This window comes from Ruminococcus sp. AM31-15AC (genome assembly GCF_003462045.1).
Lineage (GTDB): Bacteria > Bacillota > Clostridia > Oscillospirales > Ruminococcaceae > Hominimerdicola > Hominimerdicola aceti.
The window spans coordinates 1-56,554 of the sequence record NZ_QTYG01000015.1 but is presented as its reverse complement, the minus strand read 5'-3'; the positions used below and the strand labels follow the sequence as shown (position 1 = coordinate 56,554).

The following is a 56,554-nucleotide window of genomic DNA, read 5'->3' as shown; positions in this document are numbered from 1 at the left end:
ATATTTAATAAAAAGTTAAATAAATATTCACACAATGGGTTTGTGAATTTGTTATAATACTTATATCAATTTGAATAATTATTGTCTTTTGTTCAAATTTTCAGAAGTGTGAAAATTTGAAATAATGGGCATGAAAAGAAGTAAATAAACGAAAGGAAGATGAAATATGTCGCTTGGACGAGTATTGGTAGTAGACGATGATAAGAACATCTGCGAGCTGCTCAGGCTTTACCTTGAAAAGGAGGGCTATGGAGTAATACTTGCACATGACGGTGAGGAAGCAGTGGTAAAATTCAACGCTCTTAAGCCTGACATCATACTGCTTGACATTATGCTGCCTGGTATAGACGGCTGGCAGGTATGCCGTGAGATAAGAAAGAAGTCCAACGTGCCTATCATCATGATAACCGCAAAGGTAGAAACATTTGATAAGGTGCTTGGTCTGGAGCTTGGAGCTGACGACTATATCGTAAAGCCTTTCGATACAAAGGAAGTTATCGCAAGAATAAAGGCTGTTTACAGAAGAGTAGGTCAGTCATCAGGCGAAGCTGAGATAAAGGAAGTCAAGTATGACAAGCTTTCAGTTAATATGACAAGATATGAGCTGAGAGTAAACGGTCAGGTGCTTGACACACCGCCGAAGGAGCTTGAGCTTCTGTTCCACCTTGCTTCAAATCCGAACAGAGTTTATACAAGAGATCAGCTCCTTGATGAGGTATGGGGCTTTGAATATTACGGCGATTCGAGAACTATCGACGTTCACGTTAAGCGTCTGCGTGAGAAGCTTGAGGGCGTTTCTGACAAGTGGGCACTTAAAACTGTATGGGGCGTAGGATACAAGTTTGAAGTCGCTGAAACACCGCATGAGTAATCGTAAAAGCATATTCTTTAAATACTTTGTAATTTGTTCAGCAGTAATACTTATAAGCTTTGTGTGCTTAGGAACGGTATTACTGCTGGTTTCTTCAAGGTATTTTATTGACGAAAAAAAGAGCCTGTTGGAGAAAAACACCAAGGCTCTTGCTTTATATACGCAGGAAGAAATGCTGGCTCAGCCTGCCGACTGGAAAAAGTCGGTGACAGATGAGATGACGCAGTATTCAATGGCGTGCAACGCTGATTTTATCTTGTGCGACTCTACGGGAGCAGTGCTTGTGAACTCCAGTAAGGATCCTGTGTGCAGCCCTCATAATATATCTGTCCATGAGCTTGAAGCTTTTTCCGACAATTGCGAGTATGTTTATTCGGATCTCGGAGGAGCTTTCGATGCTATATATCATGTGATAGGTAAGTCGTTCAAAGCGAATGGACCTGAATATTATGTGCTTGCATTCAGTTCAAAGGCGGCTCAGGACGACTATACCTACAACATAATGGAAATATTTATAGTTTCCGCTATAATAGTTCTGGTCATAGTAATGTTTTTGGTATATTTCATGACGTTAAAGCTTACAGAGCCTATAAAAGAGATAGCGGAGGTGTCAAAGAAGATAGGAGCAGGAGATTTTTCTGTCACCCTGCCTGATTATTCTACCTCGGAGCTTGAACAGCTCAGCAACGCTTTCAACGATATGGCTGCCAGCCTGAAAAGCTATGACACCATGCGAAACAGCTTCCTTGCGAACGTTTCTCATGAGCTTAGAACGCCTATGACGTCTATAGGCGGTTTTGTGGACGGTCTGCTTGACGGCACCATACCAAAGGAGCAGGAGAGATATTATCTTAAGATAATTTCCTCTGAGGTACACAGACTTGCAAGGCTCGTAAGAAGTATGCTCAATCTTGCAAAGATCGAGGCAGGCGAGCTTAAACCTAATTTGCAGTATTTCTCTGTACTTGAGCCGATAGTCGATACCCTTGTGACTTTTGAGCCAAGGCTTGAGGAAAAGCAGATAGAGATAAGGGGTCTTGACGTTGACAGAGTGACCCTTTATGCGGATAATGACCTTGTTCATCAGGTCATGTATAACCTCATAGAAAACGCCATAAAGTTCGTTGACAAGGGCGGTTATATAGAGTTTCACTTTGAGCCAGAGGGCAACATGACGAGCATTTCTATCAGAAACAGCGGTGAGGGTCTGTCTGAGGACGAGCTTCCGCTGGTGTTCGACAGATTTTATAAGACCGATAAGTCAAGAGGACTTGACAAGACGGGCGTTGGATTGGGACTTAATATCGTACGTTCTATCATAAAGCTCCACGGGGGCAAGATAATGGTACGAAGCGTTAAGAACGAGTATACGGAATTTGTGTTCACGCTGCCTAACAAGGCGGAGGGCGACTAGGAGGCTCATATGGAGCAGTTTGAAGAGCAGCCTTGTCTGCATGATGAAAATGAAGATACAGCTCAGGAAACTGGGCATTACAAGCTGCCTGAGGGAGCGGTAGCCGCTCACAAGGTGGACGAAGATTTTTGGTCGGCTGTTGATTCGGCAAGAAAAAGAAGCCGCCGCAGAGAGCGTATGCGCCACGCAGTTGCAAGGCTGTGCTTTATGGTGCTTTTTGTAGGCATCGGAATAGCCATATCAATAACCTCCATAAGGGGAAGCGGCTGGGTGAGAAATCTTGTTACAGGGGACGAGAAGATAAGCTTTACGCTTCCTGTGGCTGACAAGCCGAAGCTTGACGATGAATTTTATCAGGCTGACGGAAGATACACTGCCGAGGGTATCGCAAAGGGGTTTTCTCCTGCTGTGGTATCTATAGAGGTTTACAAAAATCGGGTGGATATGTTGCGGCAGGTCAGGGCAGCGGTGTTATAATGTCTGCTGATGGATATATCGTCACAAACGCTCATGTTGTAAATGCGGCGGAGTCGGGCATAAAAGTTGTTCTAAGCGACAATTCAGAGTATGAAGCCAAGGTGGTGGGGCAGGACCCTGCCACAGATATAGCGGTGATAAAGATACAGGCGCAGGGCTTGCAGGCGGCTGAGTTCGGTGATTCGACTCAGGTGAATGCAGGGGAAGAGGTGGTCGCTATCGGCTCACCGGCTGGTTATTACGGCACTGTGACAAAGGGCATCGTATCAGGTGTGAACCGCAGGATAAGGCTTGAAAACTCGTCAATAATAATGAACTGCATACAGATAGACGCAGCCATAAACCCCGGTAACTCAGGTGGAGCGCTGTTCAATATGTGGGGTCAGGTCATAGGGATAACCTCATCGAAGCTTGCTTCAAGCGACTATGAGGGCATAGGCTTTGCGGTATCCATAGACGAGGCGAAGCCTGTTATCGAGGAGCTTATGGAAAAGGGCTATGTGGCAGGCAGAGTAAAGATAGGTGTGACTTATTATGCTGTCAGCGACACCACTGCTGAGATATACGGCATAAAGCCGGGCATTTGTATTGTGTCCATAAACCCTGATTGTGACGTTGCCAACACAGACCTTGCGGAGGGCGATATCATCACGGAAATAGACGGAAAGTCCACCGCAGGAGAGGTGGATATAGCGTCGCTGTTTTCAGGAAAGCAGGCAGGAGATGAAGTCGTCTGCAAGGTATATCGCAAGACGGACAGCGGTGATGAGAAAGAGTTTGAGATAAAATTCAAGCTTATGGCGGATAACGGCGGTCTGGTGGCAGACAGTCAGGCGGAATAGATAACAAAAGTGGATAAAAAAAGAAAAAAGCTGTGGTAAGAAAGGGTACCACGGCTTTTTCTTAGGGGATTAATAAAATAATGTGATGATATTATAGAATTACTATAATACTATTATTATATATTCCCCTTAGTTTCATGTCAACATAAAAGTGTGACAGCTATTTCAAAAAAATCTGTCACACTTTTTGTCACTGGGAAAATGTATAAAAATACAAAAGAGCAGACCATATTGCGGTCTGCTCTTAGTTTCATGAAAAATTATTCAGAAAGACCCTCGATAGAGAATGTAATCTCAAGGCTGTCCTCAAATGCAAGATTGTCCTTGTCGATAGGAGAATCCTTAGCTGTATCGCCGTAATCGTTGTAGATCTCGATTCTGTAGCAGTTGTTGTTGTCCTCGATGTTGCCATACTTGATCTTAGCTTTATCGAATGCAACTTCCTGACCGTCAGCTTTGATAGACTTAACCTCTACCTTGAGATCGTCAGCGTTGTACTTACCTGGAGTTTCCTTATCAGTCTTAGGATCGCCTGTGCCCTTGAGTTTTTCGCCGTTAAGAAGACCGATGATATCAACGCACATTACTACGCAACCCTGAGCGCCAACAGCATAGTCGCCGTCAAGAGCGATCTGTGGGTTGATGCCCTCGTCTGGATCGTCATAAGCTATAGAAGCGTTTGTGATAGAAACTGTGTACTCACCGTCGCCTGTTATGTCAGCGTCAACGCCGAATGCCTGAGTTGCGTCAGGTTCGCCCTGACCTTCCCAGTTGCCCCAGAGCCACTCTCCGTCACCGAACATAAGGAATGCGTCATAGCCCTTGAATGTCTTTACAGGTGTGTAATCAGAGTCGCTGCCTTTTGTAGAGCCAGCAGAACTGTCTGTTGCAGCTGAATCAGCAGCAGACTCGGCAGCAGCTGTTGTAGTTGTTGCAGCAGTTGTAGTTGTAGCTGCTGTTGTTGTTGTAGTTGTTACGGCAGCAGTAGAGCTTGAAGAATCAGCTGAATCGCCGCATGATGCGAATACTACTGTTGTCAGAGAAAGAGCTGTGACAGCAGCAAGAATTTTTTTAGCTTTCATTATAATAACCTCCTGAAAAATAATGGCAGTTACACTGCCCCTAAGATAGAATATCTCTAATGAATATGATACAAAATTTTCGCATTTTTTTCAAGATACTATTTAAACAAATTTCCCTATGATAAATCGTTTACATTATACAAAACTTGTTGAAACTATATAAAAATATTAACCTTACAGCAACATATTGAACAAATCATGCGAAAATAGTGCAGCTTAAAAAATGAATAAGAACTGATTTTTGAGGAACAATAGGTGCAAACACGATAGAAAAAAGGAGCGAAAGAAATGGATATAAATTTAAGCAAGGCACAATACAGCGAGATGTACAAAGAGGCTTCCCACGGGACGAAGTGGTGGGTGACCATACCGAAGGCGTTTTTATTTGGCGGACTTATATGCGTTATTGGGCAATCGCTGATGGATATGTATTTATATTTAGGTTTATCCAAGGATAACGCCTCAATGTCGGTATCAATAACTTTGATATTTTTATCGGCTCTTCTCACAGGTCTTGGCTGGTATGACCGCATAGCGAAGCACGCAGGTGCAGGCACGCTTGTTCCCATAACAGGTTTTGCGAATTCTGTGGCAGCACCTGCTCTTGAGTTCAAGACTGAGGGATATATTCTTGGGCTTGGGGCGAAGATTTTCATTATCAGCGGACCTGTTATTCTTTACGGCACTTTGGCTAGTGTGCTTTACGGGCTTATTTATTATTTGTTTTTGCGATAAGCTGCTTGCAATTCATGATAACCGCACAAACTAACTGTAGGGGAGCGGCACAATTTCTGCTTTGCAAATATACGACGTGCCGTGTTGGAAAATATTGTGCAGTTAATTGTGCATATACCGCATGGTTGAGCAGCAAGCAGGTGAGGGCTGTCGGTGGCGCCAGCCCCTACACATTTGTGTCGATTTTTTTTCGTCGCAAAATCGCTGGCGTTCTTTGCGGATTTTACTTTATGCTATGGGATAGAGAAAGCGGTGCAGAGTTTTTCACTCCGACACCGCTTTGTTTTTTTGATTTTTACTTTTTACACGAGGGTATCCTTATACTTTTTGCCCTCTACCACCAATATTGGATAGCCGTCAAGATACGGTTTCACGGCTTCCGGATTTTCGTCTGCATACTCAAATATCTGATCTGCCAGCTCGTTAGCCGTTTTCGTCAGCTCCTTTATGGACTTTTCATTCATAGTAGGACAGACCGGCGACAATGTTATTACTTTCGTTTCATTCAGTGCCATTACTCTCAGCGGCCATATCCTGCAGTCGAACGGTTTGTCGTCGCCTAATATACAGCCCTTCTCGTTATCCAGCATTGGGCAATAATACAGGTCTGCATTCTGTTCCTTATCCATTTTGAACAAGAAATGGTTTTCCTTCTTTATAAATTCCTGCTTAGGGGCATATTCCTGCAATATCTTGCTTGCAAGCGTTTGTGAGATATATGGTGTTTCCCATATATCATAGCTGTCAAAGCAGCAGCATATCCTGCACTTTGCACATTCCTCTTTTGACAATATTTTTGAAAGCATTTTTTCTGTGATGCCTGCCGTTTGCAGGCATTTCCCCCTTTCACGTCTATGGTATGTCAGCCACACTTTTGTGGATTGTATGTTTTTACTAATTATAACACGTTTCTTTGATAAAATCAATAGTGGCTTACTTTTTTCTACATAGGGAGCTATCTGTTTTATGTAAATTAACAAACTATTTACATTTGTTCTGCCGTATTGGGAATATTCTCTTTACGGAAGGTCTTATTAGCGGCAAAGCCTATGCCGAGCATCACTGCCATGCCTGCCCACACAAGGGGTTCGCTTATCATGATGCCGAAATATCCCATGCGTGGGGCGAGTATCATTGCCACTGCGAACTTGCCCAAAAGCTCTATTATGCTTGAAGCTATAGGTGTTATCTTATCTCCTACGCCCTGAAGTGCGTTTCTGAAAACTATTACTATGCCGAGGATAAAGTAAAATGCTGTGTTTATTTTCATGTATTTTTCCACTGTACCCACTATCTCAGGGTCGCTGATACCTGTGATAAGGTGTGCGAAAAATGGTGTGAAAAGCCATGTTGCGGCTATTACGATAACAGACCAGCCCCATGTTATGAGGGTCGCTTTTTTCACGCCCTCTTTTACTCGGTCTATCCTGCCTGCACCGTAGTTCTGGCTTGAAAAGGTTGCTGAAGCTGCACCGAAAACGGATATAGGGAGCATAAAGATCTCAGATATTTTTCTTGCGGTGGTGTGGGCGACTATTATGTCAGTGCCGAAGATATTTATTGCGCCCTGCATTATAACAGTGCCGATACCAACGAGAGATATCATAAGTCCCATTGAAACTCCTGTTGCATACATATCTCCTGCGAGCTTGAAGTTAAAGCGGAAGTCGCTTTTTGATGGGATAAGAAATTTGTGTTTTTTAATGATGTATATTATACAAAGCACAACTGAGATACCCTGTGCGATAAGGGTGGCATAGGCTGCACCCTCAACACCCATTTTAAAGCCTAGGATAAAGAGAAGGTCAAGCCCGATATTAGCGATAGTTGATATTATAAGGAAGATAAGTGGCGAAACAGTGTCGCCCACTGCACGGAGGATACCTGCGCAGATGTTATAGAACATTGATATTATCATTCCTGCAAGGATTATGACTATGTAGGTTTTTGCCTGCTTAAAGATGTTGTCAGGCGTGTTCAACGCTTTCAGCAGTGGGTCGATAAAGGCAAGGCTGAGGGCAGTGAGGGCTATTGCCGTTGCGATACCTAGGGTAAGGGCGTGGGCGACGGACTTTTTCAGGCGGTCAAACTCTTTTGCACCGAAAAAGCGTGCCGTCACAAGGGCAAAGCCGTTTGTAAGACCGTTCAGAAAGCCTATTATGACGGTGTTCACTGATGAAGTTGCGCCAAGGGCGGCTATGGCGTTTTTGCCTAGGGTCTGTCCCACGATACGGGTGTCGGCAAGATTATAAAAAAGCTGAAAAACGTTGCCAAGCAGAAGGGGCAGGGCGAACATCAAAATTAGCTTTGTGATATTTCCTTTCGTTAGGTCTTTCATAATTCTTTCTCCTGTTTATGTCTGATATTTATTCCTAAAACCATATTATTTTAGCACAAACAGAATTTCAATTGGTTATATTACTGTGAACATTTATTGTACATACTATACAATTTGCGGTGGTTTTATTTGTGTGCAATAACGAAAACGTTTTAGCGAAAAAAACGCCCGACAGAAATTTATCCGTCGGGTGCTAAAGGGGAAATTTGGTGTAATGCTATTTAACTATGTCTACACTGTCAGTGGGTTTTGAGAGATCGGCATAGCTGTATGAGCGTATCTGTCTGTCGGAGAAGATATAAATATATCCGTCCTGAACGAATGCACTGCGGTAACGATCTCTCTGGTCATTGTCGTTGACCATAGCCGTGATCTCGTCTTCACTAGCATGATCGAAATAATCGTCATAATAATCCGTATATTCGTCAAGCTTTATAGTTCCATACTCGCTGAAAGTTTTTGTTTCTATGTCATATTTCATTACCAGCATTTTTTCTATAGTTTTATTATAATAGGTATAGTCCAAATTGTAGCCGTCGGTGGTCTTGCCTACTGTGGTAATGTCATTGAATGGTATGGCTATATATCCGTTTTCGTTGTCTGTTATTATTGAATTTGAAAAAACAGTGTAGGCAGATCTCTGGGTGATGTCCGCTTTATCAACTGTTGTTCCCATTTCTTTCTCGTGATATTTGTATTCCTGTATAGTCTTGAAGAAGTTGAATTTCTTTACTACCTCTGTGTCATAAACCTGCACCTGATCCACTGTGCCGTTAGCATTCGCTATGCCCTTGCCGCTTGAGCCGTATAAAAGGGTTTCTTGCTTTTCTGTTTTGCTCTTGTCGAGTATCTTTACGCTGAAAGAGTCAAATGACGTGCTGTCGGTACGCACGGCGATATCGTCATTATAGTTTGTCAGGCTATAATGGAAGAAGTTGTTTGCCGTTGACACTGCTATCATTTTATCATCAGGGGTCACCTGAGTTATCTTGTTTGGGTCTGAGAAATCATATACTTCATCAAGCTGGATATTGTTCGCTGCCTGATAAGTGTCATCATTGCTGTAAGCGGAAGAATAATCTCTGTAAACATACAGCATAGAATGATAGAACGTGTTATATCTTGCACTCTCGAAATCAGTGTCCTCGTATGTGAGGGTCTTTTTCACAGGGCCGCCAAGGTCATTGTCAAAAAGCCACAGGGTGCAGATATTAATGCCGCTATAATAGATATTGTGTGTGTTGATATCGTAAATGTTTGCAGAGTCGTTTGAGAACAGCGACAATTTGCCGTTATACTCATCTCCTGATATGGCGTGGCTTATATGCTCGGCGTCTGCGCCTGTGACGGTCTGGGTTTTGTTAAGCTCCATGCCGCCGCCGCCGTAGTTTATTCTTGTAATAAGCGCTCTTGTTGGCACTGTGCTGTATCCGTCTGTTTTTTCAAAAGAATATGCTCTTAAAATATAAATGTTGTCTGTTCCCATTAAGATGCTGCTTTCACCGCAGGCGATAAGCTTTGAAGCCATGTATGAGCCTTGATTTTTTCCGTCAAAGGACGAAAGCAGGATCATGGACGGTGTATTATCTCTGGCTGTGATATACATTTCACTTTCTTCAAAAAGCTGTTTTTCACCATTGATGTATCGCACGGGTGCGATATCCTCGGGCTTTTGGTCATCTAATAGCAGTGAAGCTGCTCGGGTGTAGCGTGACACGATGAAAAACTTTCCGTCAACTTTTCTTATGCCCTCCAGCACGCCGGGTTGTTCAAACTCGCTTATGAGCTTGATATTCTCAGGGTCGCTCACGTCAAACACGCACATTCCGCAGTATTCGATATCGAGGTTTTTCTTTCCTGCCTTCACGGGTAAGATAAAGTCGAAGAAAGCGTAAAGCTCGTTATTATCCAAATACATTGCAACAACGCTTGGAGCGAACTTACAGCCGTACTGTTCGTATTCGGCAATGTCGACAAGACCTTTTTTAAGGAAGGTTTCCGCAAAGATATCCTGTTCTGACTTTGTGATATTTCCGTTTTGGGTAATATAAACGTCGATACCGCCATTGTCAGTAATGAAATGGGCATTTCCGTAGGTTATGTTTGTTTCCAGCTCATCTATGCTGGTTGTGGGGGTGATATCCACGCCTGAGCGAGTGAGCTGTATATCAGCGGGGTTAGGGGTGAGCTGGTGATCTCTAAGTGCCTGCTTATACAAAGCCACATAGTCATCGTCATCAACAGACAAAGCGTCGATATTTTTGAATATATAGCTATTGTCAACTATAAAGTCCTCTATGTTTTTGCTGTTGCTATTTATATAGTTGTAAAGACCCTTATAGGTCGTTCCACGGAGGCCGTCAAGACCTGAGGCGTCAGCGGACTGTGAAGAAGCGGTGTTGGGGTATTTTTTGACGAACTGGGTATTGCTGAACCTAAGCACAGCAAATCCGCCTACCACAAGGACGAAAGCCGCCACCACAGCCAGACATCTCAGGGCGTTGCTTCTGCCGCTGTTTATTTTTATCTCTGCACTATTTGGAGTATTTTCGATAACGGGTCTGAATCCTGCCACGTCCAGCATATCTTTTATTTCCTGGGGCATGAGCTTATCAGGAATTTTGTTTGCCTGTTCCATTTGTCTGATAAGCTTTCTGCGTTTTCTTAAATTTCTCATCATGTCACCTCCTTTCCAAACAGCTTACTGCGTATTTTTGCTTTACCTCTGGATATATGGGAACGGACTGTCGTATCTTTAATACCTGTTATCTCCATTATCTCCCTGCCTTTGTAGCCTGCTATACAGTGAAGTGATATACAGAGTCTTTCCGCTTCACTGAGATCAGCAAACTCTTCTAAGATCTCGCACCGCTCGAATCCGTTTTCGTCCTTGATTATTGCGTCGCTTTCATTAATATAATCGAGGTTAGAGCGTCTTTGGGCGTATTCCTTTTGTTTTTGTTTGATCTTGGCGACCAGAATTTTGAACATCCAGCTATCGAAAGCTTCGCTTTTCCGCAGCGAGGAGATGCTCATATAGCCGTCCAGCACAGCGTCCTGCACTGCATCGGCGGCGTCCTCGGCATTTTGCAGGTTAGCGAGGGCGTAATAATAAAGCTCCTTATATATCTCTCCATAGAGCTTAGAAAAGGCGTCCGTATCGCCGTTCACCGCAAGTTCTGCGAGCTTTTTTCTTCCCTTTTTGTCCAATCTGATCCCCCCTGTCGTCCGTCATAATATAAGTGTATATTTTTCACTGAAATGTTGCAGTGAAAAATTTTTTTTGAATAAAAAAATCGGGGACGAGGTGGTCGTCCCTGATGATATTTGTTTATCAAACTGTGTAGCGGCGACCTCTGGTCGCCCGTGTCGGTCGTCTGTCAAACCCTACATTATGGTCGCAAGTTCTACCGCCGCAAAATCGCTTCGCTCTTTGCGGATTTTACTTTGTGCAGGAGGATAGAAAAGCGGTGCAGATTTTGTTTCTTCGATATACATTTATAATAAAGCACTAATTCTATATGCTTTTTTGCTTTACTCTGCACCGCTTGGTCGGCTTGCGCCGAATGAGGCTCTGCCTCATACTCCGACAGGGCTTTGCCCTGTACCCACAAGGGGTTTCACCCCTTGACCCTGACCAGGGACGTGTCCCTGGACCTTTTGCTCGCTTCGCTCGGTGCTGAGGGGTAACTTTGGTCTGCTATGCTAATTCCTCATTCCTCACTTCTCATTCCTCATTTTTCACACCGCATACCCATTCCTGTTCAACAATTTTATAACCTTATCATAATTAAGTCCCTTTACAGTATGATAGTCTGTACTCTCCGAATTGGTATAAACTCTCACGGCACAAGTATGGCTTATCTTCTGAAACGGATTTTGCATGACCGTTACCATTGACACTCTGTCAAGTGCGGCTATTGATTTATGAAAGCTATACCATTTACAATATGACAATGTACAATACCCGTTTTCAAAGCCTATTGATGTTGTGAACGCTGCCGCCGCCTTGACCATGACGAGCCACAGCAATGGTATGGTAGTTAGTATAACAAGTATGGTTATTTCTCTTTTCCAGTTAGGAAAAAAGTAAAGCGCTCCTCTTCCTGATACGATGGGTATAAACGTGCATATGAGCGGTATCGTTATAAATCTGCCAAGGTCGGCTTTTCCTGTGGAGATGTCGCTTTTCACCGGCGGTATTTTTGGCATGAGCATCTTCAGGGAGCGGTCAACCTGTCCGTTTGTCGTTATCGGTATAAGTGCTGATATTTCAAGCCGTCTTTTTCCGTATCCTGTACAGTGGGCAGACACAGAGGTTATTTTGCATATCTTCATAAGCAATGATTGTCTTAGGTCGATATAGTTTACTCTATCTCTATAGAGGACGTGTCTGCGTCTTGTGCCTATCCCGCTTCTGATTATGAAAAGGTCGGCACAGCGTGTGCAGGAAAAATTCCAGTGGCGCATTAGGTTCGACAGAAATGATATGAGCCAGCCTCCTGCCAGCACACCGCCTGCGATAAGGATATATTCAGGCACTTCTGCAAGCACCGGAACTTTTGCTATCTCCGTATTCACTCTGCGGAGTATTTGTTCCTCCGCCTCTCGTCCTACTATCCTATATGCTTCGTAAAGTACCGACAGCACGATTATCATGCCTGACAGAGTTGATGAAAAGATAAGAGAGAATATAACGAGCAGGCTTTTCTTTGAGTTGTAGACATATTTAGGTTTGTTTTTGCATTTGGCAGTGGCAAAATGATAAAGCTCAAAGGCTCGTTTTTTTGTAAGGGTGAGCATTATATCTGCATTTTGCAGTGATTTTGCATCGGTGTCTATGTATACGGCACAGGAATGTATAAGTCTGGAAATATATCCTTGTGACAGTGACAATGAGCTTATCTCGCAAAATAGACCTTTGTCCGTGTTATGCCGAAATAGCCTGTGTGGGCTATGATGCAATCTTCTTCAAGCTCATAGTAGACGAATATCCAGCGCAGGAAAGCGTAGCCGAAGATAAATGTGATAGTGAGGATATCAACCCAATGTGCCTGAAACCAGCTTTGAAAGTTGAATTTTGCGGCTATGAGATACTTGGCAAGAGGGATAGCAAGAAGCCACATATATTTAGTTGTATAAGATAATATCATTATAGGGTGCTGGCGGTGGGCGAAGAAATTCTTCAGCCAGCTGCTTTTTTCTTTGATAGTTTCTCTGCGGCTCATTTAAACCTTTCCTGTCTATGGTATCTAGTCTTCTTTGCGTTCTCTGTTTCGTATGGAGCTGTTTACTATGGCGGATATTTCCATGGCATCACGGCGGCTCATAAAAGGTATAAGAAGTCTTGCGCCCAAGGCGTTTAAGACAACGAAGTTAAGTCCTGTTATACTGCCTAGTGGAGTTATGATAGTTGTGACGGATTTTATTGCCGAGGTGGGCATAAAATGCCGCATGGTAAAGAAAAGCCCTGTAAAGGCGGTGACTTCTTTTGAGCTGACGGTGAAATAAGATCTGATGAAATAAAAGGGAAGCACCAGCAGGCAAAAAAGTGCGGCGATTATCCACATTGGCATAAGGATATAATTCACGGAAAATGGGATAAGTTTTTCTATGAGATTGACCGCATAGCGGATAAGAAACAATATTACCGCAAGGATAGCCCAGAAGATAAAAAGCGGTATTTTTGAGGGCTTATATCTGTGCATTTGAGGACGTTCACCTCGCTGTTTGTTTTTTTGCGTATTTGTATGTATGGTTATCTCAGTTTTCAAGAATTAATCTCCCTTTTATATCATATCATTTATAAGGCAATTATTTGCACGAAAAAAGTGTTTTCGGGGGAAAGCTATGGAACTTACGGCTATAATAAACAAGATAAATTCGTTTTTGTGGGGCGTTCCGCTTTTGATACTTTTGCTTGGGGGCGGAATATATCTGAGCATAAAGCTTGGATTCCCACAGATACACATTTTAAAAATAATGAAGAAAACGGTTTTTACGCTGTTTAAAAAAGAAAACTCCGAAAGCGATTCTCTCTCGCAGTTTCAGACATTTTCCACGGCGCTTGCGGCGACTGTAGGAACAGGCTCGGTGGTGGGCGTGGGGGAATGTATCAGGATAGGGGGCACAGGCTCGGTATTCTGGATGTGGGTATCTGCATTTTTTGGAATGGGGCTTGCCTACTGCGAAAACTATCTGGGAGTGAGATGCTCTGACGGAAAGCTTTGCGGTGCGGCGTCTTATCTCGAAAAAATAGGCAGAACGAAGCTCACGGCTGTTTTGTTTGCAGTTTTTACGGTGGGTGCGTCCCTTGGAATGGGCAACATGGTGCAGACGGGTTCGGCGGCTGCGGCTGCCCGAGAGGGTTTTGGGATACCCTCATATATATTTGCACTTGTGGTGCTTATTTTCGTATTTTTAGTAGCTGTGGGAAAAAACTCAGCAGCTTGTCTTTGCGAAAAGCTTGTGCCCATAATGGCTGTGCTTTTCATAGGCGGCAGTTTGGGAGTGATAATATTTCACCCATTAAAAGCCGCAGGAGCGATAGCAATGATAGTAAAAAACGCCTTTTGCCCCACAGCCTGCATAACAGGCTCGGCGGCAGGGACGATAATATTTTCCATGGTGGAGGGGTTAAAGCGTGGAGCGTTTTCAAACGAAGCAGGCTTAGGCTCGACGGTGGCAGTACACAGCTCGTGCAGGATAAAGTCGCCTGAATTGCAGGGAACATGGGCAATGGCTGAGGTTTTTATAGATACCTTTGTCATATGCACTTTGACGGCTGTGGTGATAATAATAAGCGGCACTGACCTCACGGGGGAGGATATGGCAGTGAGGGCTTACAATGCTGCTCTTGGTGGAGCGGGGAAGTATTTCATGTCAGGTTCGCTGATACTTTTTGCATTAGCGACAGTGGCAGGGTGGTTTTTCATAGGGGAGAGGGCTTGGAGATATCTTTTTCCTCGAAGTGATATGATATATAGAATCATGGCTATAGCTTGTGGGTGCATTGGAACGATGTGGAGCATGGAGCTTGTGTGGGGAGTGTCGGATATCTTCAATGGACTTATGGCAGTGCCGAATGTTATCGGGGTATTGGTGTTGTGGAGAAAAGAGGTAGAAATGAGGAATGAGGAATGAGGAATGAGGAGTGAGGAGTGAGGAATTGGCAAAGCTGACCAGAGTTGTGCACAAGCACAAAGTAAAAGTTAGCACCGAGCGAAGCGAGAGGTAAAACGCAGGCACAAGCCCGGCGTTAGAGGGCTTGCAGGGTCAAGGGACAGAGTCCCTTGCGGAGTTTGAGGCAGAGCCTCATTCGGCGTAAGCCGACTAGGTGCAGATTTAATGAGAAAAAAAGCACATGAAAGTCCGATATCAAACAAAGGTGATATCGGAGCAAAAATCTGCACCGTTTTCCCTATCCCTTAGCAAATGTAAATCCGCAAAGAGCGAAGCGATTTTGCGGCGGAAGTCCCGTTATCGAAGTAGTGAGTTTTGTTTTTTCGTGAAGTCATTCAAACGAACAAAGGCGGGTGAACACTGTTCGCCCCACATTATGCCCTTATATCTCTCCGCTTGCGTGTCTTGTCACATGACAGCCTACGTTCACTGACACCGGCAGGCCTGCGATATGGGTCGGTGCTTCTTCTATATTTACTGCAAGGCAGGTCTGTGTGCCGCCAAAGCCTTGTGGTCCTATGCCAAGGAGGTTTATTTTCTCCAGCATTTTCGCTTCAAGCTTTGCATAACGTTCCTTTGGATTTCTCTTTGATACGCTTCTGCACAGTGCTTTCTTTGCAAGGTATGCGCACTTCTCAAAGTCGCCGCCTATGCCTACGCCTATGACTATTGGCGGACATGGGTTAGAGCCTGCTTTTGCACACACTGACACTACCCAATCCACTATCTCGTCCTCGGTCACTGACGGGGTCATCATTTTGAGCTGTGACATATTTTCGCTGCCAAAGCCCTTTGGTGCCACCATTATTTCTACCTTTTCGCCCTCTGCTATTTTAAGATGCACAACAGGCGGTGTATTATCCCCTGTGTTTACTCTTTCCAATGGGTCGGATACTATGGAACAGCGCAGTCTGCCCTCTGTATAGCCTCTTGCTACGCCTTTATTTATGGCTTCATTCAGCGAACCGCCTACAAAATGCACGTCCTGTCCTACGGTCATGAAGATAACTGCCATGCCTGTGTCCTGACAGATAGGGATAGTTTCTTCTCTTGCTACTCTCATATTGTCAAGGATATCAGCAAAGACGTTCTTTCCCACCGGGGACTGCTCTTTCCTGGCGTTGCACTCTATACAGCTTTCCATATCCTCAGGAAGATACAGATTGGCTTTTATGCACAGATCTCTTACAAGTTCTTCTACTTCTGAAACGTTTATCTCTCTCATTTTTATTTATCCTTTCGCTCTGTATTTGCTACCTTTTCACGGTCGCTGAGCTTTATTACTTTTTCGCTGTCAAGGACATAGCATGGCTTGCCCTCCAGAAGAAATTCTCCTTTTAGAAAATCTGCGCAGGCTTCTTCGTTCACGTTTGGGGCTTTGCACAGCTTATCCTCGGGAATATCCGTGAAGCCTGTTACGCTGTCGCACAAAAGCCCTACGGAAACTTCTTCGCCCATTGTGATTATTATGCAATCTCTGTCGGAGATCTCTTTTGGTTCATAGTGGAAACGTCTGCGCAGGTCTATGACAGGCACTACCTCGCCCTCGTTCACCACTGTTCCCGGCACATAATCGGGAAAATCAGGCACGGGAGTTGGGGTCTGCGCCGCTATGATTATTTTTATATCCTCAAAGGGCAGTGAAAAGCTTCGCCCTGCTGAGGTGAAAATGAGATATCTGCTGTTTTCCACAGCTATCCCTCCTTGTTATATTTTATCATAAGCCGCTGTCGATGCGATAATGTATCTCCTGTGCTATCTTGTCAAGGGGACACTGCTTTGACACTGAGCCGTTTTCATATGCGGCTTTGGGCATACCATAGACTATGGAGCTTTCTGCGTCCTGTCCGATATTATATGCTCCCATTTTCTTCATGTTGAGCATACCCTTTGCACCGTCACAGCCCATGCCTGTGAGGATAACGCCTATAGCGTTACGCTTTGCGCTGTATGCCACAGAGTCAAAAAGCACGTCAACTGACGGACAGTGACCTGAAACCTTTACACCTGCTTCAGAGGTGACAAAATAGCCTTTTTTATCCCTGAACAATCTAAGGTGCTGACCGCCCTGCGCTATTACCACCATGCTTGGCTGAGATACAGACCGCTTTTGGCTTCCACAACGTTGTGACCGGTTTCAGTGCATAGCTGTTCGGCATATATCCTTGTATAGCCTGCAGGCATATGCAGGACTGCCACTACAGGGGGCAGGTCGTGGCGGAGGTCTTTGAGTATAGCTTTCAGGGCTTCCGTTGAGCCTGTTGAACCGCCTATGGCTATTATTCTGGAGGTATTTATGGCAGGTATATGCACAACAGAATTAGCTCTTGCTTTTTCAAGGCGCTGTATGCTTTCGGTAAAGCGTTTCTGAAAACGCTCGTTATCAGACGGAGTGCCGTCAGGTTTATATACGACGTCTATGGCACCTGCCTGCATCATGGGATATTTATTGTTGTGCTGAATGGTAAGATAGATTATAGGCACAGAATATCGTGGGGCAAGGCTTATGATGTAATCGTCCATATTGTCCTGGCAATCGCCGTCGAGAAGAACATAGTCCGGAGAAAGGGCAGTGACGCTTTTTCTGCCGTTGCAAAGGCACGTTGAGGCGAGTTTTGAGCTTTGGAAGCCTGCGTTTGTAAGGGCCTTTCTGCAAAGCTGTGCAAAGGCTTTGTTTTCGGTTATCACAAGAAAGAGAGGAGTCATTTTTTATCCCCTCCCAGCTTGCGGTATATTGCGGGGGCAACTTTTACAAAAGGCATATCCTTCGGCACGGATTCTGCGTGACCGATATAGAAATAGCCGCCCTCCTCCATTGCGTCATAGAATTTTCTGCATATCTCGGCTTTTGTATCGTCGTCAAAATATATCATGACGTTACGGCAGACGATAAGGTCGAATTTCTTTTTGAAAGTGAAATCATCCATAAGATTGTGGTAGCGAAACTCAACATTCTGCCTTATTGTATCGCTGACCTGCCAGAGATCCTTTGTGTTTGAATATGGATGAAAATACTTTTTACGCCAATCTTCGGGGATATTCTTTATGGACATACCGGTATAAATGCCGTTTTTGGCAGAACGCAGTGCATTAAGGGAGATATCCGTGGCAAGTATTTTCAAGTCCCAGAAACGGCGATCAAAGCCGAAATAATCGTCCATACACATGGCAAGATTATATGGCTCGTTGCCGAATGAGCAGCCTGCACTCCATATACGCATATCATGATCGAGGACATTTTTTTCGGCATAGGGGAGAAATTTCGCCATGAAGTGTTGGAAATGGTCCGTTTCACGCATGAAATATGTATGGTTGGTAGTAAGGCGGTTTATAAGGTTGGCAGTTTCTCTGCCTGTTTCATCGCTGTAGACGGCGCTGAGATATTCTGAAAAGCTGTTGAAGCCGCAGTCCAATACATAGTTGCTCAGCCTGCTTTCAACGATAGACTTTTTCCTTGCAAGGTCAAGACCGTATTTTTCTTTTATGAATGCAGTAAGCTCGTCAAAGTCTGACTGAGAGATCTCAAGACGTGACAGCATTCCTCTTCCTCCTTGTTATTATGTTTTACCTGTTTGTTCTGACCAGAATATCAGGGTCAAGCAGGGATATGTTTTTGTTGTTTGCGTTTATAAAGCATTTTACAAGGCTGTTTTTTACGGGCGACACGGCGGTCTGCTGGGGGAGGATATCCTCAACGTCCAAGACCTTATCGCATATTATGCCAGCCTGATTTGAGCCGACTTCTATCACTATGGTACTGCTTCTGTTGTCATACTCCCCTTCGGGCAGTCCAAGGCGCAGGCGGAGATCTATCACGGGAACGGCTTTTCCTCGGAGATTTATAACGCCTTTTATGAACTTTGGTGTTTTCGGGAGCCTTGTGACGGGGAGAAGCCCTATTATATCGGTGACATCTTTTACCTCAAAGGCGTAATATTTTTCATCAGAAACAAAGGAGAGTATTTTTCCGCCCTTCTGACAAAATTCGTTTATATCCTGTTCTGACATCTTTATTCACCCTTTCGGAAGTCATAATTGCCAAGAAATTCTTTCATATCAAGTATTATGGTTATGCTGCCGTCACCGAGGACCGAACAGCCTGCCATGCCTGATTCCTTGAGGGGATAGGCATCAAGGAGAGGTGAGAACGGTTTTACTACCACCTGCTGGTCAACTGTTATTCTGTCTGCCATGAGGACGGCTTCCTTGCCACCGTCTTTACAACAGAGCATTATGCCCTTTGTTACGTCCTTTTCGGCATTTGGTATATCAAAATGGTCGCTCATTCTGATAAGAGGCAGACATTTTTCACGGAGCATTATAAACTCGTTGCCCTCGGGGTCGGTGATAAAGCTTTCGGCTTTGCAGGAGAAAGCTTCGGAAACTGCGGAAACAGGCAGAGAGAAATTCTCGCCACCTACGTCAACGCTTAAAACGTCAAGGATAGACAGAGAAAGTGGTATCCTTATAGTAAAGACAGAGCCTTCGCCGAACTTGGAGTCAACATAGAGCTTTCCGCCGACTTTCTCAAGGTTTTTCTTTACAACGTCCATTCCCACGCCTCTGCCTGAATATTCGGTTATTTTATCATTGGTGGAAAAGCCTGCCGCCACAACGAAATTGAATATCTCTTTGTCGGTATATTCATTCTCAGGCTTTGTGAGCATACCGTTTTTCTTAGCTTTCGCCATAAGCTTTGCGGTATCCATTCCTGCACCGTTGTCACGGCAGGAGATAACCACTTCGTTGGAGTCATAGCCTGCGCTCAGAGTAACTGTGGCAGGCTCAGTCTTGCCTGCTTTTGCACGGACTTCGGGGTCTTCTATGCCGTGGTCAACTGCGTTTCTCACAATGTGCATAAGGGGGTCATTGAGGATATCTACGATAGATTTATCCACTTCCGTTTCCTGACCCTCAAACACAAGAGTAACGTTCTTTTTGAGCTTTTGGTTCATATCCCTGACAACACGGTTCATCTTCTGAAATGCTGTGGAAACAGGCACCATTCGTATGGACATTACAACGTCCTGAAGCTCATCGGTAAGCTTTTTCAGCTCACGGGAGGATTTATTGAAGCGGTCAAGGTTTATCTCGGCTTTTTTCAGGTCGGGAGAGGAGATAACAGAACCTTCGGTTATAACGATCTCAGCAACAAGGTCAAGAAGTCTGTTGAGCTTATCGAGCTTGACGGATATCATGGACTGCTCATGCTTTTCGGCATGCTTTTTGGGGACTGCATTTGCAGGCTGAGCAGGCTTTGGGGCTGACTTTTCCGGAGCAGACTTTTGGGCAGGCTGAGGTTTTTTGGCTGCGTTAGCAGGTTGCTCAGGCTTTTTCGCCTGCTCGGCTTTGTCAACGTTCACGGCGTTTTTCATAAGGTCAAGAACGCCATTCGGGTCATCGGTGATAAGCTTTATGTAAAGTCCCTTTTTTGATATCTCGTCCCCTGCATTGTCGGCGTCAAGATCCTCAGGGAAAGTTTTTATTACCTCGCACATTTTACCTAAGGCACGCAAAAGCACCAATGCACGCATATCAGGCATTGCACAGCTTTCGGAATATGTGACCTTATAGGTGAGGACGCCCTCTTTTTCATCATCAGGGAAAAGCCCCTCATAGGTGTCGGTATCGGCTGAGGAAGTATCGGAACTGTCTGTGGCAGGCTGACCTTTCATGGTGGCAGCAAAGGCGTGTATCTTATTTTCAAGCTCTGAAAAATCGGTGAGCGGTGCGTCGTCATAAATGCTGTCAAGCTCAGATTTAAGATTATCAGAAGCCGAGAAAAGAAGCTCATAGAGAGCAGGCTTGTCATATTTCACAGCAGGGTCTTCACGGATAATGTAGAAGAGGTCCTCAACTGAGTGGGCAAGGGTAGACATATTGTGCATACTCATCATGGCGGCAGAGCCTTTAATAGTGTGCATGGTACGGAATATCTCGTTGATATCGTCGGAGGAGATAGAGTCTTCCTGCTCGGTGCGCATAAGGATCTCGTCCAACTTTTCCAGAAGGTCGCCTGTTTCAAAGACGAACATATCCGCCATATTTTCCATACCGCTTTCAAATTTCGGCAAAAAAGTCACTCCCTTTCGGTGCTGTTGAAGCATACGGATATAATCAATAATATTATAGCAAATTTTTTGATATTTTTCAAGCATTTTTGTGCATTTTAAGTAAAAGAAACGATCAAGTGAGGAGTTAGGAATGAGGAATGAGGAATGAGCAAAGCTGCCCCCAAGCACCGAGCGAAGCGAGAGATAAAGCGCACGCTCAAGCTCGGCGCTGGAGGGCTTGTGGGGTCTAGGGGCAAAGCCCCTAGCGGAGTATGAGGCAGAGCCTCATTCGGCGATAGCCGACTAGGTGCAGATTGTAGTATTAAAAGCATATAGAAATAAGATATCAGACAAAAGAAATATCGGAGTAACACAATCTGCACCGCTATTCTATCCCAAAGCAGAACGTATATCCGCAAAGAGCAAAGCGATTTTGCGGCGGCAGAAACTTGCCCGAATACCTGTAGGGGAGCAGCGCAATTTCTGCTTTGCAGAAATACGACGTCCCGTTTCGAGGAGTTGCGGGGGGTGAATTTGTACAAACCATGTAGGCGAATAAAGGCGGGCGAACGCTGTTCGCCCCTACCGCCATTTGTGGGGTTATCGGGGTTTGTGCAATAATTTTTAGTGGTTATGTTTCGCAATATTGTGTATATGTGTCGTATGGCATTTTGAAACAACGTGCCGAACTTTGTATGGCTACCGCAAGAATGGACAGGCAAACAGGTGCGGGCTGTCGAGGGCGCCAGCCCCTACATGGTTTGTAAAGTGCATAACAAAGTGCGGATAACACAAGTACAAATAAAAAATGCGAAACGAAAACCGTTCCGCATTAGTATCATATCAAATTATTTTTCCACCGCATATCACCATGTCAGGTGATACCATTACATCAAGTGGGTCGCCGCTGAATAGGGTGAGGTCTGCGTCAAGCCCTGTCTTTACAGAGCCTACCCGGTCGGATATGCCTGCTATCTCTGCCGCTGTGCAGGTGATAGCTTCAATGCCCTTTTCATAGTCAAGTCCGTTTTTTACTGCAATAGCCGCTGACAAGGGCAGATATTCTATCGGCACCTCTGAGTGGTCGGTGCAGATTGCTATCTTTATGCCGTGAGAAGAAAGTATGCCGGCATTGGCTGGGGTAAGATTTGCCATTTCAGGCTTGCATCTGTCGCATATTACAGGACCTATCACACAGCTTGCTTCTTCCTCTGCAAGCTCGTCAGCTATGATATGACCGTCAGTGCAGTGTATAAGCACATAGTCAAGCTCAAATTCTTTCGCTATCCTTATGGCGGTGAAAATATCGTCCGCCCTGTGACAGTGAAAATGCGCCTTGACTTCGCCTCTGAGAACAGGGAGCAGAGCCTCCGACTTCATGTCAAACTCAGGCATATCCTCCTCGCTTCCCATTGCACGCTCGACCGCTTCACCATATTTCTGCGCCTTTATAAGCGCTTCTCTTATTATTCCTGCCACTGCCATTCGGGTGTAGGGGGCGTCCTCTTTGTCAGAATAGGTGAGTTTAGGGTTTTCACCCATTGAGAATTTCATTCCAACTGTGCCTACAAGCATTTTATCTATTCGCTTGCCATAGGTTTTTACTGCCGCAATACTGCCTGCGACTGGGTTTGCTGAGCCTGGGGATACAAGACAGCATGTTACACCTGCTTTTCTTGCAAGCTCAAAGGAATAGTCGATAGGGTTTATGCCGTCAACAATGCGGATATGAGCTGTGCATGGTTCAGATTCCTCGTTGAAATCCTCGCCCTCCATGCCTACGCCGCTTGTGGATAGTCCAAGATGTGTGTGAATGTCGATAAAACCAGGGTAAACTGTTCTGCCGTTGCCGTCGATATCTTCGGTTGTGACAGCTTCGGGAGAGCCACTTTCTACAGCGGAAATAATGCCGTCTGTTATCTCAACCCAGCCGTTTTCAATAACACGTCTGTCGCTGTCCATGGTCTTTATTTTAACGTTGTAAATTTTCATATGCAGTTTTCACCATTCTTATTTGCCTGTTGAGCCAAAGCCGCCTGCGCCACGCTCTGTATCGGAAAGCTCTGTTACTTCCTCTACTTCGGGAGTGAAAACAGGGGTTATCACAAGCTGTGCGATCCTGTCGCCGCTGTTTATGGTGTAGTCCTTGTCTGAACTGTTGTGGAGAGCGCAGATTATCTCACCTCTGTAGTCCCAATCAACAACGCCAACGCAGTTTGCAGGGGCAATGCCGAACTTTGATGCGAGTGAGCTTCTGGCATAGATAAGAAGAACGCAGTTTTTCTCACCCTGAACTTCGGCTGATATGCCTGTGTGTATTTTCTCGGTTTGACCTGCTTTTATGGTTACAGGTGCGTCTGTGCAGGCACAAAGGTCATAGCCTGCGCTAAATTCTGTTTGTCTTGCAGGGATAACTGCATTTTCCTTAAGCTTTTTTATAAGTAATCTCATTTTATAAAACTCCTCTGTAGTATAGGCCATTGGTGGCGTTTTCGGGCTTTGCGCTGCTTTCGCCAAGGTAAGCCTTTATTATTTCGTTTATCCTGTGGGCATTCTCCTCATAGAAGTGAAGCTCCATATAGTCGGCATTGTCAAAATCCGTCAGCTTGTCTGCAAGGTACAAAATATCGGAATTTAGTATCTCTGCGCAATCTCTGCCCTTTGGACATCTCACCGGAAACTCTCTGCCTGTGCGGTCAAAAAGCTTGCCCTTGCAGTTTTTACAGCCATATCGTTTCTTATAGGACAGTTTGCTGTGAGCATAAGGGGAAGTCTGCCGTATGCCACAAAGCCTATCTCAATGGGCTTCTTTAACTTTTCTATCTGCGACGCTTTAAGCTCAAAGGACACTGTGCAGTCTTTTGCACCAAGTTTTTTTACCTCGTCCAATGCGGCTGAGTTGCAGAGATTGAATGAATAGCCTGCGTGAAGCTCAAAGCCAAGATCATTTGCAATAAGGCAGTGGCCGATATTCATGGCGAGCATTTTTGTTATGCCTGCTTCTTTTGCGGCTGAAAGCTTTTCACATAGGGCTTTCTCGTCGAATGTGAAGCGAGGCATTATTATCATAAGCTTGCTTTTATCTGACACGATCTTTACCGCTTCTGACGCTATCTCTATTGGCACGCCCACAAGCTCTGCTTTGTCAAGGTCAACACCCTCAAGCTGAGAAAGTTTTGAGAGCATTATGCGGATCTTTTTGTGTTCATAGGCTTTTGGCAGGGTAGGAAGATCGGCAAGTGATTTGTCGGTAAAATCTGCAGTATGGGTGAAAAAGTCTATACGCTTCTGGTCAAGCTTTTCTACCGCCTGCCGTCTTAGGTCATTAAGTGCGGAAGCAGGATAGGCAAGATCTTTGCCTATGGCGGCTTCAAGTCCTCCGAACTCGTATATGGTGTCCCCAAGCTTGGAGAGCTGTTTTTTTACATAGTCGCTGTCGCAGGCCTTTTTCAAGGCTTTTTGTGGTATATCGCCGTAAACGGTCACGGTGTTTCCCTCGCTGTCACGGAGAGAAAGCTCCGCCTGAGAATTTTCCTGAAGCTTTATGGTGAAAAAGGCTTTTGTGCGCTTTTCACATCTGCGGTAAAGCTCATGAAGTTCGGGAAGAATTTTGGCGGTGGCGGAAACGTCCTCTTTCTGCCTTGTGCCGAACATTTCTCTGCCTAATCTGCCATTGTAATAGCCGTCTGTAAAGCCCCCGCGGGAAAAGACCGCTTCAAGGGCTTTCAGGTCATAAGGCTTGTTTTCGAGAGAATTTTTACAGCAGTTCACTGCCGCCGCAACATATTCGGGGCGCTTCATTCTGCCCTCTATTTTAAGAGAGGAAACTCCGTCCTTTTCGAGCCTTTGGAGCTTATCAACATAGGACATATCTTTCAGAGAGAGGGCGTAACGCTCCTGCCCCTTTGTTATCTTATCTCCTTGCGCGGGAAGTCTGCACGCCTGTGCGCAAAGACCCCTGTTGGCACTTCTCGAACCTATCAACGCACTCATATAGCACTGACCTGACACGGACATACAAAGTGCGCCGTGGACAAAGACCTCTGTTTCGATGCCAAGGGCGGTGAGGTCTTTTATGGTATGCTCGGGAAGCTCTCTTGACAGGACGGCTCTTGAAAAACCGAGGTTTTTAGCCATTTTCACACCGCTTTCGCTGTGGATGGTCATTTGGGTGGAAGCGTGATATTCAAGGTCGGGGCAACATTCACGGCATATTTTCACAAGGGTCAGGTCTTGGGTGATAAGTCCGTCAACGCCAATTTCTGCGGCAAATTTGACGGCTTTTTTGCACTCTTCGAGCTGTTCGTCAAAGACAACAGTGTTTATCGCCTGATAGACCTTTACACCTCGCAGGTGACAGAGCCTTACGGCTTCTTTTAGCTGTTCATCTGTGAAATTGGCGGCATTTTGTCTGGCGGAAAATTTCTCTCCCCCGAGATAAACTGCGTCACAGCCGCTTCTAAGGGCGGCTTCGAGAGTTTCAAAAGAACCGCATGGGGCAAGTATCTCAGCTTTGTGAGCCATTAATGGCTTCCTCCCTCGGGTCTGTAATTCACTGTGCCGACAAAATTGCCGTTGTTAGGCTGATTAGGGTGGACAGGTCTTTCAATAGCGTTCTTTATCTCCTGCGAAAGAAGCTCGTTTGCGTTTATAACTTCGTCCTCAGGCTCTCTTTTTACAACTGTGCGTGCTTCGAGCTGTTCTTCAAGGTCATGGACTTTTGCCTGAAGCTCTCTTATTTCTTTTTGAGCTTCGTCAGCCTGACTTCTTGCTCTGCCTGCGTCGTCAACATAGTCCTTTATCTGGGTGCGGATATTCTCGATATTCTGATTTGCCTTGCTAAGCTCGTCAAGGCAATCAAGTGCTGTCAGCACTGCGGCGTCCTGAACGGAAAGGCTCGGGATAGCTTTCATCATGCCTTTTATCTTTGAATTTATCACCAACGCAAGTTTATTGGTATACTCCTGCGACTCTTCGGAAAGCAGATTGTATGTACGGTTATAAATATTTACTTTAAGCTTGTTTTTCATAGCTTTTGACCTCCCTTTATTTTCTTTGCTGTGAACTTGTATACTTAATTGTATTATACACTACTTTTTGAGAAAAATAAAGAGGGTAAAAAGAAGTTTTTTGTAAATACGCCCTTTGCGGTGGTTTTTGCTTGACATTTTTACAAATATGATATATAATTAATCATAGATTTTCTATAGGATTTATGAAAGGATCTGACGCTGATGAAAATATCCACAAAGGGAAGATATGCACTGAGGCTTATGCTTGACCTTGCTTTACATGAGCAGAGCGGATATGTGCCTATCAAAGTGATCGCTGAAAGACAAGACATCAGCGACAAGTATCTTGAACAGATAATATCCATTCTTGCAAGAGCGGGCTTTGTAAAGAGCGTTCGTGGTGCAGGTGGCGGATACAAGCTGGCAAAGTCGCCTGAGGAATACACTGTAGGAATGATACTTAGGCTCACAGAGGGAAGTCTTGCTCCTGTGGCTTGTCTGGAGGGGGAAGAAAATACCTGCCCGCGTCAGGACAGCTGTTCAACGCTGATGGTATGGAAAAAGCTTTACGGTGCTATAAATGATGTTGTTGACGGCATTACTTTGCAGGACCTTGTAAATCAGGAAAATGCAAGGATAGATGATTACGTTATTTGATATTTTGTAGGGGCGGGCTTTGCTCGCCCGTTTTTTATGCGCTTTTTGTGCGATTTTAAGCTGTCTGTTTGCAGAATGGGGCGGTCTTGCCTATGACCGCTCTTTTTTTACGCCTTTTTATCTTCTACCTATAGCACAAAAGAAAACCTATATTACAGCTTGGTTTTGTGCATAATTGATTTTGTCATGTTCTTGTAAAATTATTGTGGGATATGGTATTGCTTTGATGCACAAATGTGATGTTCGGATAGGACTTTTGGATTGTGCAAAAGATACAATCTGCGGTGGAAAAAGTGCGAAACTGAGGCATTTGCAAATCATAGTCCGGAGGTATAAAATAAGGATAGAAATTAATTTATCGGAGGAAAATATCATGAGCGAACAGTATGAACTTAATAAAAATCTTGCACAAATGCTCAAGGGCGGCGTTATAATGGACGTTACAACACCTGAGCAGGCTAAGATCGCAGAGGCGGCAGGCGCTTGCGCAGTTATGGCGCTGGAGCGTATCCCTGCGGACATCAGAGCGGCAGGCGGCGTTTCAAGAATGAGCGACCCTAAGATGATAAAGGGTATTCAGGAAGCCGTTTCTATCCCTGTTATGGCGAAGTGCAGGATAGGCCATTTTGCTGAGGCGCAGATACTTGAGGCTATCGAGATCGACTACATCGACGAGAGTGAAGTGCTTTCACCTGCTGACGACAAGTATCACATTGACAAGACCCAGTTCAAGGTGCCTTTCGTTTGCGGCGCAAAGGATCTTGGCGAGGCTCTCAGACGTATCAGCGAGGGCGCTTCTATGATAAGAACAAAGGGCGAGCCGGGTACGGGCGACGTTGTACAGGCTGTTCGCCATATGAGAATGATGATGAGCGAGATCAAGAGACTTACTTCAATGTCAAAGGACGAGCTTTATCAGGCTGCAAAGGATCTGAGAGTTGATTATCAGCTCGTTAAGTATGTTGCTGACAACGGCAGACTTCCTGTTGTAAACTTTGCGGCAGGCGGTGTTGCAACTCCTGCGGACGCAGCTCTTATGATGCAGCTTGGGGCAGAGGGCGTATTCGTAGGCTCGGGTATCTTCAAGTCAGGCGACCCTGAGAAGAGGGCAAGAGCTATCGTTCAGGCTGTGACAAATTACAATGATCCTAAGATGCTGGCTGAGCTTTCTGAAGATCTTGGCGAGGCTATGGTAGGTATCAACGAACAGGAGATCAAGCTGCTCATGGCAGAGAGAGGCAAGTAATATGAAGATCGGAGTTCTGGCTCTGCAAGGGGCATTTGCGGAACACGAAAAAGTTCTGACGGCTTTAGGAGCAGAGGTAAAAGAGATAAGGCAGCTTCGTGATTTTGATGACGGCTTTGACGGCATCATTATCCCAGGTGGCGAAAGCACTGTTATGGGAAAGCTGTTAAGAGAGCTTGGACTTTTTGAGCCTGTGAGCGAATACATCAAAAATGGCGGATACTGTTTCGGCACTTGTGCAGGGCTTATACTGCTTGCAGAAGAGGTATCCAATGATGACAGAAAGAATTTCTGCACACTGCCTGTGAGGGTAAAAAGAAACGCTTACGGCAGACAGCTTGGAAGCTTTTCATGCAAGGAAGATTTTGCGGGCAGGGAAATAACCCAGGTATTTATAAGAGCTCCTTATATCGAAAAGGTGTTTGATGATGAGTGCGAGGTGCTTTCACAACACGAGGGTTTCATCACTGCGGTGAGATACAAAAATCAGCTTGCGGCGGCTTTTCACCCTGAACTTACTGAGGACAGGACAGTTCATCAGTATTTCCTTGATATGATAAGCGGAAAATAAAGAATAATGGTGGGCGACCACAAATATTGCATTATATGTCTTTTCTCTGAAAAATGGGGAAAGGCATTAGTGCGTTTATGGGGATATAGAAATTACGTTTAAAATCGTACTATTGTGAGGAGCGGGACGCCGAGGGCGTCGTCCCCTACATGATGTAATTTTTCGACAAATGGTAAAATAATTAAATTGGAGTGATAATAATGAGTACAATAGCTCAGGTAAAAAATTCAACAAAGCATATTCAGCTTATATGCGTGACAGGTCTTTTTGCGGCAATGATATATGTTCTTACGGCATGGCTGCACATTCCTACGGGTGCAGGCTACACACACGCAGGTGACGGACTTATTTATCTTGCGGCTTCAATGCTTCCTACACCTTATGCAATGGCGGCAGGCGCTATCGGAGCAGGCCTTGCAGACGGACTTTCGGGATTTGTGGTATGGCTTCCGGGAACTATCGTTATAAAGGCGATAACTGCTCTTTGCTTTTCAAGAAAGACAGAGAAAATAATCTGCGTGAGAAATCTTCTCGGCATTATCCCTGCACTTGTTATATGCGTGGTATGCTACAGTCTTTATGAGGGAATTTTTATGGCAGGCGGTTTCTCAAAGAGTGCTATAATCTCGGCTTTCGGTCAGACTCCTGCTTACTGCATACAGGTGCTTGCAAGCTCGATACTTTATATAGTGCTTGGTCTTGGTTTTGACAAGGCTGAGCTTAAAAAGAAGTTTTCACATTTGTTTGGATAATTTATTGGCATAAAAGCGTGATAAGCAAAGTGGACGACATCAGGTCGTCTCTACGCATTTTGGCAAAAGAAAAAGGGGCGGAAGTCAAATTCCGTCCCTTTAACGTTGTTTTTATGGAGAATGAAGTTACAAGCTATATCTTTGAATAGCCGAAGCTGTTTACCAAAGCGTCGACCTTCTGTCCTGATTTGCACATTGGGCATTCTGATGATGTATATGTCATGTAATCAGGCAGATCCTTTTCTGTGAAAAGGGCATGGATAGCGATGCCGTTGTTCTCTTTGATAGCGGAGAATATGGAAGCTATTCCTACAAGGTTGCCGTTATAGTATTTCAGGCAGTCGATAGCTCTGTTTATGCTCTTTCCTGTAGATGCGGAAGCGATAAGCAGAAGCACCTGCTTGCCCCATATCTTCTTCTGAGTGTTATCTCTGAATATCATCTGATTTACAGCGTTTAGCTCAGGTGTTACTACATTTACGTCTGCACCGCTGTTTATGCCGCTTTCGCCAAGGCTTTCAGCGAGAAAGGCACCGATGATCTCTGTGCCTTCAAGGCATATGATAGTGTCGATATGTGTTGAAACATAGGTGGCTGCCAATGCCTTTGCGGCTTCCTTTGCCATTTTATAACCAGTTTTAGAGATGTTATATCTACATAATAATTGATATGCGAGTGGTTAGTTGCATAGTGACCCGGTATAACGCCTATCTGTATCTTGCTGTTGCCTGCTGCCTGTATAATTTGCATACGTTCTTCCAAAATAAAGACCTCCTTACAAGTAAAGTATGAACAGTATGTTGCTATTCGTTATTATATCACATATAGGCAAGAATTTCAATGCTATTTTTGATGAATTTTGCTATATATTTTTGTGACAATACACAATTAATAAACTGATAAATCAAAATTTACAGCGATTTATTTGTAATTCGTGAGGTGTTGTGTATATTGTTGTGTAAACTAATGTATGATTTGTACAAAATTCTGCTTGTAATTTTATTGGAAAATGTGTATAATTGAATGAGGAAAACTTTAAGCAGCTCTGTGATAAAGCTTTGCTGTTGATAAAAGGCGTATCGGAGGAGGTCTTTTTATATGAGGACGAGAAAGCTTTTGTCGGGGCTTGGGGCGACTGTGATGTCGCTTATGATGATAATACCGTGGGCGGTGTATGCGGACAGCCCTCAGGTGGAGGACAGCTCCATTGTGACGGAAAGCTCTGCGGCGGAGGCTATGGCGGAGCAGGGGGTCATCAAGGCGCAGAAAAACTCCACCCAGAACACTGAGACCGATTGGGTGCTTTTCGGCTGTATCGGTGGCGGTGCGGTGGTAGTGCTTATAATGATAGGGCTTATGGCTAAGAAAAAATAATACATATTAGGGCGGCTTGGGCTGCCCTTTTTTTGTTGTTGGTGGTAGATGTAATAAACAGCAGAAACAGACGAACACTGTTTCGCCAAGAATGTCAAACAAGCGGGACGTCGAGGGCGCCGTCCCCTACAAGCAATGTAAATATGCTGTTTGTATGTAGGGGGGCAAATAGTGTGCGGAAATTTTTTTTGTTTGCAACTTTATTGGTTATTGCACGTCTTTATAGATGAGGGAAATTCTTATGAGTTTCTTAAAACAACGGCTTTATTTATTGACTTATACTCTTTTTATGGTATAATGTATACATAAAAACAGATAAGAACAAAAGACAACAGGACAGCAAGATAACAAAGAATAATACGCTCATGCTATACCTTATGGGGAAGGTGGGGCTGTTTTATCCGTCCGGCTGCTGTCAGGCGGATCTTTTTATGCTGTTTTGGAAAAATCACAAACGGAGGTATTGCAATGACCACGAAAAAAAGGATATGCACTGTTATAATAGTGCTTGTTATCGTTTGCGCAGTGTGTGTGGGAGGTTTTCTCGTATGGAAAAAGACCGGCAAGGGAGGCTCAAAAAGCTCACAGAAGGTATATGTGCAGAAGGTATCGTCACTTAACACTGCGTCGGACTTCAAGCTTTCTAATCGCTCGTTCTTGGGCGTTGTTGAGGCACAGGAGTCTGTGGACGTAAAGTATGACAGCTCAAAGACGGTGGACGAGATACTTGTTAAGAACGGTGACTCTGTTAAAAAGGGTGACAAGCTTCTTACATATGACGTTGAGGCTATAAATCTTCAGCTTGAGCAGGCTAAGCTCGAGGTGGAGAGGCTTCAGAACGAGATAGCTTCAAACAAGAATCAGATAGCTGAGCTTGAAAAGGAAAAGAAAAACGCCGATCAGGACGCTGCTGTGTCATACACGACCCAGATCCTTTCTTTGCAGAGCGACAATGCCAAGAACGAATATGATATAAAGGCTAAAAACGTTGAGATCAAAAAGCTGGAGGCTTCCACAAAGAACGCATATGTCACCGCTTCTATCGACGGAACTGTAAAGAACGTCAAGACGGTGGACAAGCTTCAGGAGGACGGCGGCGACGTTATAATGCAGATAACAGAAGAGGGCGACTACAGAATAAAGGGCAGATTCAACGAGCAGAACAGCAAAGATATCATGCAGGGAGCTTCTGTTATCGTAAAGTCAAGGCTTGATGATTCCACTTGGAAGGGCGAGATAACTTCTGTTGACACAAGTCCGCAGAAAAATTCTGGTGAAGATATGTACAGCTACGGTTCAAGCGATGAGATGAGCCAGTCTTCAAACTACGCTTTCTATGTTAAGCCTGAGAGCTTTGACGGGCTTATGCTCGGTCAGCACGTTCTTATCGAGATTGATAACGGTCAGGACACCTCTATAAACAAAACAGGAATTTGGCTCTATTCCGACTTTATCTGCAAGGACGGCAAGAAGAACTACGTTTGGGCTAAGAACGAGGACGGAAAGATAGAAAAGAGATATGTTGAGATAGGTCAGAAGGACGAGGATAACGGTGACTGCGAGATAAAGTCAGGTCTTGAAAAGGGCGACTTTATCGCATACCCTGACAAATCTATCGAGGAGGGCATGACGGCTACCACAAATGAGGCTGATGTGTCTGTTCCGCCTAATGACCTTGACCCGAACGACAACACGGACAGTGACGCTGATAACGAGGGCGGTGACGAGGACATCGCTTTTGACGGAAGTGATGAGGACGGCATGGCTATAGACGAGGATATGCTTGCAAGCATGACGGACGAGGAGATAGAAGAATACTTCAACAAGCTTTACGGTGAAGAGGAAAATGCAGAAAATGCAGACGGTGAGAATGCCGACGCTGCTGATGCTGACGCAGCTTTCGCTGAATAAGGAGGGCTTGCAATGGTATTTGAACTGAAAAATATCTACAAGGATTATTTGCAGGGCAAGGAAGCTGTGCCTGTGCTTAAGGATATTTCCCTTGATGTTTCAGAGGGGGAATATGTGGCGATAATGGGTCCGTCAGGTTCGGGAAAGTCTACGCTCATGAACATTATAGGCTGTCTTGACAAGCAGACAAAGGGAAGCTTTGTTTTTGACGGCTGTGACATTATGCAGGCAAAGGATAGGAAGCTTTCGGAGATAAGAAACAAGAAGATAGGTTTTGTATTTCAGAACTTTAATCTGCTCCCAAGACAATCAGCACTTGAAAATGTGGAGCTTCCGCTGCTTTATGCGGGGGTAGGCAAAAGAGAAAGACGTCAGAGAGCAAAGGCGGCTCTTGAAAAGGTGGGTCTTGCACAGAGAATGATGTTCAAGCCTACTCAGCTTTCAGGCGGTCAGAAGCAGAGGGTGGCTATTGCAAGGGCGATAGTCAACAATCCAAAGCTTCTTCTTGCAGACGAACCCACAGGCGCTCTTGACACAAAGTCGGGCGATCAGGTAATGGAGCTTTTCAAGGAGCTTAATGATGACGGTGTTACTATCGTTATGATAACACACGAGCCTGACATTGCAAGATGTGCAAAGAGGATAATGTATATCCGTGACGGCGAGCTTCATGGAGAAAAGGCAGGTGAGCAGGAATGAAAAAGGTAATAATAACACTCCTGTGCATAGCTATCCTCGGCGGAGGCGGATATGCGGGAGCAATGAAATATAAGAAAAATCAGGACAAGAAAACTGTTGTGGCGGTAGTTCCTGTTGACCTTATGGCGGAAACTGCGGATATGTACGAGTGGGACAACTCGGTAAACATGGACGGGCAGATAGTTTCTGCCAATACTCAGAGAGTTACTCTTGACAACGAGAAGCTTGTTAAAAAGGTGTTTGTGAAAAAGGGCGACACTGTGAAAAAGGGCGACACTATACTTGAATATGACATGACGGTGGTTGAGCTGGAGCTTTCACAGAAAGAAAATCAGGTAAAGGTCTGCGAGCAGAACATCAAAATGGCTGAAAAGGAGCTTGCTAAATACAAGCTTTTAAAGCCTTCTGAGGACGCACCGCAAGAGCCTGACGATCCGGAGCCTGAGCCGGAACCAGAGCCGGAACCGGAACCAGAGCCAACTCCAGATCCTGAGCCAACTCCTGAGCCTGTGGAAACTGTGGACGTTGTAAAGGCTGTTTTCCAGACGAAAAATGCAGGCACAAAGGACGATCCTTATATTATAAACTGCAACATTAACACAAAGGTATCCAGAGCGTTTCTTGAAAGGATAAAGACAACGGGGGCGTATGCGGAGCTTTGCGTTTATGATGATAACTCAAACTTTATATACAAGTGGATAGTCAACCGTGAAACAATGGGCAAAAAGGCTCTTGCAGACTGGACAGTTTCACAGGGGATAACTGAGGACAAGGAAAGCGGTACGCTTTCTCTTGACACTTCTGTGGAGCAGTTCGGCAAGTTCTCTATCGTTGTGCCTGTAGGCTCAGACAGCAGTGATGACAGTGCTGACGATAGCGATGATACTGATGATACCGACAATGGCGGTGATGCGGATATACCTGATGACGGTGATTATGATGATAATGATGCCGGCATAGATGTCACTCCTGCTGACCCGTCACAGACGGACGATACAAATTCAGGCTCTGAGGACTATATGTACAGCCGTGCAGAGATAAAGAAAATGATATCAGAAAAAGAGGACGAGATAAAGAGCTTAAAGCTTAACCTTAAGTCTGCAAAGCTTGACTACAATGACGCTTTGAAGAAAAAGACAGACGGCAAGGTAGTGGCTAATATCGACGGAGTCGTTAAAAAGATAGGCACTGTAGGCGACGCTGCCGCAGAGGACAATAATTCGGACGATGTTGACGGCAAGGACGATGTGGACATTATGGACAGCAGCATGGACTACAGCGGTGACAGCTCAGATGATGACGCTTTCGCTATAATCGAGGGCGAGGGCGGAGTTTCCGTTACTTTTAGTGTGGGCGAGCTTAATCTTGACAGAGCGGCTGTGGGAAACACTGTTATGGTGAACTCATACAACACGGGAATGAGCATTGACGCTGAGATAACAAAGATAAGCAGCGAGCCTACGTCATACTCGGCAAACAACTGGGGTGACAATCCTAACAGCTCCACCTACACTGTAGAAGCTAAGCTCAGCGACAGCACGGATTTCAACGTGGGCGACTGGGTAGGCGTTTCATTTGTGAATGACACCACGACCAGTGACAGCGTTTATCTGCCTATACATTATGTAAGGCAGGAAAACGGAAACTACTATATAATGAAAGCCAACAAGGACGGCAGACTTGTGAAAAGCTACATAAAAACAGGCAAGATAATGTATGGCACTAATATCGAGGTCAAGGGCGGACTTTCTATGAAAGATAAGATATGCTTCCCATACGGCAAGGACGTCAAAGAGGGCGTAAGGACAAAGGAGACCGACAAAGTCCTTTATCCTGAGTATTAAAAGGGGGCGGATAATATGATAGAAAATATCAGACTTTCATTTAAGGGAATACTTTCACATAAGATACGCTCGTTTCTTACTATGCTTGGTATCATTATCGGTATTGCGGCTATCATTGCTATAGTTTCCACTATCAAGGGTACAAATGAGCAGATAAAGAACAATCTTATCGGCGCAGGAAACAACACTGTGAAGATCCAGCTTTCAAATGGCGACACTGTTTGCGACTTTTCTTATGAAGCACCACCGTCTAATGTGGCAATGTTCACATCGGACACTAAAAAACGTATCAACGAGCTTAAAGAGGTGGAGTCAAGCACTTTTTACCGCACAAGAAACAATCCTGACAATCTGTTTTATCTTAACAACAAAATGGATTCGTCAACTATATACGGAGTAGACAAGGATTATTTTGACACTGTTGGATACGAGATAGTTGAGGGAAAGGGCTTTGCGGAGAGAAACTTTACCAAATTTGACAAGGTGGCGGTGGTAGACAAGACGCTTGCAGAGGGTCTTTTTCAGGGTGAAAGCCCTGTGGGAAAGGTAATAGACATAAGTGGCGAGCCGTTCACTGTAATAGGCGTGGCTGTGAAAAATTCAAGCTTTGAGCCTGTTATAAGCTCCGTGGAGGACTACTACACATACAATCAGACATCAAGCGGACTTATCTTTATCCCCACAAACGATTGGGGGATAGTTTTCCGCTATGACGAACCAGAAAACTGTATCGTAAAGGCTGTGGACACGGACTCGATGACGAATGCGGGCAAAAAGTCGGCGGATATCCTTAACGAAAACGTTTCGGCTGTAAAGGGCGGAAGTGAGGAAACCAGCGCTTCTGTGGAATACAAGAGCGATAGCCTGCTGGAGCAGGCGAAGTCATTGCAGGATCTGAGTTCATCCACTAATAAGATGCTTATATGGATAGCTAGCATCTCACTGCTGGTAGGCGGTATAGGTGTAATGAACATTATGCTCGTGTCGGTAACAGAGAGAACGAGAGAGATAGGACTGAAAAAAGCACTGGGAGCAAGGAAAAAGAGAATTCTTGCACAGTTTTTGACAGAAGCGGCAGTGCTTACGAGCATAGGCGGAATAATCGGCGTGCTGACAGGTATAGGGCTTTCACAGGTAATAGCGAAGGTAGCGGAAGTGCCTGTGGCGATATCCTCGGCGTCAATAGTAGTGTCGGTGGTATTTTCAATGGTAGTTGGAATAGTATTTGGACTTATTCCGTCCATAAAGGCGGCGAAGCTCAATCCTATCGACGCTTTGAGATATGAATAATAAGCTATAATAAAGCGGTGTCGGAGTGTAAAGCTCTGACCCGCTTTTGTTTGCCTACACGGCTTTATGATAAATCAAACCTTAACGCTTCGATGTGGGTACGTCGGGGCGCCGTCCCCTACATTTGGGTGCAGTGTTTATACAATGTAATAATCAGTAGGATCGTGAAAAAATGAAACGGGCGAACACTGTTCGCCCCTACAGTTGGTCTGTGCGGAAAACAAAAAAGCAGGCGGAGATCAATTCTCCGCCTGCTTGCGTTTGTGTAAATCAGAAAAGCGACTTCACCGCTTCACATATCTTCTCTGCTATATATGGATTGTTCATGGTGTAAAGGTGTATGCCGTCTACATCATTGGCGATGAGATCTACTATCTGCGATACCGCATAGGCTATGCCTGCATCTCTCATTGCTATTGGGTCGTTCTCGTATTTGTCCATTATCTTTAGAAACTTCTTCGGCAGGGTCGCATGACAAAGAGTTGTCATTCTAAGTATCTGCTTTTTGTTGGTCACAGGCATTATTCCTGCTTCGATAGGCACGTTTATACCTGCTATGGCTGTTTTTTCTCTGAAATCGTAAAATGTGCTGTTGTCAAAGAAAAGCTGGGTGATAAGCTGTGAACAGCCTGCATCTACTTTATCCTTCAGGTGCTTTATATCATCTACTATGCTGTCGCACTCCGGATGACATTCAGGATAGCATGCGCCTATTACGTTCATGTCGCTGTGCTCTTTTATGAAAGATACAAGGTCGGAAGCGTAGTGAAAATCACCTGCCGGCTCAAAATCAGGGTTTCTGTCACCTCTCAAAGCAAGTATGTTCTCAATATTCGCAGACTTCATCTCTTCAAGCTGCTCTAATACTCGCTCCTTTGTCTGATAAAGGCATGGCAGATGTGCCACTGACTCTATCTTGTGGTGATTTTTTATAGCCGAGCATATGTCGATAGTCGCATTGTTCGTGCTTCCGCCTGCTCCGTATGTTACGCTGATAAAATCAGGGTTAAGTGGCTGGAGCTGTGATATGGTGCTGTATATGCTCTCAACAGGTGTTGAACTCTTTGGTGGGAATACCTCAAATGATAATGTTGTCTTTTTCTTGAAAAGCTCGCAGGTCTTCATTTATTTTCCTCTTTTCTGTTATCTATATAAAAATATATTTTTTTATTTTTCTGTAAAGTATATTATAACACAAAATTCCTAGTAAATCAATAATTTTTATTCTATGGTCTGTCATAGTTTAAAACTATATCGGGCGGAGATGCAGGTATTATCTTGAAAAATCAGGCTAAAAAAGGTGGCAGTCGGTGAAAATTGTGTGTAATGCTTGATTATTGGCGAAAAGTATGCTATACTTTACTCATTGAGCAGATAACAAAAACAGCAGAGAAAGGCGGTTTTTTGTTGAATAACAGAGATCAGTTCAAAAAGATACTTAACTATCTCAGCGCACTTGTTATAATCTGTGCCTTTATGAAGTGCTTCGACACCGTTTGGAACAACTTTTACAACAAGGCGATGCGTGACCCGTTCTGGCATAATGGTAACATTCTTATGGTGGCTATCTATGCGGTGCTCTATATATCCATGGCAAAGACCTTTAACGGCTTCCGTCTTGGATATGATAAGTTCACGGGGCTTTTTGGCTCGCAGGTGCTGGGCTTGTTGGGTGCGAATTTTATAGAATTTATACTCGTTTCTCTTATCGGACGAGGCAGGCTCAACATAGCGCCAATACTTGTTATGACGGTAATTCAGGTGGCCATAGCCTTTGCGTGGAGCTATGTTTTCACTTGGATATATCAGGCGGTATACCCTCCACGGCGAATGATAATCGTTTATGGAAACAAGAACGCTAAGTACCTTGTTTCAAAAATGAGCGTGAGAAATGACAAATACAGGATATGCGCTTCTATAAGCTGTGAGGAGAGCCTTGAGGATATCGAGCGTGAGATATTAAAACACGAGGCTGTTATAATCTCAGATATTCCAAATGACCTGAGAAACAAGCTTTTGAAATTTACTTTTGAAAATTCTATCAGGACTTATATAAACCCTAAGCTGTCAGATATTATCGTAAGGGGTGCGGAGGATTTCCACCTTTTCGATACGCCGCTTTTGCTGGCGAGAAATGACGGCTTGCGCTGGGAACAGCGTGCGGTAAAGAGAACGCTCGATATTTTGTTGTCAGCAGCAGCGCTTGTTATTGCTTCGCCGTTTATGCTAGTGACGGCTATTGCAATAAAGGCTTATGATGGCGGTCCTGTGCTTTATTCTCAGAAAAGGCTCACAACAGGGGGCAGGGTGTTCAAGGTATACAAGTTCAGAAGCATGATAGTTGACGCTGAAAAGAAAAGCGGTGCGACCCTTGCAAAGAAAAATGACAGCCGTATCACTCCTATAGGAAAGTTTATAAGAAAAGTAAGGATAGACGAGCTGCCGCAGCTTATAAACATACTAAAGGGCGATATGTCGTTTGTAGGACCTAGACCTGAGCGACCTGAGATCGCGCAGAAGTATGAAAAAACAATGCCTGAGTTCAAATACAGGCTGAAAGTCAAGGCTGGACTTACGGGCTATGCGCAGGTAATGGGAAAGTATAACACTACGCCTTATGACAAACTGAAGCTTGACCTTATGTACATAGAGCATCAGTCGCTTATGCTTGATCTTAAAATATTCTTTATGACGGTAAAGACCTGCTTTATACCGGAAGCCACAGAGGGCGTAAAGGATTCGGCTCCTCTTGAAACTCACCGTGACAGGATAGAGCATGACAACAGTAAGGATGAAAAGAACAGCGAAGAGATAAAGCTGTGATAATATGACAATGCAGAGGGCGGATCATTTTCGCCCTCTTTTTCGTATTTTGTGTGTAGGGGCGACCTGAGGTCGCCTGTGTTCGGAAATGCAACGTCACACCCAAAGCGAAAAAGTTTGTCTTATTGCAAATTTAGCAGGCGAACAAAGACGGACGAACACTGTTCGCCCCTACATTTATCAACAAGTAACAAAAGAGCAGAACGTGAAAATGCGTTCTGCTCTTTTTGCATATATGACTTATGACCCCTAGACCGCCATGGTGGTCTTGAATTTAAGGCTTATTTTGTCTGCGATAAGTGCGATAAATTCGCTGTTTGTGGGCTTGCCCTTGCCTGTGTTTATTGTGTAGCCGAAGAAGCTGTTGAGGGTGTCGATATCTCCTCTGTCCCATGCTATCTCAATGGCATGGCGTATGGCTCTTTCCACTCTGGAGGGCGTAGTTGCGAATTTTTTTGCCACCGCAGGATATAATAGCTTTGTAACGCTTTCAAGCATTTCCTTATCGTTCACGGACTGTATGATAGCTTCCCTGAGATAGTGATAGCCCTTGATGTGGGCAGGGACGCCTATCTGATGGATTATGTCTGTGACGATTATCTCAAGGTTTATGCTCTGTTTGTTTTTCGTATAGCTTGAGTCGGAGGATATATCGGTGTCGATATCCAGCATGGACTTTATCCTCTCGCCAAGTATCTTTATGTCAAATGGTTTGAGCATGAAATATGATGCTCCTGCGTTCATGACCTGTGTTTCTATAAATGAGTTCTCATAGGCGCTTGTGATTATAAAAAGCGGTTTTTGATAGGACGAGTTCTGTATCTTTCTGATAAGCTCGATTGCGTCAAGGCTCGGCATCACTGCGTCTGCGATAACAACGTCCGGCTGTTCGTTTTTGATAGCGTCATAGATAGTAAGTCCGTCTTTGGGACGTGTTATCACGAAAAAGCCCATTGCTCTCAGTGAGGAAGCGCACGCTACCCCGTACTGTGCCGAATCGTCGCCAATAAGAATTTTGATCTTGTTTGTCATTGTCATTTCCTCCGTCGTATAATCTGTCATTTTTGTTTGAGAGCGTTTGTTTTAACTCCCTTTCACAAGATAAATGATAACACATTTATTTGTTAAATGCAATAGTTTTTTAGAAAAATCGTCAACAAATTATCGACTTATTAATGCAAAGTGTACAAATATCAGTGCGTGAATATGCCAAAACAAAATAATTAAGCATTGTTCGACTGTAGATGATATTTTTCTCTATGCAAAGCCTTTTCATAAATCGACAGCGGTCGGCAAAGGTCGCTAACCTGCGTTTTCTATGGTGCTTTCGGCAAGCTCTGAGGTCTTTGAATACATTTCGTCAGCGAAGATACCGTAGCCTTTGGCGGTGTCCTCGATAAAAACATGGGTCACTGCGCCCACGAGTCTTCCGTCCTGAATGATAGGCGAGCCGCTCATGCCCTGCAAAATGCCCCCTGTTTTTTCAAGAAGCGTCTTGTCAGTTATTTTGATAACAAGGTCATGCTCGGCAGAATCTGAGAGATTTATCTGCTCGATAGAAATTTCGTACTCTTTTGGCCCATCATTGTCAATAGAGGAGAGTATTTTGGCTTTGCGGGGTGTATCTCCTGACGGAAGCCGAGAGGAAACTCTTTTGCATTTGGGCAAGGGTTTGCATTCAGTGTGCCGAACACACCGCTCTCGCAGTTTTTCAGGATATCACCTGTGGAGGCGGAGTTTGCAAACTCGCCTAAGAGCTGTCCCGGACAGCCTGAGCGTGACTTGTTGAAGCCTGTGAGGTTTATTTCGCCAACTGTGCCTGCGGAGAGGGGGAGGGGTTCTTTTGTGTCTGCGTCGCATACGGGGTGACCAAGACCTCCGAAAGTTCCGTTTTCAGGGTCATAGAATGTGAGAGTGCCTATGCCTGCGGAGGAGTCACGCACCCACATTCCTGCTCTATAGCTTCCGCTCTCAAGGCGTGGGCAGAGCTTGAAGGTCAGGTCGTTGCTTCCACGCTTTATGCGCACTGAGCAGGCTTCACCGTTTGAGCTTCTTATTATCTTTGCAACGTCTGCGTTGCTTTTGACTTTTTCTCCGTCGATAGATACTATAACATCGCCCTCTCTTATACCGCAATCTTTGGCAGGGCTTGAAGAATCCACCTTTTGCAGATCGACTACCATTACGCCCTCTGTGAGAAGCTTTATGCCGAATGGCTGTCCGCAAGGATAAAGCATTGGTCTTTCCATTGTCTTTGATTCAACCTCCTTGACTGGCACTGCCCCAAAAAGCATGAGCATATTTTTTGTGTATCGTGACGCTCCTGACGAACCGCCTGACACCGCCACTGTCACCTTGCTTTCGCAGGGCTTTGAGGATATGGTGAAAAAGGAGTTCACGCTAAGCTCGCTGCCCTTTGAAACAAGGTAGAAATCGGGGAGCGTTGTGGAATAAAATCCTATAAGACCAAACAGCCCCAGCAGTATTATCCCTGTGACGCAGGCTGTTTTTTTGAAAAATGACGACATTTTTTCACGTTCCTTTCTGTTTTTCTTTTCGCTTTTATTGTTGACCTGTCTAGAAATTTAATTCAGCCGTCGGCATAAGTATTATTTGTCTTGGAAAGCCTTTTTCAATTTTATTCTGCCTTCTTAACAGTGCAAAGGAAGAAAATTTCATTTGTATGTGTTGAATTTCGTGGCATACTATGATATAATAAAATATCTGATGAGAACACTATGATACGATAATATTTTAATACATAAAAGAGGTACATTATGTCAAAAAAAGACAGACTTAAAGCACAGAAAGAAAAGCAGGACAGGCTCAGAAAAGAAGAGGAGCTTGAAGAACAGAGAGAGCGTGAGGAAGCCAGAGAAAGGCAGAGCCGCTCGGCGAAAAAGATGATGAAAAAGGCGAAACGCACAAAACCGAACGGTGAGCCTGTTTATTATCTTATTTTGAAGCTTCTTATGATAGTGCCGTTTGCGTATTCGGGATTTTTCTACGGCGGTGTAACTATCGTGGGCATCATGGGCAAGTATATAGAGCCCGTTCCGCCAAAGTGGGTGCTGTGGGCAATGGCGGCAGGCGTTGTTGTCATGTTTGCAGGAATATTGTTTGCATTTTTCAAAAAATATATCGTTTCCTTTATACTTAGCCTTGGGGGCATGATATCGTTTCTTAAAGCGGGCGGATATCTTATAAAAAGGATACAGGACAAGCTGAGCAATTCGGCCGTAGATCAGTCTTTGCAGAATATGGATAAGGAATATATGTGGAGATTTTATCCTATAATAGGTGTTGCTGTCATATCAGCGGCTCTGCTCATCTGCACTATAATAAGAAAACTCATTGAGCGGAAAAGACTGCAAAGAGAGAGGGATAACGCCCCTGTCGAGAGCATTATCAACTGATTTTGATCTGCGTTTTTGTTTAAATGTGAGATTTTGCGATATTCTATTGACTTTATGTCATAAAATGATATAATTGAATGAGAATGTTATCAGAGTTTATTTTAAAGAGTTCATTAAGAAGAAAAAGCGGTGAGAATTTTGAAGAAAGCAGTTACACTTATAGATATAGCCAAAGCCTGTGACACAAGTAATGTCACTGTGTCAAAAGCCCTTGCAGGAAAAAGCGGAGTCAGCGACGCTCTCAGAGAGAAGATAAAGCAGGTCGCTGACGAAATGGGTTATGTGGGCGTGAAAAGCACTCAGAACAGGAGAGGCAATACTATCGGTGTGCTTATCCCATCAAAATTCATCAATCCTAACGGTTCTTTTTATTGGGCATTGTATAACGCTCTTGTAACAAGGCTCAAAAAAGAGAATATGTACTGCATAATGGAAAATCTCGATCAGGAGGACGAGGACAGGCTCATGCTCCCGCATTGTATCGAGGACAAGCAGGTTTCAGCACTTATTTCACTGGGACAGCTTTCAAAGAATTATGCAAAGCTTCTTAATGACAATGTGAAAGATCTTGTACTGCTTGATTACTATGTGCCGTCCTTAGACTTGGACGCTGTTGTGACAAATGGCTACAGCGGAGGCTACAAGCTTGCTTCATATCTTATAAAAATGGGTCACAAGAAGATAGGATACATAGGAAATAAATTTGCCACAACGAGTATTTTTGACAGATACATGGGCTATGTAAAGGCTATGATAGAGCATGGCTATGAGGTCAACGAAAAGTGGCGCATCGATGACCGTGACAAGCGTGATTTTATTACTATGACTTTCCCTGAGGACGATATGCCAACGGCTTTCGTGTGCAACTGCGACGAGGCGGCTTACCGTGCAATAAGACAGCTCCGTGGCATGGGATATAACGTGCCTGAGGATATTTCCATTGTGGGATATGATAACTATCTGATCTCTGAAGTTTCAGACCCGACTATCACGACTATAAACGTTGATGCAGATTATATGGCAGACCTTGCGGTAATGACACTTATGGATAGAATGGAAGAACCTGACGGCAAGCCAAGGATAATAACTATCGAGGGCGACCTCGTTATAAAGGACTCTGTAAAGAGAATATAGGTGTTTTATTAGCGAATATAACAAAAGGATCAGCATGGCGGTTGCTGATCTTTTTTTATTTTGCTATTGACAAATGAGTAATTTTAAGTTATAATATAACTGTACTTATTAAGTGCACCTTTCTAATCTATGATTTTCTATTGTTTGCGACATGACCCCGTTGGTTGTGTCGGTTGTTTGATCTTGGCGACAGTCTTTGTTAAGACTGTCGCCACTTTTTTGTGCATATTGCTAAAATTCAGGTCTTAAAGTTTATGTTTGTTTACAAAGTTGAGATTAAAAAGATATTAATTTCTAAAAAGATATTGACTTAATTTTATTTAGGCTGTATACTTAATATTGTCGTTGAAGACAAATTAATTTACTTAATAAAATTAAGCTAATTCGGAGGTTATCAAGTATGAAAGCAAAGAAGATATGTGCCGGTGCAATGGTGCTGCCATACCGCTTGTGCTTTATAGGCAAACAAAAAAAGCGATGAGCCTTTTGCAAGGTCATCGCTTTTTTTATATAGAGAGTATTGTTATCTTGACTTAGTTGAATTATTCTGCAAGAAGCTTTTCTGCACTTGCAAGCTTAACTGCTGTAGCAAACACGTCGGCTGCAATTTTAAGCTCGTTCTCAGGCGGGAATGTAGGAGCAATTCTGATGTTTGAATCGTCAGGATCCTTTCCGTAAGGGTATGTTGCACCTGCACCTGTGAGGACTACGCCTGCCTCTTTGCAAAGCTGACAAATTCTCTTTGCACAGCCGTTAAGAGCGTTGAAGCTTATAAAGTAACCGCCGTTTGGCTTCTCCCAGCTTCCGATTCCCAGAGGTGCTATCTCCTTTTCGAGAGTGTCAAGAACTATCTTGAACTTAGGCTTGATTATAGCTCTGTGCTTCTTCATATGCTCCATAAGATTCTCGTATGTGCCGAAGAACTTAACATGGCGGAGCTGATTTATCTTGTCATAGCCGATAGTCTGAACTGTCATCATAGATTTGAGGTACTTGATGTTCTTTTCAGAGGAAGCTATCATTGCAACGCCTGCACCAGGGAATGTTACCTTTGATGTTGATGCGAGCATATAACTCTGTCAGGGTTGCCTGCCTTTTCACACTCGTCAAGAATGTTGAGAAGTGTGTCAGGCGTATCAGAAAGGTGGTGGATACAATATGCGTTATCCCAGAATATCTTGAAATCCTTAGCCTTTGTCTTCATGGCTGCAAGACGCTTTACTACTTCGTCAGAGTATGTTGTGCCTGTAGGGTTAGCATACATTGGAACACACCATATACCCTTGATAGTATCGTCCTCGGCAACGAGCTTTTCTACCATATCCATGTCAGGACCGTTTTTGTCCATTGGAATGTTTACAAGCTCAAAGCCCATTTTTTCTGTTATAAGAAAATGTCTGTCATATCCCGGAACAGGGCAGAGCCACTTGACTTTTGTATCCTTCCAAGGCTTTTCACCGTCGCCTGTGCCGAAAAGCATGAACTTTGCGATAGTGTCATACATGATGTTAAGGCTTGAGTTTCCGCAAATGATAAGTTCGTCAGGCGTTACGCCAAGCATAGGAGCAAAAAGTGCCTTTGCTTCAGGCAGACCGTCAAGACCGCCGTAGTTTCTGCAATCTGTGCCGTCCTCAGCGAAGCAATCTTCATTGCTCTTTACTGCTGTGAGCAGACCCTCTGTCAGATTGAGCTGTTCGGCAGACGGCTTTCCTCTTGCCATGTTCAGCGACAATCCCTGAGCCTTGAAATCGTCATATTCTTTCTGGACTTCCGCCTTGAATGCTGCCAGTTCCTCTGCAGACATTTCTGTTAGTTTCATATCAATGTCCTCCACTTGTAAATTATAAATTATAGTACACTACTATACAGAACAATTCGGCAAATCCCGACTTTCGCCGCACTCTGCCGAACGTATCTGATACCCTTATTTATATTGTATACCCTTTTCACTGTTTTTGCAAGTGCTTTTTATCATTCCTGCAAAAAATCAGAAACTTGCACGAATATGCTTATGCTAATATGACCATTATGGGCAACTTTTATAATTTACATTCAAAACGCTTGCTGATGATCCGTTTTTTTGTTTTGTTAGAACTAACTGAGCCTGCAGATACAGAAAACCGCAGTTTTTTATCGCGATGCAAAAATATGAAACAAGCAAAGTGTTAATAAAATGTTAAATTTAAGAAGAATACGTTTACATTCAAATTCTAAACGTTTTCAGCAAAAATAGGGGCTTGAAATTTTTCTGAAAGTGTGTTTTAATAATAACAGCGGCATTTTACCGGTAAGGTAAGCCGAATGATATCGCCTTGAATAAGCGGGAAAAGTTTCGCATTTCTATTCGGGGGAAGAATAAAAACAAGGGCATGACCTGACGGTCAGCTCAGTATTTTTTATATTATGAAAGGTGGATTTTAACATGAGCGTTAAAGTAATCAACGGACAGGCTATCCCAAATATGCCTTGGCAGGATAAGCCGGCTGACTGCAATGAAGTGATCTGGAGAGATAACAGAAACCCTATCATTCCTAGAAATCTTCTTCCTACATCAAACTCTATCTTCAACAGTGCGGTAGTTCCTTTCGAGGGCAAGTTCGCAGGCGTATTCCGTGTTGACGATAAGGAAAGAAACATGGCTCTCCATGCTGGTTTCTCTGAGGACGGTATTCACTGGAACATCAACCCTACAAGGATCATGTTCGAGCAGGCTGAAAAGTCTACAGAAGAAGTAAATCAGTGGGGCTACGGCTATGACCCAAGAGTATGCTTCATCGAAGACAGATATTGGGTAACATGGTGTAACGCATACGGCTGGAAGCCAACTATCGGCGTAGGCTATACATATGATTTCAAGACATTCTATCAGTGCGAGAACGCATTCCTCCCATTCAACAGAAACGGCGTACTCTTCCCAAGAAAGATCGACGGCAAGTATGTAATGTTCTCAAGACCTTCTGACTCAGGTCACACACCATTCGGTGATATGTACATTTCACAGTCACCTGACATGAAGTATTGGGGCGAGCACAGACACGTTATGGGTCCTCTCAAGGGCTGGGAGTCCAAGAAGATCGGTGCAGGTCCTATTCCAATAGAGACAGACGAGGGCTGGCTCTGCTTCTATCATGGTGTTCTTGAGTCTTGCAACGGCTTTGTATACAGCTTCTCAGCTTGCATCCTTGACAAGGAGCAGCCATGGAAGGTTAAGTACAGATGCGGCGAGTATCTCATCAACCCAAGAGAGATCTATGAGTGCGTAGGCGATGTTCAGAACGTAACATTCCCATGCGCAACACTTTGCGACGCTGACACAGGCAGAATTGCTATTTACTACGGCTGTGCTGACACTTGCGTAGGTCTTGCTTACACAACTGTTGATGCTGTTGTTGACTATGTAAAGAGCCATTCTTCTATCTAATTTGGTGATTTGATAGACTAACAGAATAGTTTACAAAAGAGCAGAACTTCGGTTTTGCTCTTTTTTTTTGGTGTATAAAAAATCAACGGGCGACCTCAGGTCGCCCCTACATATAAACAGCGTATTTACGCAAATCGTAGGGGCGAACAGCGTTCGCCCGTTTTTATGATGTGATTTTACAGTATCTAATTTATTTAATGCCCTATATTTTTTCAGGTGCGTCCTTTTCGTATTCGGCGAATTGCTTTTCCATATCAGCTTCGCTTTCGCCAACTGAGCGCAGTATCTCTTTGAGAAATACTCTGTCCTCAGGCTCTCCTGAAAGCTTTGCGCTGTGCTTTTCGTAGAAGTATCTCATTTTAAGCACGCTGATAGGGGAAAGCTCCTGCTTTTCTGCGGCTTCGTATGCAGAGTTCACGTCTGTTATGAAAAAGCCCATGCTGTATTCAGGAGCCTCCTCGCATATAGCTTTAAGCATATCTGCTATAAGATCTTCACGGACGTACACCACTCTACCTGCAGAGTGGAGCATTCGCATTGTGCTGTTGTAGTCTGATACCCTGAGTGTTTTAAGCTCATCACGGCTCAGCCCAGCCACGAAAGGGCAACGGCTGCTGCAGCCTCAGTATTGGTTTCATGCAAAGCTTTGACCTTATCCTCTATCTGAGAAAAGGAATAGATATATTTTTGTTCCATATTTATTGCCACCTTATGCCTTTATCTTTCTGTATTCCGCCGGAGAGATGTTCTCGTGCTTTTTGAATACAACATAAAAATACGAGCTGTCGCTGAAGCCTGTTTCCGAAGCTATCTCCGCAACTGTCTTTGATGAGTAGGTAAGAAGCTCCTTTGCGTGGCTTATGCGCACTGTGTTTAAATATTCCATTGGTCTTATGCTGAAATTTTTCTTGAAAAGTCTGCAAAGGTGCTGTTCTGATACCCCTGCCACAGCCGCCATATCTGCGAGCTTTATAGGCTTTGAATAATTCTCCTCGGTATATTTCATGACCTTTGCGACGGCTTCGGAATTTACACGGCTCTTGTATGGGAACTTATCGTCTGAAAGCTTGCGGTATTCAAGAAGCATATCGTAAAGCTGTGCGGAGGCATAATAGTTGCCGTATGCCTTGTCGCTTTTTATGGTGTAATATGCGCTGTCAAAAAGCTTGTGCATACGATCTGCACCACAGTTTAAGAAAACATGAAATTTGTTAAGATCCCATTCTTTCAGCAGTTCGAGAGCCTGTTTGCCGTCAAAGCACACCCAGTCAAGATACCATGAATGAGTCGTGGCTCTATATTCGTGGGGACAGTGCGGTGGTATATAGAAAATGCTGTCAGGCATTATTTTTACGGTCTTGCCGTCTACCGTTACCTCACCCTCGCCCTCAAGACAGACAAAAAGCTGAGGATAATCATAGCCCTCCGGTCTGCTGACAGGAAACTGCCAGCAGCTCACGCCTATGCCGATGATATAAAATGGCAGAGCTTTTTCAGTTCCTATAATAGGATAGAATTGTTTCTGCATATATTTTTCCCCCATATCTGAAGCAGAAAAAAACTGCAATATATTAACATGATAACTACACATTTTATTATAGCAGTGTCGCAATATGTTGTCAAGCAAAAGAATAAATTGCGATAAAATATGAACCAACTGTTGACTTTTTATCCCAACCGTATTATAATAATAAGGAAATGGTGCGAAAGTGCCAAGTCTTATTTTGTGGGGACGTATCTGAAAGGAATTTGTATTATGGAGAACAATGTTATTATTCTTGCCGGCGGACAGGGCAAGAGAATGAAGACCAATATGCCAAAGGCTTTGTGCAATGTTATCGGCGAGCCTATGCTGGAGTGGGTGCTGACAGCCTGCGAGAATGCAGAGCTTGACGATATCTGCGTTGTAAAAGGCTACGAGGGTCAGCAGATAGAGGATTATCTTGCAGCGAGAAAGTCAAAGTCTAAAATCTGCACTGTTATGCAGGAAGAGCGACTTGGCACAGGTCATGCTGTTATGCAGGCGGCTGATTTTCTTAAGGCTCACGCTGAGGGAAACACACTTATACTCTACGGCGACGCTCCTTTTATCGATGCAGAAACTATCAAAGGTGCGCTGGAGCTTCATACTGAAAAGGACTGCGGCGTAACTGTTGTTACATCAAGAGTTGAGAACCCTACAGGCTACGGCAGAATAATCCGTACTGAGAATGGCATTTCAGGAATAGTTGAGCACAAGGACTGCACACCTATGCAGCTTGCTATCACTGAGATAAACTCAGGCTGTTACTGGTTCAAGACGGCTGATCTGCTGGAAGTTCTTTTCGACATCAAGCCAGAGAACGCTCAGGGCGAGTATTATCTTACAGACTGCATCGAACTGCTTATTGCAAAGGGCAAAAAGGCTGACGCATTTATTTCGGCTAACCCTCATGTTGCGCTTGGTGCAAATGACAGACGTGGTCTGCTTGCACTCAATGATATCGCAAGATATGAGATAATAGGAAAGTGGCTTGACGAGGGTATCGAGTTCTGCTGCACAGACGGTGTTTCTATCGGAAACAATGTTACTATCGGTCATGGAACAAAGATACACAGCGGAGTTATACTTAGAGGAAACACCACTATCGGTGAGAACTGCAATATCGGCAACAACTGCATAATAGAGAACACAACTGTAGGAAACGGCGTAAACCTCAACAACGTTCAGGCTTACGAGTCTGTTATCGAGGACGACGTTAAGATAGGACCTTATGTTCAGCTCAGACCTAATTCACACATCAAGAAGGGTGCGAAGATAGGCGACTTTGTGGAGATAAAGAACTCAACTATCGGCGAATACACAGCGGTGGCACATCTTACATACATCGGCGATTCTGACGTCGGCTCAAATGTAAACTTCGGCTGTGGCGTTGTAACAGTAAACTACAACGGCGACAAGAAGTTCAGAACTGTTATCGAGGACAATGCTTTCATCGGCTGTAACACAAACCTTGTTGCACCTGTAAGAGTCGGCAAGGGCGCATACACAGCGGCAGGCTCTACTATCACAACTGATATCCCTGACAACGCACTTGCTATCGAGCGTGGCAGAGAGACTATCAAAGAGGGCTACGCTGAGAAGAAGCTCAAGGCGAGAACAGAAAAGTTCGAGGCTATCCACGGCAAGTCTGAGGAGAAGTAATATACCCAAATATAAGCAAGACCCTGTCTTTTGTAAGGCAGGGTCTTTTATTTGTTTAGCTTTTTGTTGTTTGTCCTGCCGAGGATATAATCGGTGGATACGCCATAGAAGTCCGCTAGGATAAGGAGGTGTTCTACGGGGATAGTTCTTGCTCCACGTTCATATCTTGAATACACTGTCTGACTTGTAAAAAGAATTTCGGCTATCTGCGTTTGGTTCATGTCGCTATCTTCTCTTAGATCCCTTAATCTCTGGAAATACATAAAAATTCTCCTTGCTTTTTGTATAAATTGTAGAAAGTGATTTTAGTACCTATTGGTACTATTGACTTTACCATATTTTTGTGCTATGCTATACATATTAAAACCGAATGGTCTTAAAAGAGCGGAGGTATAATAATCATGAGAAAAAAAGAGAAAAAAGGCATTGGCTGTGGAGGCATTATAATTATCATTATTGGGTTGGCTATCTTAGCGGCTTTGATAGTTCTAATTACAGACAAAGATGATAACAAGAATAATTCTGAGAGTTCAAATAATTCGTATTTTGCAGATGAAAATATTACAGATAGTTTTGACAACAGTATAATTTCCAAATCAGAAGATGATATTGACAGCAAGGCAACAGATGATAAGAATGATTTGAAAATTGGGTCTGATGAGGAAAAGGATGGTAAGTCTGAAAAAACAGATTTAATAAGACCTGAGTTCAAGGAAGCCATTGATAGTTATGTTGAATTTTTTGATGAGTATGCTGAATTTATGAAAAAATACAATAATTCTAATGACGCTATATCTATGCTTAATGATTACACGGATTATATGAAAAAATATTCTGAAACAATGGAAAAGTTCAGTAAACTTGAATCAGAAGAAATGAACGATGCAGAAACAGCGTATTATATTGATGCGTCTGCAAAAATATCAAAGAAATTACTTGAAGTATCACAATCAATATCATAAAAAATTCGGAAGGAAAAAATGAGGGTTTATTATGAAAGAAAAAAACAAACTGTTTATACCATATGTTATAACTTTGATAGGCACAATAATGATGTTTTTGTTGCTTGTATTGCCTTTTACTACAGCTACTGACGAATATGCTGAAAGGCTCGATAGGTTTGCTGATACAGAAGTATATAAAGGTCTTAGCTTGACTTGTGCAGATGTAAAAAATGTAAGCCTTGTTGATTATGCGAGAATATACGTTGCTGTCGGGGAAAACTTTTGGAAAAATGAGTATGCTGGTTGGATCTATGCAGGTCTAATTGCTGCTATAGGCTTATTTTCTTTGATAGCGGTAATAAAAGTTATTCGAAAAAAGCCTATAGGTATCATAATATCAACGATTTTTACGGTGATAACCGTTGGTATTTTTAATTGGGATCTTAGTGCAAGACACGTTGTGCAGAATGAAAATTATGTTTGGGGCGTTGCACATTATTGTTATTATATTATTCCAGTTATAATAATTGTAGGTTCAATATGGCTTTTTATAAAGAAAAGACAGCTAAATAAAGATATAAGCAATTCTCCCTTGCAATCCTGAAAAAAATATGCTATAATAAAGCCGACAGTAAAATGTCGGCTTTTGTTTATACCCCGTCTTGCATAAAGACGGGGTTATTGTGCGTGGATAGAATAAGCTGTCGGGGCTGACATATTATAAAAGATAGGAGAATTTACAATGGATATATTCGAGAAATTGAAGAAATTGTCTGCCGAGAGGGAAACGGCTATGGGCAAGCCTGAGTATATTATCGTGGGTCTTGGAAATCCCGGCGTGGCTTATGAGAATACTCGCCATAACGCAGGATTTCTTGCGGTGGCGGCTATGGAAAAGAAATACGGCTTTTCGGTGAATACGCATAAGTTCAAGGCTCTTGTGGGACGTGCCGTTATAGGCGGAAAAAGCTGTCTTGTCATGAAGCCTGAAACTTTCATGAACAATAGCGGTGAGGCTGTCAGCGACGCTATGGACTTTTATGATATACCGCTTGAAAATGTTGTCGTGGTCTATGACGATATTTCACTTGACGTGGGCAAAATGAGGATACGCAGAAACGGTTCGGCTGGCGGTCACAATGGCATAAAAAGCATTATCGCACTGTGTGGCGGTCAGGATTTCCCAAGGGTAAAAATAGGCGTGGGCAAAAAGCCTCACCCTGATTACAACTTGGCTGACTGGGTGCTTTCAAGATTCACTGACGAGGAAATGAAAAAGCTTTCTGATGTGGATAAAAACACCTGCGAGGCTGTGGAGCTTATGGTGCAGGGCAAGATAAACGAGGCTATGAACAAGTTCAATTAAGCATATTTTTTCGGAGAACAGCAAGATGAATATTTTTTATGAAATGGCGAGCCGTCTTGGCTTTTATAAAGATGTGAAAAACTGCCTGCTCAAAGGGTTTACCCCTTGTGCGGTCACGGGCGTTTCAAATATACACAAGGCTCAGACCGCAATGGCTCTAAGCAGGCTTTCCCCTTGCCTTGTTATATGCGACGACGAGGCGTCAGCCATTAGAATGACAGGGGATATAAACGAAATGGCAGGAGAACAGCTTGCCTGCGTTTTTCCTGCAAAGGACCTGAACTTTGCATACATGGAGGGCGTTTCAAGAGAATATGAGCACAAAAGACTGGAGGCTCTTTCTCTCATCACTCAGGGCAAATGCAAGATAATCGCCGCAAGTATGGAAGCTTGCTTGCAGGGAACTATTCCGCAGGATAAGCTGAAAGAGTTTTCCTTTGAGATAAAAACAGGGGGCGAACTGAGCCTTGAGGAGCTTACAAGCAAGCTTCTTGCAGGCGGTTATACAAGAACAGATCAGGTGGAGGGTCAGGCGCAGTTTTCTGTGAGAGGCTCTATCGCCGATATTTTCCCTGTGCAGGAGTCTCGCCCTGTGAGAATAGAGCTTTGGGGCGACGAGGTTGACTCTATATCATATTTTGACCCCGAAAGCCAAAGACGTACCGACCCAATAGACGAGATGACGGTGTTCCCTGCACTGGAGATAATTTTCCCTGACACTGATGACCTTGTGACAAAGCTTGAAGCCTTGTCCAAGTCTGTCCGTGGAAACCGTACCGATAAGATAAGAACGAATATTTCAAGGGATATAGAAACGGCTCAGAGCGGTATCACCCTCACAAATCTTGATAAGTATTATACTGTGTGCTATGACAAGCTCACAACAGTGTTTGATTACTTTGAGAGCGGTGTTTGCCTTGTGTCGGAGTATACCAACTGTATCGAAAAGGGCAAGGCGGCTCTTGCTCAGCTTTCAGAGGATATGAAGCTTCTTTATGAGGACGGCATACTTTTCAGAAAGCTGGAGGGCTTTTATCTTGATATACCACAAGCGGAACTAAAAATAACACAAATGAAGTCGGTGTTTCTTGACAGCTTTATGCGCTCTAACAACGGCGTGAAGTTCAAAAAGCTTATCAATACCGACTGCCGACAAACGGCGGCTTGGGGCGGTAATATCATAAACCTTGAAGAAGAGCTGAAAAATCTCTGCTCTCAGGGGTATTGCACTGTTGTGCTGGCAGGCTCGGAAAAGACGCTTCCTATTATAAATAAAGACCTTAATGATGCTGGCATCTCTGCGGAGATCCTCACTGAGGACAGCGAGATAATAAAGGGTAAAGTATACCTGCGCACGGGCTGTCTGTCAGGTGGCTTTGATTATCCTGACATAGGCTGTGCGGCTATCACTCAGATGAAAGCCATGAGTGCAAAGAAGCGTAAATCCCGTCACAAAGCAGGAGAAGAGATAAAAAGCCTTTCGGATATACAGACAGGCGACCTTGTTGTTCACGCTATGTACGGCATAGGCAGGTTTTCAGGAATAAAAAATATAGAAACGAACGGTGTAACAAAGGATTATATCACCATAAAATATGCAGGTACGGACGTGCTTTATGTGCCTGTTACTCAGCTTGACCTTGTGTCAAGATATATAGGTCCTAGAGATGACGGGGCAGTGAAGCTCAATAAGCTCAACTCTATGGAGTGGACAAAGACACGAAACAAGGTAAAGTCTGCCGTAAAGGATATGGCGGAGGAGCTTACAAAGCTTTATGCTCAAAGACAAATGGCAAAGGGTTTTGCTTTTTCCCCTGACAACGATTGGCAGGCGGATTTTGAGGAGCGTTTCGACTATCAGGAAACCGACGATCAGTTAAGATCTATACAGGAGATAAAGTCAGATATGGAAAAGCCGTCCCCAATGGACAGACTTCTCTGCGGAGATGTGGGCTTCGGCAAAACGGAGGTGGCTCTCCGTGCGGCGTTCAAGTGTATGCTCGATAACAAGCAGGTGGCTATACTTGTGCCAACAACTGTTCTTGCATGGCAGCATTATCAGACGGCGATAAAAAGATTTGAGCATTTCCCGGTGAAGGTGGAGCTTTTGTCGAGATTTAGAAAACCAAAGGAGCAACAGCAGATAATAAGAGAGCTTAACCGTGGCACTATCGACCTTATCATAGGCACGCACAGATTGGTGCAGAAAGACGTTAAGTTCAAGGACTTGGGTCTTGTTATCATAGACGAGGAACAGCGTTTTGGTGTTGCCCATAAGGAAAAGTTCAAGGAAACTTTCAAGGGCGTTGATGTGCTTACACTTTCCGCTACCCCGATACCAAGAACTCTTAACATGGCAATGAGCGGTATCAGAGATATGTCTGTCATAGAGGAGCCGCCTATGGACAGACACCCTGTTCAGACCTATGTTATAGAGCATAATATGGGCGTTATAGCGCAGGCCATAAGCAAGGAGCTGCGACGTGGCGGTCAGGTGTATTATATCCACAACAGGGTGGAAACTATCATGATGACCGCAAATAAGCTTCAGGAAATGCTCCCTGACGCAAGGATAGCGTTCGCACACGGACAAATGCCCGAGGAGGAGCTGTCGGAAATATGGCGGCAGCTTTGCGACAGAGAAATAGATATACTGGTCTGCACCACAATAATCGAAACGGGTGTTGACGTGCCGAATGTAAATACACTTATAATAGAGGACGCTGACAGATTGGGACTTTCACAGCTTTATCAGCTCCGTGGACGTGTGGGAAGATCAAACCGCCGTGCTTTTGCGTACTTCACTTTCAGACGTGGCAAGGTACTCACGGAGGTAGCGGCAAAAAGGCTTGATGCAATAAGAGAGTTCACACAGTTCGGCTCAGGCTTCAGGATAGCGTTGCGTGACCTTGAAATAAGAGGTGCAGGCTCTATACTCAGCGGAAAACAGCATGGACATATGGAGGCGGTGGGATATGATATGTATCTGCGACTTCTAAATGAGGCTATAGCTGAACAAAAGGGAGAGGCTCTGCCGCCGTCACCTGAGGATTGTTTGGTGGATATATCCATAGACGCATTTATACCTGACCATTATATAGAAAATCTGTCACAGAGGATAGATTGCTATAGGAAGATAGCTTCCATAGGCAATGAGGAGGATTCCAGGGACGTTATCGACGAGCTTATAGATAGATACGGCGACCCACCGAAATCGGTGCTTGGACTTGTGAACGTTGCACTTACGAGAAATACTGCTTCAAAGCTTGGCATAAAGGAAATAACACAAAGAGGGGATAAGGTGCTGTTCTTTGTGAAAACCGCAGAGGTGGAGCAGATACAAGCGTTGTATGGAGCTTATAAGAATAGGATACGTTTCTTTGACGGAGATAAGCCATATTTTGCAGTGACATTGGAGAAAAAGCAGAAAGCGGCAGAATTAATGGCGGAAACGGTAAGATTAATGAGGAATGAGGAGTGAGGAATGGCGGAGCCATACCGAGTAAATCATTAACACAAAATAGAGGAAACTCCTAGCAAAGTGACAACTGAGCGACGCACAGCTGTCACTTTTTGTATCAAAAGAACAAAGGAGCAAAGCAAAATGGACAAAAAGAGATAAGAAAAGGGAAATAAAGTGTAAAAAAAGCAGAAAGCGAAAAAAGGGGTTGACAAAAAGGCATAAAAGTGATAAAATAAACAAGTCGCCTCGAGAGAGAGCGATAAAGGAAGAAGCGAAACGAAGGTAAAAGGTTCGGGAGAACATAAGAGACCTGAGGAGTAGCTCAAAAAGAACCTCATAAAAAGTTCACAAAGAAAAGTCTTGACAAAGCTTAGCTAATATGATATAATAGATAAGCTGATTTAAGACAGCACATTAGAAAACACGAAAAAATCGGAAGTCAAAAAACTTTTT

At 44.0% G+C, this 56,554-nt stretch carries 48 protein-coding genes and 3 pseudogenes; 24 read left to right on the top strand and 27 right to left on the bottom strand.

Annotation, left to right across the window (positions count from 1 at the left end; all coding sequences use genetic code 11):
- Nucleotides 1-166: 166 nt before the first annotated feature.
- From DW793_RS06325 to DW793_RS06310, 4 genes are read left to right on the top strand one after another with little or no spacing between them, the layout of a single operon-like run.
- Nucleotides 167-871, top strand: a complete 705-nt coding sequence (locus DW793_RS06325; RefSeq protein ID WP_022288718.1) for a response regulator transcription factor — start codon at nucleotides 167-169, stop codon at nucleotides 869-871.
- A complete protein-coding gene (locus tag DW793_RS06320) occupies nucleotides 864-2,285 on the top strand; it encodes a sensor histidine kinase (protein WP_117863610.1) in 1,422 nt (473 codons plus the stop codon). The genes DW793_RS06325 and DW793_RS06320 overlap by 8 nt, the downstream gene beginning before the upstream one ends.
- Nucleotides 2,286-2,294: 9 nt before the next feature.
- On the top strand, nucleotides 2,295-2,762 hold the full coding sequence (locus tag DW793_RS06315) for a hypothetical protein (RefSeq protein ID WP_118157385.1): 468 nt from the start codon (nucleotides 2,295-2,297) through the stop codon (nucleotides 2,760-2,762).
- Nucleotides 2,762-3,604, top strand: coding sequence for a S1C family serine protease (locus tag DW793_RS06310; RefSeq protein WP_118157384.1), 843 nt, complete (start codon nucleotides 2,762-2,764; stop codon nucleotides 3,602-3,604). The genes DW793_RS06315 and DW793_RS06310 overlap by 1 nt, the downstream gene beginning before the upstream one ends.
- A 260-nt stretch (nucleotides 3,605-3,864) precedes the next feature.
- On the opposite strand, the gene DW793_RS06305 is transcribed toward DW793_RS06310, so the two are convergent.
- On the bottom strand, nucleotides 3,865-4,686 hold the full coding sequence (locus DW793_RS06305; RefSeq protein WP_118157383.1) for a hypothetical protein: 822 nt from the start codon (nucleotides 4,684-4,686) through the stop codon (nucleotides 3,865-3,867).
- A 288-nt stretch (nucleotides 4,687-4,974) separates the two neighbouring features.
- On the opposite strand from DW793_RS06305, the gene spoVAC reads away from it, so the two are divergent.
- Nucleotides 4,975-5,421 (top strand): stage V sporulation protein AC, encoded by a 447-nt coding sequence (gene spoVAC / locus DW793_RS06300; RefSeq protein WP_158455015.1) that lies wholly within the window; start codon nucleotides 4,975-4,977, stop codon nucleotides 5,419-5,421.
- Nucleotides 5,422-5,723: 302 nt separating this feature from the next.
- Here the strand turns inward: spoVAC and DW793_RS06295 are convergent, their stop codons facing one another.
- From DW793_RS06295 to DW793_RS06265, 7 genes are all read right to left on the bottom strand, one after another.
- Nucleotides 5,724-6,227 (bottom strand): hypothetical protein, encoded by a 504-nt coding sequence (locus DW793_RS06295; protein WP_038672828.1) that lies wholly within the window; start codon nucleotides 6,225-6,227, stop codon nucleotides 5,724-5,726.
- 179 nt (nucleotides 6,228-6,406) lie between these two features.
- Nucleotides 6,407-7,759 carry an MATE family efflux transporter gene (locus DW793_RS06290; RefSeq protein ID WP_117863613.1) on the bottom strand — a complete coding sequence of 451 codons (1,353 nt, stop codon included), beginning with the start codon at nucleotides 7,757-7,759 and terminating at the stop codon, nucleotides 6,407-6,409.
- A gap of 217 nt (nucleotides 7,760-7,976) precedes the next feature.
- The gene (locus DW793_RS06285; RefSeq protein ID WP_118157382.1) at nucleotides 7,977-10,436 is read right to left on the bottom strand and encodes a hypothetical protein; all 2,460 of its coding nucleotides are present in this window, start codon (nucleotides 10,434-10,436) and stop codon (nucleotides 7,977-7,979) included.
- Nucleotides 10,436-10,969, bottom strand: a complete 534-nt coding sequence (locus DW793_RS06280) for an RNA polymerase sigma factor (protein WP_022288710.1) — start codon at nucleotides 10,967-10,969, stop codon at nucleotides 10,436-10,438. The genes DW793_RS06285 and DW793_RS06280 overlap by 1 nt, the downstream gene beginning before the upstream one ends.
- Before the next feature lie 531 nt (nucleotides 10,970-11,500).
- Nucleotides 11,501-12,655, bottom strand: coding sequence for a PH domain-containing protein (locus DW793_RS06270; protein WP_252969703.1), 1,155 nt, complete (start codon nucleotides 12,653-12,655; stop codon nucleotides 11,501-11,503).
- 5 nt (nucleotides 12,656-12,660) lie between these two features.
- Nucleotides 12,661-12,987, bottom strand: a complete 327-nt coding sequence (locus tag DW793_RS15270) for a hypothetical protein (protein ID WP_252969702.1) — start codon at nucleotides 12,985-12,987, stop codon at nucleotides 12,661-12,663.
- Between the two features lie 24 nt (nucleotides 12,988-13,011).
- The gene (locus tag DW793_RS06265; RefSeq protein ID WP_046440618.1) at nucleotides 13,012-13,467 is read right to left on the bottom strand and encodes a hypothetical protein; all 456 of its coding nucleotides are present in this window, start codon (nucleotides 13,465-13,467) and stop codon (nucleotides 13,012-13,014) included.
- A gap of 142 nt (nucleotides 13,468-13,609) precedes the next feature.
- Here DW793_RS06265 and DW793_RS06260 point away from each other — a divergent pair, with 142 nt between their 5' ends.
- Nucleotides 13,610-14,902: an alanine/glycine:cation symporter family protein gene (locus DW793_RS06260; RefSeq protein WP_118157380.1), complete on the top strand. Its 1,293-nt coding sequence runs from the start codon at nucleotides 13,610-13,612 to the stop codon at nucleotides 14,900-14,902.
- Nucleotides 14,903-15,323: 421 nt separating this feature from the next.
- On the opposite strand, the gene DW793_RS06255 is transcribed toward DW793_RS06260, so the two are convergent.
- The 11 genes and pseudogenes from DW793_RS06255 to zapA form a co-directional block, all read right to left on the bottom strand.
- Complete coding sequence (locus DW793_RS06255; RefSeq protein ID WP_117927953.1) at nucleotides 15,324-16,166, bottom strand: fumarate hydratase; 843 nt, start codon at nucleotides 16,164-16,166, stop codon at nucleotides 15,324-15,326.
- Nucleotides 16,167-16,168: 2 nt separating this feature from the next.
- Entirely contained in the window at nucleotides 16,169-16,633 is a 465-nt protein-coding gene (locus DW793_RS06250; RefSeq protein ID WP_181982547.1) for a chemotaxis protein CheW, read from the bottom strand.
- Nucleotides 16,634-16,658: 25 nt separating this feature from the next.
- A pseudogene (locus tag DW793_RS06245) lies at nucleotides 16,659-17,377 on the bottom strand (CheB methylesterase domain-containing protein).
- Nucleotides 17,378-17,643: 266 nt separating this feature from the next.
- On the bottom strand, nucleotides 17,644-18,480 hold the full coding sequence (locus DW793_RS06240; protein ID WP_118157378.1) for a CheR family methyltransferase: 837 nt from the start codon (nucleotides 18,478-18,480) through the stop codon (nucleotides 17,644-17,646).
- Between the two features lie 25 nt (nucleotides 18,481-18,505).
- A complete protein-coding gene (locus DW793_RS06235; RefSeq protein WP_022288702.1) occupies nucleotides 18,506-18,949 on the bottom strand; it encodes a chemotaxis protein CheW in 444 nt (147 codons plus the stop codon).
- 2 nt (nucleotides 18,950-18,951) lie between these two features.
- Complete coding sequence (locus DW793_RS06230) at nucleotides 18,952-21,015, bottom strand: chemotaxis protein CheA (protein WP_118157377.1); 2,064 nt, start codon at nucleotides 21,013-21,015, stop codon at nucleotides 18,952-18,954.
- Nucleotides 21,016-21,837: 822 nt separating this feature from the next.
- Complete coding sequence (locus tag DW793_RS06225; protein WP_118157376.1) at nucleotides 21,838-22,986, bottom strand: amidohydrolase; 1,149 nt, start codon at nucleotides 22,984-22,986, stop codon at nucleotides 21,838-21,840.
- An 18-nt stretch (nucleotides 22,987-23,004) separates the two neighbouring features.
- Nucleotides 23,005-23,445, bottom strand: coding sequence for a dUTP diphosphatase (gene dut / locus DW793_RS06220; protein ID WP_022288698.1), 441 nt, complete (start codon nucleotides 23,443-23,445; stop codon nucleotides 23,005-23,007).
- 1 nt (nucleotide 23,446) lies between these two features.
- On the bottom strand, nucleotides 23,447-23,668 hold the full coding sequence (locus DW793_RS15265) for a hypothetical protein (RefSeq protein WP_252969700.1): 222 nt from the start codon (nucleotides 23,666-23,668) through the stop codon (nucleotides 23,447-23,449).
- On the bottom strand, nucleotides 23,665-25,518 hold the full coding sequence (locus DW793_RS06215; RefSeq protein WP_252969699.1) for a U32 family peptidase: 1,854 nt from the start codon (nucleotides 25,516-25,518) through the stop codon (nucleotides 23,665-23,667). Before DW793_RS06215 ends, DW793_RS15265 begins: the two co-directional genes overlap by 4 nt.
- Nucleotides 25,518-26,024 carry a cell division protein ZapA gene (gene zapA, locus DW793_RS06210; RefSeq protein ID WP_022288696.1) on the bottom strand — a complete coding sequence of 169 codons (507 nt, stop codon included), beginning with the start codon at nucleotides 26,022-26,024 and terminating at the stop codon, nucleotides 25,518-25,520. Before zapA ends, DW793_RS06215 begins: the two co-directional genes overlap by 1 nt.
- Before the next feature lie 204 nt (nucleotides 26,025-26,228).
- Between zapA and DW793_RS06205 the strand changes: the two genes are divergently transcribed.
- The 4 genes from DW793_RS06205 to DW793_RS06190 all read left to right on the top strand — a co-directional run bounded on the left by DW793_RS06205 (nucleotide 26,229) and on the right by DW793_RS06190 (nucleotide 29,232).
- A complete protein-coding gene (locus tag DW793_RS06205) occupies nucleotides 26,229-26,663 on the top strand; it encodes an RrF2 family transcriptional regulator (protein ID WP_117896571.1) in 435 nt (144 codons plus the stop codon).
- Between the two features lie 370 nt (nucleotides 26,664-27,033).
- A complete protein-coding gene (gene pdxS / locus DW793_RS06200; RefSeq protein ID WP_278278267.1) occupies nucleotides 27,034-27,909 on the top strand; it encodes a pyridoxal 5'-phosphate synthase lyase subunit PdxS in 876 nt (291 codons plus the stop codon).
- Nucleotide 27,910: 1 nt separating this feature from the next.
- Entirely contained in the window at nucleotides 27,911-28,480 is a 570-nt protein-coding gene (gene pdxT / locus DW793_RS06195) for a pyridoxal 5'-phosphate synthase glutaminase subunit PdxT (RefSeq protein ID WP_118157375.1), read from the top strand.
- A gap of 200 nt (nucleotides 28,481-28,680) precedes the next feature.
- On the top strand, nucleotides 28,681-29,232 hold the full coding sequence (locus DW793_RS06190) for a TIGR04002 family protein (RefSeq protein WP_118157374.1): 552 nt from the start codon (nucleotides 28,681-28,683) through the stop codon (nucleotides 29,230-29,232).
- 133 nt (nucleotides 29,233-29,365) lie between these two features.
- Here DW793_RS06190 and DW793_RS06185 read toward each other — a convergent pair whose 3' ends face one another.
- Complete coding sequence (locus DW793_RS06185) at nucleotides 29,366-29,857, bottom strand: phosphoribosyltransferase (RefSeq protein WP_390624646.1); 492 nt, start codon at nucleotides 29,855-29,857, stop codon at nucleotides 29,366-29,368.
- Nucleotides 29,858-30,330: 473 nt separating this feature from the next.
- Between DW793_RS06185 and DW793_RS06180 the strand changes: the two genes are divergently transcribed.
- The 5 genes from DW793_RS06180 (at nucleotide 30,331) to DW793_RS06160 (ending at nucleotide 36,350) form a co-directional block, all read left to right on the top strand.
- Entirely contained in the window at nucleotides 30,331-30,606 is a 276-nt protein-coding gene (locus DW793_RS06180; RefSeq protein ID WP_117863626.1) for a hypothetical protein, read from the top strand.
- A gap of 468 nt (nucleotides 30,607-31,074) precedes the next feature.
- Nucleotides 31,075-32,517, top strand: coding sequence for an efflux RND transporter periplasmic adaptor subunit (locus tag DW793_RS06175; protein WP_118157373.1), 1,443 nt, complete (start codon nucleotides 31,075-31,077; stop codon nucleotides 32,515-32,517).
- A 12-nt stretch (nucleotides 32,518-32,529) separates the two neighbouring features.
- Complete coding sequence (locus tag DW793_RS06170; RefSeq protein ID WP_117856805.1) at nucleotides 32,530-33,216, top strand: ABC transporter ATP-binding protein; 687 nt, start codon at nucleotides 32,530-32,532, stop codon at nucleotides 33,214-33,216.
- The gene (locus DW793_RS06165; protein WP_118157372.1) at nucleotides 33,213-35,060 is read left to right on the top strand and encodes a biotin/lipoyl-binding protein; all 1,848 of its coding nucleotides are present in this window, start codon (nucleotides 33,213-33,215) and stop codon (nucleotides 35,058-35,060) included. The genes DW793_RS06170 and DW793_RS06165 overlap by 4 nt, the downstream gene beginning before the upstream one ends.
- Before the next feature lie 15 nt (nucleotides 35,061-35,075).
- Nucleotides 35,076-36,350: an ABC transporter permease gene (locus tag DW793_RS06160; RefSeq protein WP_118123850.1), complete on the top strand. Its 1,275-nt coding sequence runs from the start codon at nucleotides 35,076-35,078 to the stop codon at nucleotides 36,348-36,350.
- Nucleotides 36,351-36,620: 270 nt separating this feature from the next.
- Here the strand turns inward: DW793_RS06160 and metF are convergent, their stop codons facing one another.
- Nucleotides 36,621-37,475 (bottom strand): methylenetetrahydrofolate reductase [NAD(P)H], encoded by an 855-nt coding sequence (gene metF / locus DW793_RS06155; protein ID WP_022288686.1) that lies wholly within the window; start codon nucleotides 37,473-37,475, stop codon nucleotides 36,621-36,623.
- Nucleotides 37,476-37,757: 282 nt separating this feature from the next.
- Here metF and DW793_RS06150 point away from each other — a divergent pair, with 282 nt between their 5' ends.
- Complete coding sequence (locus DW793_RS06150; RefSeq protein WP_118157386.1) at nucleotides 37,758-39,173, top strand: sugar transferase; 1,416 nt, start codon at nucleotides 37,758-37,760, stop codon at nucleotides 39,171-39,173.
- Nucleotides 39,174-39,422: 249 nt separating this feature from the next.
- Here the strand turns inward: DW793_RS06150 and spo0A are convergent, their stop codons facing one another.
- Both spo0A and DW793_RS06140 read right to left on the bottom strand, forming a co-directional pair.
- Complete coding sequence (gene spo0A, locus DW793_RS06145) at nucleotides 39,423-40,205, bottom strand: sporulation transcription factor Spo0A (protein WP_022288684.1); 783 nt, start codon at nucleotides 40,203-40,205, stop codon at nucleotides 39,423-39,425.
- Between the two features lie 270 nt (nucleotides 40,206-40,475).
- A pseudogene (locus DW793_RS06140) lies at nucleotides 40,476-41,356 on the bottom strand (SpoIVB peptidase S55 domain-containing protein).
- A gap of 594 nt (nucleotides 41,357-41,950) precedes the next feature.
- Between DW793_RS06140 and DW793_RS06135 the strand changes: the two are divergent.
- Together DW793_RS06135 and DW793_RS06130 are read left to right on the top strand one after the other, a co-directional pair.
- Nucleotides 41,951-42,589, top strand: coding sequence for a hypothetical protein (locus DW793_RS06135; protein ID WP_022288682.1), 639 nt, complete (start codon nucleotides 41,951-41,953; stop codon nucleotides 42,587-42,589).
- Between the two features lie 138 nt (nucleotides 42,590-42,727).
- A complete protein-coding gene (locus tag DW793_RS06130; RefSeq protein ID WP_117877189.1) occupies nucleotides 42,728-43,723 on the top strand; it encodes a LacI family DNA-binding transcriptional regulator in 996 nt (331 codons plus the stop codon).
- A gap of 542 nt (nucleotides 43,724-44,265) precedes the next feature.
- Here the strand turns inward: DW793_RS06130 and DW793_RS06125 are convergent.
- A pseudogene (locus DW793_RS06125) lies at nucleotides 44,266-45,542 on the bottom strand (aminotransferase class I/II-fold pyridoxal phosphate-dependent enzyme).
- Between the two features lie 603 nt (nucleotides 45,543-46,145).
- Between DW793_RS06125 and DW793_RS06120 the strand changes: the two are divergent.
- Nucleotides 46,146-47,144: a glycoside hydrolase family 130 protein gene (locus DW793_RS06120; RefSeq protein ID WP_046440570.1), complete on the top strand. Its 999-nt coding sequence runs from the start codon at nucleotides 46,146-46,148 to the stop codon at nucleotides 47,142-47,144.
- Nucleotides 47,145-47,346: 202 nt separating this feature from the next.
- Here the strand turns inward: DW793_RS06120 and DW793_RS06115 are convergent, their stop codons facing one another.
- Nucleotides 47,347-47,742, bottom strand: a complete 396-nt coding sequence (locus tag DW793_RS06115; RefSeq protein WP_147342170.1) for a hypothetical protein — start codon at nucleotides 47,740-47,742, stop codon at nucleotides 47,347-47,349.
- Between the two features lie 111 nt (nucleotides 47,743-47,853).
- Nucleotides 47,854-48,672, bottom strand: a complete 819-nt coding sequence (locus DW793_RS06110) for an AraC family transcriptional regulator (protein WP_181986755.1) — start codon at nucleotides 48,670-48,672, stop codon at nucleotides 47,854-47,856.
- A 228-nt stretch (nucleotides 48,673-48,900) separates the two neighbouring features.
- Here DW793_RS06110 and glmU point away from each other — a divergent pair, with 228 nt between their 5' ends.
- Nucleotides 48,901-50,328, top strand: a complete 1,428-nt coding sequence (gene glmU, locus DW793_RS06105) for a bifunctional UDP-N-acetylglucosamine diphosphorylase/glucosamine-1-phosphate N-acetyltransferase GlmU (protein ID WP_118157370.1) — start codon at nucleotides 48,901-48,903, stop codon at nucleotides 50,326-50,328.
- A 47-nt stretch (nucleotides 50,329-50,375) separates the two neighbouring features.
- On the opposite strand, the gene DW793_RS06100 is transcribed toward glmU, so the two are convergent.
- Complete coding sequence (locus DW793_RS06100) at nucleotides 50,376-50,591, bottom strand: helix-turn-helix domain-containing protein (RefSeq protein WP_022288672.1); 216 nt, start codon at nucleotides 50,589-50,591, stop codon at nucleotides 50,376-50,378.
- A gap of 138 nt (nucleotides 50,592-50,729) precedes the next feature.
- Here DW793_RS06100 and DW793_RS06095 point away from each other — a divergent pair, with 138 nt between their 5' ends.
- The 4 genes from DW793_RS06095 (at nucleotide 50,730) to mfd (ending at nucleotide 56,119) form a co-directional block, all read left to right on the top strand.
- Nucleotides 50,730-51,290 carry a DUF6591 domain-containing protein gene (locus tag DW793_RS06095; RefSeq protein ID WP_117877205.1) on the top strand — a complete coding sequence of 187 codons (561 nt, stop codon included), beginning with the start codon at nucleotides 50,730-50,732 and terminating at the stop codon, nucleotides 51,288-51,290.
- 31 nt (nucleotides 51,291-51,321) lie between these two features.
- Nucleotides 51,322-51,876 (top strand): hypothetical protein, encoded by a 555-nt coding sequence (locus DW793_RS06090; protein ID WP_118157369.1) that lies wholly within the window; start codon nucleotides 51,322-51,324, stop codon nucleotides 51,874-51,876.
- Between the two features lie 138 nt (nucleotides 51,877-52,014).
- Complete coding sequence (gene pth / locus DW793_RS06085; RefSeq protein ID WP_117865607.1) at nucleotides 52,015-52,638, top strand: aminoacyl-tRNA hydrolase; 624 nt, start codon at nucleotides 52,015-52,017, stop codon at nucleotides 52,636-52,638.
- A 25-nt stretch (nucleotides 52,639-52,663) separates the two neighbouring features.
- A complete protein-coding gene (gene mfd, locus DW793_RS06080) occupies nucleotides 52,664-56,119 on the top strand; it encodes a transcription-repair coupling factor (RefSeq protein ID WP_118157368.1) in 3,456 nt (1,151 codons plus the stop codon).
- Nucleotides 56,120-56,554: the final 435 nt, after the last annotated feature.

Excerpts from the sequence above, each read along its gene's own strand:
- DW793_RS06255 (WP_117927953.1), bottom strand. The coding sequence starts at position 16,166 with ATGAGAGAGATAAACGTTTCAGAAGTAGAAGAACTTGTAAGAGATCTG.
- DW793_RS06285 (WP_118157382.1), bottom strand. The coding sequence starts at position 10,436 with ATGAGAAATTTAAGAAAACGCAGAAAGCTTATCAGACAAATGGAACAG.
- DW793_RS06160 (WP_118123850.1), top strand. The coding sequence starts at position 35,076 with ATGATAGAAAATATCAGACTTTCATTTAAGGGAATACTTTCACATAAG.
- DW793_RS06225 (WP_118157376.1), bottom strand. The coding sequence starts at position 22,986 with ATGAAAATTTACAACGTTAAAATAAAGACCATGGACAGCGACAGACGT.
- DW793_RS06180 (WP_117863626.1), top strand. The coding sequence starts at position 30,331 with ATGAGGACGAGAAAGCTTTTGTCGGGGCTTGGGGCGACTGTGATGTCG.
- spo0A (WP_022288684.1), bottom strand. The coding sequence starts at position 40,205 with ATGACAAACAAGATCAAAATTCTTATTGGCGACGATTCGGCACAGTAC.
- DW793_RS06135 (WP_022288682.1), top strand. The coding sequence starts at position 41,951 with ATGTCAAAAAAAGACAGACTTAAAGCACAGAAAGAAAAGCAGGACAGG.
- spoVAC (WP_158455015.1), top strand. The coding sequence starts at position 4,975 with ATGGATATAAATTTAAGCAAGGCACAATACAGCGAGATGTACAAAGAG.
- DW793_RS06165 (WP_118157372.1), top strand. The coding sequence starts at position 33,213 with ATGAAAAAGGTAATAATAACACTCCTGTGCATAGCTATCCTCGGCGGA.
- DW793_RS06235 (WP_022288702.1), bottom strand. The coding sequence starts at position 18,949 with ATGTCAGAACAGGATATAAACGAATTTTGTCAGAAGGGCGGAAAAATA.
- DW793_RS06090 (WP_118157369.1), top strand. The coding sequence starts at position 51,322 with ATGAAAGAAAAAAACAAACTGTTTATACCATATGTTATAACTTTGATA.
- DW793_RS06295 (WP_038672828.1), bottom strand. The coding sequence starts at position 6,227 with ATGCTTTCAAAAATATTGTCAAAAGAGGAATGTGCAAAGTGCAGGATA.
- DW793_RS06325 (WP_022288718.1), top strand. The coding sequence starts at position 167 with ATGTCGCTTGGACGAGTATTGGTAGTAGACGATGATAAGAACATCTGC.
- DW793_RS06260 (WP_118157380.1), top strand. The coding sequence starts at position 13,610 with ATGGAACTTACGGCTATAATAAACAAGATAAATTCGTTTTTGTGGGGC.
- zapA (WP_022288696.1), bottom strand. The coding sequence starts at position 26,024 with ATGAAAAACAAGCTTAAAGTAAATATTTATAACCGTACATACAATCTG.
- DW793_RS06170 (WP_117856805.1), top strand. The coding sequence starts at position 32,530 with ATGGTATTTGAACTGAAAAATATCTACAAGGATTATTTGCAGGGCAAG.
- DW793_RS06100 (WP_022288672.1), bottom strand. The coding sequence starts at position 50,591 with ATGTATTTCCAGAGATTAAGGGATCTAAGAGAAGATAGCGACATGAAC.
- glmU (WP_118157370.1), top strand. The coding sequence starts at position 48,901 with ATGGAGAACAATGTTATTATTCTTGCCGGCGGACAGGGCAAGAGAATG.
- DW793_RS06120 (WP_046440570.1), top strand. The coding sequence starts at position 46,146 with ATGAGCGTTAAAGTAATCAACGGACAGGCTATCCCAAATATGCCTTGG.
- DW793_RS06315 (WP_118157385.1), top strand. The coding sequence starts at position 2,295 with ATGGAGCAGTTTGAAGAGCAGCCTTGTCTGCATGATGAAAATGAAGAT.
- DW793_RS06240 (WP_118157378.1), bottom strand. The coding sequence starts at position 18,480 with ATGCTGTCACGTCTTGAGATCTCTCAGTCAGACTTTGACGAGCTTACT.
- pdxT (WP_118157375.1), top strand. The coding sequence starts at position 27,911 with ATGAAGATCGGAGTTCTGGCTCTGCAAGGGGCATTTGCGGAACACGAA.
- DW793_RS06320 (WP_117863610.1), top strand. The coding sequence starts at position 864 with ATGAGTAATCGTAAAAGCATATTCTTTAAATACTTTGTAATTTGTTCA.
- DW793_RS15270 (WP_252969702.1), bottom strand. The coding sequence starts at position 12,987 with ATGAGCCGCAGAGAAACTATCAAAGAAAAAAGCAGCTGGCTGAAGAAT.
- metF (WP_022288686.1), bottom strand. The coding sequence starts at position 37,475 with ATGAAGACCTGCGAGCTTTTCAAGAAAAAGACAACATTATCATTTGAG.
- DW793_RS06190 (WP_118157374.1), top strand. The coding sequence starts at position 28,681 with ATGAGTACAATAGCTCAGGTAAAAAATTCAACAAAGCATATTCAGCTT.
- DW793_RS06290 (WP_117863613.1), bottom strand. The coding sequence starts at position 7,759 with ATGAAAGACCTAACGAAAGGAAATATCACAAAGCTAATTTTGATGTTC.
- DW793_RS06310 (WP_118157384.1), top strand. The coding sequence starts at position 2,762 with ATGTCTGCTGATGGATATATCGTCACAAACGCTCATGTTGTAAATGCG.
- DW793_RS06265 (WP_046440618.1), bottom strand. The coding sequence starts at position 13,467 with ATGCACAGATATAAGCCCTCAAAAATACCGCTTTTTATCTTCTGGGCT.
- pth (WP_117865607.1), top strand. The coding sequence starts at position 52,015 with ATGGATATATTCGAGAAATTGAAGAAATTGTCTGCCGAGAGGGAAACG.
- DW793_RS06305 (WP_118157383.1), bottom strand. The coding sequence starts at position 4,686 with ATGAAAGCTAAAAAAATTCTTGCTGCTGTCACAGCTCTTTCTCTGACA.
- mfd (WP_118157368.1), top strand. The coding sequence starts at position 52,664 with ATGAATATTTTTTATGAAATGGCGAGCCGTCTTGGCTTTTATAAAGAT.
- DW793_RS06205 (WP_117896571.1), top strand. The coding sequence starts at position 26,229 with ATGAAAATATCCACAAAGGGAAGATATGCACTGAGGCTTATGCTTGAC.
- DW793_RS06095 (WP_117877205.1), top strand. The coding sequence starts at position 50,730 with ATGAGAAAAAAAGAGAAAAAAGGCATTGGCTGTGGAGGCATTATAATT.
- DW793_RS06110 (WP_181986755.1), bottom strand. The coding sequence starts at position 48,672 with ATGCAGAAACAATTCTATCCTATTATAGGAACTGAAAAAGCTCTGCCA.
- DW793_RS06185 (WP_390624646.1), bottom strand. The coding sequence starts at position 29,857 with ATGGCAAAGGAAGCCGCAAAGGCATTGGCAGCCACCTATGTTTCAACA.
- dut (WP_022288698.1), bottom strand. The coding sequence starts at position 23,445 with ATGAGATTACTTATAAAAAAGCTTAAGGAAAATGCAGTTATCCCTGCA.
- DW793_RS06175 (WP_118157373.1), top strand. The coding sequence starts at position 31,075 with ATGACCACGAAAAAAAGGATATGCACTGTTATAATAGTGCTTGTTATC.
- DW793_RS06215 (WP_252969699.1), bottom strand. The coding sequence starts at position 25,518 with ATGGCTCACAAAGCTGAGATACTTGCCCCATGCGGTTCTTTTGAAACT.